General features: G+C 51.3%; 46 protein-coding genes (2 of these 46 cut by a window edge). 31 read left to right on the top strand and 15 right to left on the bottom strand.

Annotated elements, in window-relative coordinates; all coding sequences use genetic code 11:
• Positions 1-211, bottom strand: partial view of a tyrosine-protein phosphatase gene (locus DZK30_RS23540; RefSeq protein WP_118976651.1) — the 5' portion only. It extends 542 nt beyond the left edge of the window; only the first 211 of its 753 coding nucleotides appear in the window; the start codon lies at positions 209-211; its stop codon lies beyond the left edge, outside the window.
• 292 nt (positions 212-503) lie between these two features.
• Here DZK30_RS23540 and DZK30_RS23535 point away from each other — a divergent pair, with 292 nt between their 5' ends.
• The 7 genes from DZK30_RS23535 to DZK30_RS23505 all read left to right on the top strand — a co-directional run bounded on the left by DZK30_RS23535 (position 504) and on the right by DZK30_RS23505 (position 7745).
• The gene (locus DZK30_RS23535; protein WP_118976650.1) at positions 504-725 is read left to right on the top strand and encodes a hypothetical protein; all 222 of its coding nucleotides are present in this window, start codon (positions 504-506) and stop codon (positions 723-725) included.
• 173 nt (positions 726-898) lie between these two features.
• Positions 899-1159, top strand: coding sequence for a hypothetical protein (locus tag DZK30_RS23530; RefSeq protein ID WP_118976649.1), 261 nt, complete (start codon positions 899-901; stop codon positions 1157-1159).
• Positions 1160-1265: 106 nt separating this feature from the next.
• Complete coding sequence (locus DZK30_RS23525; protein WP_118976648.1) at positions 1266-2381, top strand: ATP-binding response regulator; 1116 nt, start codon at positions 1266-1268, stop codon at positions 2379-2381.
• 26 nt (positions 2382-2407) lie between these two features.
• Positions 2408-5980, top strand: coding sequence for a response regulator (locus DZK30_RS23520; RefSeq protein ID WP_118976647.1), 3573 nt, complete (start codon positions 2408-2410; stop codon positions 5978-5980).
• 3 nt (positions 5981-5983) lie between these two features.
• Positions 5984-6370: a response regulator gene (locus DZK30_RS23515; RefSeq protein ID WP_118976646.1), complete on the top strand. Its 387-nt coding sequence runs from the start codon at positions 5984-5986 to the stop codon at positions 6368-6370.
• The gene (locus DZK30_RS23510; protein WP_118976645.1) at positions 6367-7185 is read left to right on the top strand and encodes a CheR family methyltransferase; all 819 of its coding nucleotides are present in this window, start codon (positions 6367-6369) and stop codon (positions 7183-7185) included. Before DZK30_RS23515 ends, DZK30_RS23510 begins: the two co-directional genes overlap by 4 nt.
• A complete protein-coding gene (locus tag DZK30_RS23505; RefSeq protein WP_118976644.1) occupies positions 7167-7745 on the top strand; it encodes a chemotaxis protein CheB in 579 nt (192 codons plus the stop codon). The genes DZK30_RS23510 and DZK30_RS23505 overlap by 19 nt, the downstream gene beginning before the upstream one ends.
• A gap of 459 nt (positions 7746-8204) precedes the next feature.
• Here the strand turns inward: DZK30_RS23505 and DZK30_RS23500 are convergent, their stop codons facing one another.
• Both DZK30_RS23500 and DZK30_RS23490 read right to left on the bottom strand, forming a co-directional pair.
• Entirely contained in the window at positions 8205-9557 is a 1353-nt protein-coding gene (locus tag DZK30_RS23500) for an acyl-CoA dehydrogenase family protein (protein ID WP_118976706.1), read from the bottom strand.
• A gap of 228 nt (positions 9558-9785) precedes the next feature.
• On the bottom strand, positions 9786-9965 hold the full coding sequence (locus DZK30_RS23490; protein ID WP_118976643.1) for a hypothetical protein: 180 nt from the start codon (positions 9963-9965) through the stop codon (positions 9786-9788).
• 156 nt (positions 9966-10121) lie between these two features.
• On the opposite strand from DZK30_RS23490, the gene DZK30_RS23485 reads away from it, so the two are divergent.
• The gene (locus DZK30_RS23485; RefSeq protein ID WP_118976642.1) at positions 10122-10394 is read left to right on the top strand and encodes a hypothetical protein; all 273 of its coding nucleotides are present in this window, start codon (positions 10122-10124) and stop codon (positions 10392-10394) included.
• A gap of 60 nt (positions 10395-10454) precedes the next feature.
• Here DZK30_RS23485 and DZK30_RS23480 read toward each other — a convergent pair whose 3' ends face one another.
• On the bottom strand, positions 10455-12986 hold the full coding sequence (locus tag DZK30_RS23480; RefSeq protein ID WP_118976641.1) for a DUF5686 and carboxypeptidase regulatory-like domain-containing protein: 2532 nt from the start codon (positions 12984-12986) through the stop codon (positions 10455-10457).
• 540 nt (positions 12987-13526) lie between these two features.
• Between DZK30_RS23480 and purB the strand changes: the two genes are divergently transcribed.
• Both purB and DZK30_RS23470 read left to right on the top strand, forming a co-directional pair.
• The gene (gene purB / locus DZK30_RS23475; RefSeq protein WP_118976640.1) at positions 13527-14876 is read left to right on the top strand and encodes an adenylosuccinate lyase; all 1350 of its coding nucleotides are present in this window, start codon (positions 13527-13529) and stop codon (positions 14874-14876) included.
• A gap of 247 nt (positions 14877-15123) precedes the next feature.
• A complete protein-coding gene (locus DZK30_RS23470) occupies positions 15124-16002 on the top strand; it encodes a hypothetical protein (RefSeq protein WP_118976639.1) in 879 nt (292 codons plus the stop codon).
• 66 nt (positions 16003-16068) lie between these two features.
• On the opposite strand, the gene DZK30_RS23465 is transcribed toward DZK30_RS23470, so the two are convergent.
• The 3 genes from DZK30_RS23465 to DZK30_RS23455 form a co-directional block, all read right to left on the bottom strand.
• The gene (locus DZK30_RS23465; protein ID WP_118976638.1) at positions 16069-22002 is read right to left on the bottom strand and encodes an Ig-like domain-containing protein; all 5934 of its coding nucleotides are present in this window, start codon (positions 22000-22002) and stop codon (positions 16069-16071) included.
• A 909-nt stretch (positions 22003-22911) separates the two neighbouring features.
• A complete protein-coding gene (locus DZK30_RS23460) occupies positions 22912-23106 on the bottom strand; it encodes a hypothetical protein (RefSeq protein ID WP_118976637.1) in 195 nt (64 codons plus the stop codon).
• 57 nt (positions 23107-23163) lie between these two features.
• Positions 23164-23820, bottom strand: a complete 657-nt coding sequence (locus DZK30_RS23455; protein WP_118976636.1) for a LuxR C-terminal-related transcriptional regulator — start codon at positions 23818-23820, stop codon at positions 23164-23166.
• 618 nt (positions 23821-24438) lie between these two features.
• Between DZK30_RS23455 and DZK30_RS23450 the strand changes: the two genes are divergently transcribed.
• The 5 genes from DZK30_RS23450 to DZK30_RS23430 all read left to right on the top strand — a co-directional run bounded on the left by DZK30_RS23450 (position 24439) and on the right by DZK30_RS23430 (position 32939).
• Entirely contained in the window at positions 24439-25068 is a 630-nt protein-coding gene (locus tag DZK30_RS23450; protein ID WP_205529551.1) for a response regulator transcription factor, read from the top strand.
• 55 nt (positions 25069-25123) lie between these two features.
• Entirely contained in the window at positions 25124-28177 is a 3054-nt protein-coding gene (locus tag DZK30_RS23445) for a sensor histidine kinase (RefSeq protein ID WP_162903389.1), read from the top strand.
• Positions 28178-28666: 489 nt separating this feature from the next.
• Positions 28667-31495 (top strand): sensor histidine kinase, encoded by a 2829-nt coding sequence (locus DZK30_RS23440; RefSeq protein ID WP_162903388.1) that lies wholly within the window; start codon positions 28667-28669, stop codon positions 31493-31495.
• Positions 31492-32232: a LytR/AlgR family response regulator transcription factor gene (locus DZK30_RS23435; RefSeq protein ID WP_118976633.1), complete on the top strand. Its 741-nt coding sequence runs from the start codon at positions 31492-31494 to the stop codon at positions 32230-32232. Before DZK30_RS23440 ends, DZK30_RS23435 begins: the two co-directional genes overlap by 4 nt.
• A 347-nt stretch (positions 32233-32579) precedes the next feature.
• Positions 32580-32939, top strand: a complete 360-nt coding sequence (locus DZK30_RS23430; RefSeq protein ID WP_118976632.1) for a GNAT family N-acetyltransferase — start codon at positions 32580-32582, stop codon at positions 32937-32939.
• Positions 32940-32965: 26 nt separating this feature from the next.
• Here the strand turns inward: DZK30_RS23430 and DZK30_RS23425 are convergent, their stop codons facing one another.
• Positions 32966-33802, bottom strand: coding sequence for an AraC family transcriptional regulator (locus DZK30_RS23425; RefSeq protein ID WP_118976631.1), 837 nt, complete (start codon positions 33800-33802; stop codon positions 32966-32968).
• Positions 33803-33998: 196 nt separating this feature from the next.
• Between DZK30_RS23425 and DZK30_RS23420 the strand changes: the two genes are divergently transcribed.
• From DZK30_RS23420 to DZK30_RS23410, 3 genes are all read left to right on the top strand, one after another.
• Positions 33999-35075, top strand: a complete 1077-nt coding sequence (locus DZK30_RS23420) for an L-dopachrome tautomerase-related protein (protein ID WP_205529550.1) — start codon at positions 33999-34001, stop codon at positions 35073-35075.
• A gap of 75 nt (positions 35076-35150) precedes the next feature.
• On the top strand, positions 35151-36161 hold the full coding sequence (locus DZK30_RS23415) for a zinc-binding alcohol dehydrogenase family protein (RefSeq protein WP_118976629.1): 1011 nt from the start codon (positions 35151-35153) through the stop codon (positions 36159-36161).
• Between the two features lie 145 nt (positions 36162-36306).
• Positions 36307-37872, top strand: coding sequence for a hypothetical protein (locus DZK30_RS23410; protein ID WP_118976628.1), 1566 nt, complete (start codon positions 36307-36309; stop codon positions 37870-37872).
• A gap of 25 nt (positions 37873-37897) precedes the next feature.
• Here DZK30_RS23410 and DZK30_RS23405 read toward each other — a convergent pair whose 3' ends face one another.
• Complete coding sequence (locus DZK30_RS23405; protein ID WP_118976627.1) at positions 37898-39757, bottom strand: helix-turn-helix transcriptional regulator; 1860 nt, start codon at positions 39755-39757, stop codon at positions 37898-37900.
• Between the two features lie 202 nt (positions 39758-39959).
• Between DZK30_RS23405 and DZK30_RS23400 the strand changes: the two genes are divergently transcribed.
• The 10 genes from DZK30_RS23400 (at position 39960) to DZK30_RS26110 (ending at position 48532) form a co-directional block, all read left to right on the top strand.
• On the top strand, positions 39960-40292 hold the full coding sequence (locus DZK30_RS23400) for a DUF4870 domain-containing protein (protein WP_118976626.1): 333 nt from the start codon (positions 39960-39962) through the stop codon (positions 40290-40292).
• Between the two features lie 49 nt (positions 40293-40341).
• Complete coding sequence (locus DZK30_RS23395) at positions 40342-40827, top strand: hypothetical protein (RefSeq protein ID WP_162903387.1); 486 nt, start codon at positions 40342-40344, stop codon at positions 40825-40827.
• 122 nt (positions 40828-40949) lie between these two features.
• Entirely contained in the window at positions 40950-41369 is a 420-nt protein-coding gene (locus DZK30_RS23390; protein ID WP_118976624.1) for a hypothetical protein, read from the top strand.
• A 266-nt stretch (positions 41370-41635) separates the two neighbouring features.
• On the top strand, positions 41636-42625 hold the full coding sequence (locus DZK30_RS26320) for a DUF6985 domain-containing protein (RefSeq protein WP_205529549.1): 990 nt from the start codon (positions 41636-41638) through the stop codon (positions 42623-42625).
• A gap of 72 nt (positions 42626-42697) precedes the next feature.
• Entirely contained in the window at positions 42698-43147 is a 450-nt protein-coding gene (locus DZK30_RS23380) for a hypothetical protein (RefSeq protein WP_118976623.1), read from the top strand.
• 140 nt (positions 43148-43287) lie between these two features.
• A complete protein-coding gene (locus tag DZK30_RS23375) occupies positions 43288-44385 on the top strand; it encodes a DUF1266 domain-containing protein (protein ID WP_118976622.1) in 1098 nt (365 codons plus the stop codon).
• Between the two features lie 33 nt (positions 44386-44418).
• Positions 44419-45621 (top strand): WG repeat-containing protein, encoded by a 1203-nt coding sequence (locus DZK30_RS23370; protein ID WP_118976621.1) that lies wholly within the window; start codon positions 44419-44421, stop codon positions 45619-45621.
• A gap of 263 nt (positions 45622-45884) precedes the next feature.
• Positions 45885-46703, top strand: a complete 819-nt coding sequence (locus DZK30_RS23365) for a helix-turn-helix domain-containing protein (protein ID WP_118976620.1) — start codon at positions 45885-45887, stop codon at positions 46701-46703.
• Positions 46704-46744: 41 nt separating this feature from the next.
• Entirely contained in the window at positions 46745-48307 is a 1563-nt protein-coding gene (locus DZK30_RS23360) for an FAD-dependent monooxygenase (protein WP_118976619.1), read from the top strand.
• A gap of 54 nt (positions 48308-48361) precedes the next feature.
• Positions 48362-48532 (top strand): hypothetical protein, encoded by a 171-nt coding sequence (locus tag DZK30_RS26110; protein ID WP_162903386.1) that lies wholly within the window; start codon positions 48362-48364, stop codon positions 48530-48532.
• 49 nt (positions 48533-48581) lie between these two features.
• Here DZK30_RS26110 and DZK30_RS23355 read toward each other — a convergent pair whose 3' ends face one another.
• The 3 genes from DZK30_RS23355 to DZK30_RS23345 form a co-directional block, all read right to left on the bottom strand.
• Positions 48582-49805, bottom strand: a complete 1224-nt coding sequence (locus DZK30_RS23355) for an MFS transporter (RefSeq protein WP_205529548.1) — start codon at positions 49803-49805, stop codon at positions 48582-48584.
• A 112-nt stretch (positions 49806-49917) separates the two neighbouring features.
• Positions 49918-50430, bottom strand: coding sequence for an N-acetyltransferase (locus DZK30_RS23350; protein WP_118976617.1), 513 nt, complete (start codon positions 50428-50430; stop codon positions 49918-49920).
• Between the two features lie 90 nt (positions 50431-50520).
• On the bottom strand, positions 50521-51921 hold the full coding sequence (locus DZK30_RS23345; RefSeq protein ID WP_118976616.1) for an aminotransferase-like domain-containing protein: 1401 nt from the start codon (positions 51919-51921) through the stop codon (positions 50521-50523).
• 79 nt (positions 51922-52000) lie between these two features.
• On the opposite strand from DZK30_RS23345, the gene dxs reads away from it, so the two are divergent.
• On the top strand, positions 52001-53947 hold the full coding sequence (gene dxs, locus DZK30_RS23340) for a 1-deoxy-D-xylulose-5-phosphate synthase (RefSeq protein ID WP_118976615.1): 1947 nt from the start codon (positions 52001-52003) through the stop codon (positions 53945-53947).
• A gap of 130 nt (positions 53948-54077) precedes the next feature.
• Here the strand turns inward: dxs and DZK30_RS23335 are convergent, their stop codons facing one another.
• The 3 genes from DZK30_RS23335 to DZK30_RS23325 all read right to left on the bottom strand — a co-directional run bounded on the left by DZK30_RS23335 (position 54078) and on the right by DZK30_RS23325 (position 56609).
• A complete protein-coding gene (locus tag DZK30_RS23335) occupies positions 54078-54998 on the bottom strand; it encodes an SDR family oxidoreductase (RefSeq protein WP_240432979.1) in 921 nt (306 codons plus the stop codon).
• Positions 54999-55042: 44 nt separating this feature from the next.
• Positions 55043-55636: a Crp/Fnr family transcriptional regulator gene (locus DZK30_RS23330; protein WP_205529547.1), complete on the bottom strand. Its 594-nt coding sequence runs from the start codon at positions 55634-55636 to the stop codon at positions 55043-55045.
• 67 nt (positions 55637-55703) lie between these two features.
• Positions 55704-56609, bottom strand: coding sequence for a DMT family transporter (locus DZK30_RS23325; protein ID WP_205529546.1), 906 nt, complete (start codon positions 56607-56609; stop codon positions 55704-55706).
• A 382-nt stretch (positions 56610-56991) separates the two neighbouring features.
• On the opposite strand from DZK30_RS23325, the gene DZK30_RS23320 reads away from it, so the two are divergent.
• The gene (locus DZK30_RS23320; RefSeq protein ID WP_162903385.1) at positions 56992-57438 is read left to right on the top strand and encodes a DoxX family protein; all 447 of its coding nucleotides are present in this window, start codon (positions 56992-56994) and stop codon (positions 57436-57438) included.
• A 132-nt stretch (positions 57439-57570) separates the two neighbouring features.
• A protein-coding gene (locus DZK30_RS23315; RefSeq protein ID WP_162903384.1) for a hypothetical protein crosses the window boundary here: on the top strand, positions 57571-57671 show its beginning. 109 nt of this gene lie beyond the right edge of the window; the window shows 101 of its 210 coding nt (coding positions 1-101); the start codon lies at positions 57571-57573; its stop codon lies off the right edge, out of view.

Below are 57671 nucleotides of genomic sequence, written 5' to 3'. Positions count from 1 at the left end.
AGTAATCGGCGCTGATATGTGGGGTTGTCACCACTTTTGAAAAGCCATGTTCATACATGCTGCGCAAGAGTTCCAGGCTGTCTTCTACGGCTTCCGGCCCGTCATCAATGCCGGGAATCAGATGTGAGTGTACGTCTGTGCCAATAAAAGACCAATCCTGAACTGTCGCCGAAGCTTCTGCTTTGGACCTTTTTCTAAATATTCCGAACATGCTATAATATTTTCACTTATATAAATAAGATGCCCATTATCGTATTTTGCGCAGTAAGACTTATAAATATACTTGCCATTTATTAGTAGTTCTACGAGAGAACCGGCCGGCCTTGATTTACGTAATTTTACACATAAATAAAACATCAGCAAGGCAGATAAAATAGAAATAAAACTGCTAAAGTACACGTTTTACGTATGAGGTTTATAAAAAACCCTCTCTATTTTTGCCTTACCAAATACCCGCAACGATAGAAACGCCTGCGTTTTCATCGCATTAAAACTTTACAACGATGACTGGTACTTTCTCCTTATCCGAGCTAATATCCAACTATCTTGGCCATTACAAATCCAACAAGCTGGGCCCCGAGAAACGTGTTTCCTTTTCGTTACTGGATATTTTGACACGGCAGCGTGAAATTAATGCTTTGTGGCGGGCCTGCAATCGTCGTAACCTGCGCCCGGTTGCCAGTACATTCCTGGGAAAAATTACAGCCATTACCCTGCATCCCTGATTATTATCATTGTCGCATGCTACTCATGCGTTTGCATAAAGAAGGTTCTCCAATTTGGTTATGGAGATTGGTTCAAATGCAGCTCCTTTCCAGGAGCTGCTTTTTTTTGTTTAAGCCCGAACAATTTGTGCCCAAATGTGTAATAAACATTGCCGTAAACTAAAAAGCCAGTCATGACCTTAAAATCGGAAATAGAAATTCAGGCGGTTAACCTCGCCCAGCAATGGTATAGCCTCCCTCACGAACGACTCCCCGAATTGCCGGAGCTGCTTAACCGCTACCTGCATTGCTTCAGCGACAATACCGATCAGCAGCAATTCCTGAAGGAAACATTGCGTATTACCGAGGAATTGAGCCATGGACCCAAGGCCGAAACGGTTTCTCCCCATGCCATCCTTGTTTTTAAAGAGCTATTGCTGCATCATCTGAAATAATGACGCCTATCCCATGCTGGCCATATGCCGTGATGACCGCTAACGTTTTGATTGTACACAAATTAGCGGTATTTTTACGCAACCAATTTTCCACGCGCATCCCAACATGATATTGATCGTTGATGACAAGGCCGAAAACATTACTGCCCTGAAGAAAACCCTTGAAGCCCATAAACTTCAGGTGGATACGGCGCTATCGGGCGAGGAAGCTTTGAAAAAGATATTGAAGCACCAGTACGAGCTGGTGATCCTCGACGTACAAATGCCTGATATGGATGGTTTTGAAGTGGCCGAGGCCATATCGGGATTTGGCAGGACAAGCGATCTGCCTATTATTTTCCTTTCAGCGGTCAATATCAGCAAACAATTTATTACCAAAGGTTACGCGTCGGGAGGCCACGACTACCTCGTTAAGCCCTTTGATCCCGATATCCTGGTACTGAAGATCCGGACATTTATCAAGCTGCATCAGCAAGCTATTGCACTATCGCGCATGCAGCAGGAGCTGCTTGAAGAGATCGAGCAACGCAAGCTGGCAGAAGCTAAGAAAGACGAATTCATCAGCATTGCCAGCCACGAGCTTAAGACGCCGCTCACTTCGGTAAAAGGCTATATGCAGCTGGCCGAGCTATCGGTACAGGATGACCAGAAAGATAACGCTTTGCGTTTTCTCGACCGCTCCTCCAACCAGCTCAACAAGCTCAACCAACTGATCGGGGAGCTGCTTGATATTTCCAAAATGGCTTCAGGCAAGCTGGATGTCAATGGCAGCGACTTTAAGTTTGAACCTTTCCTCGATAATGTGATCGACATCTTTCAACGGTCCAATCCCGAATGGCAGGTCATTCGCAACGGGTATGCCGATGTGATGGTACATGCCGATGAAATGCGGATCGAACAGGTGTTGTTGAACTACCTGTCCAATGCGATCAAATATTCTCCCGACGGTAATAAGGTGTATATAACGGTAGCGCTCGAGGACGATCAGCTCAAAGTGAGCGTAAGAGATACCGGCATCGGCATCAGCAAACCCGACCAGGCCAATCTTTTTGAAAAATTCTACCGCGTAACGCAGTCATCCAATAAGTACCAGGGCCTGGGTATGGGACTCTATATCTGCGCCGAGATCATAAAGCGCCATTCAGGCACCTATGGCGTTCAGAGCGAACTGGGCCAGGGTGCTACTTTTTACTTCACCCTACCCTTACCGCTACAGCTGTGACGCAGTGTTACAATCTATAAGTAAACATGAAGACTTCAACCAACAATAACCTGCGCATAGGCTTTGGGCTATCAATCCTCTTGCTTGTCATCAGCTCGGTATTTTCCTACCTCTGTATCCAGCAATTGCTCGATAGTGCCCGCCAGGTAAAGCATACAAACGAGGTACGCACCACTCTTGAAAATGTAATGTCGTTTCTCAAAGACGCGGAAACCGGCCAGCGAGGCTTCCTGCTGACAGGCGATGAAACCTTCCTGGATCCCTACAAGGGCGCCTATCAAAAAGCCCTGGGTAACCTGGACAAAGCGATTTCACTTACCGGCGACAATGCCTTGCAGCAAACCAATGGCGGTGTGCTGCGGAAAACCCTGATCCAACGCGGCAGCCGGCTACAGGCCCTCATCGATCTGAAAAAAAATGCCCGGCCGATAGACTATACCGATATGAAACAGGGCAAGGTATATATGGACAGCGTGCGGGCACAGGTAAACCGCATGATGGCCGAGGAGAACCGCCTGTTGCAGCTACGCACCCAAACACAGCAGAAATTTGCCTTCTTCACACCAATAGTGATCATCATCGCTGCGCTGCTGGCCATCCTGGTTTCCTCGGTCTTTTACCTGAGGATACTGAAGGATGTGCGTGAACGTATACGCCTGCAAAAGGAGCTGGAAGACAAAGACGCAGAAATGACGCGCCGTATTGATGTGATCCAGGGTCTTGCAGGGAGAATAGCTGAAGGCGACTATGATACCCGCATCGACGACAAACAACGCGATACCCTCGGCAGCCTTTCTGTCGCGCTCAACCGCATGGCCGAATCCTTATCCTTTTCCTTCAGCAAGCTATCGGATAATGAATGGCTGCAAAGCGGCCTGGCACGGCTTAATGAAAAAATGGTGGGTGAAAAGGACCTTACGGTGCTCAGCTACCAGATCATCGAATATGTGACCGCCTATACAGGCAGCCATGTGGGTGCGCTATATTTGCTGGAAGACGACAACCTGATGCTGACCAGCGGCTACTCTCTGCTGGAAACCACGCGCCGGCAGATACCGGTAGGACAAGGCGTGGTGGGACAGGCATTGCTCAACGAGAGCGAGATCATTCTTGAAGATGTGGATCCCGAATACGTGACGGTAAGCCATGCTACCGGTAATATAAGACCGCGATCGGTGATCGCCTTCCCCATATTCAACGAGAGCCTGCCTATAGGGGTACTGGAGCTGGCGGCTATCAGGCTATATACCGACCGCGACCTGGCCTTTATCAAAAGCGTGGCGCAAAATGCAGGCACAGCTATTGCCGGTGCGGCCAACCATAAGAAGCTGCAGGAGCTGCTGGAAGAAACGCAGGCACAGTCGGAAGAGCTACAGGCACAGCATAGTGAGCTGGAGAATATGAATGCCGAGCTCGAAGCGCATACGCAAAAGCTACAAACCTCGGAAGAGGAGCTCAAGGTGCAGCAGGAAGAGTTGCAGCAAAGCAACTTTGAGCTGGAGCAACGCAACCATATCATCAGCGAACGGAACACAGAGATACAGAAGAAGGCTGAGGAGCTGGAGCTTAGTACCCGTTACAAATCAGAATTCATGGCCAATATGAGCCACGAGCTCCGTACCCCGCTCAACTCTATCCTGCTGCTGTCCCGCTACCTTTCGGAGAACAATGAGCAAAACCTGAATGAAGATCAGAAAGAGTCGGCGAGGGTCATCTTTAACTCAGGCAGCGGGCTGCTCGACCTTATCGACGAACTGCTGGACCTGTCCAAAATAGAGGCGGGCAAAATGGATGTAGACTATGCACCTCTGCCCCTGTCGGAGCTGGCCGATGGCCTTAACGGTCTTTTCCAACCCATCGCTAAAGAAAAACAGATCACTTTCCGCATCGACAACGATCTGAAAGACCAGACCATGATCGAGACCGACCGGATGAAGCTGGAGCAGATACTGAAAAACCTGCTGTCCAATGCGCTTAAGTTTACCACAACCGGTCATGTGTTGTTGCGCCTGCGGCATTCGCCGGTGGATCCGGGTATGCTGCAATTCATTGTTGAAGATACCGGCGTAGGTATCGCCTGCGATAAGCTCGATATCGTATTCGAGGCCTTTACCCAGGCCGATGGTTCTACTAAACGGAAATACGGCGGCACAGGCCTTGGTCTTTCCATCAGCCGCCAGCTGGCGCGGCTTATGGGTGGAGAGGTAACGGTGGCCAGCGAAGTGGGGAAAGGCAGTGCCTTTACGCTGACTTTGCCCATAACCCATCCTGCAAAAAATATACGCCACGAATCTATGTTGCCGCCGCTGCTGGCTGAAAGCAGTCCGATCGAGGTCTCTGTAAAAAAGGCAAGGCACCTTGCTGCCGTAATACCCGATGAGATCGACGACGATCGCCACAACCTGCAACCGGGCGATAAAACGATCCTGATCATCGAGGACGATACGGCGTTTGCCGGAGCATTATTGCAATTTACCCGTAAGCAGCGCTACAAGGGCGTTGTGGCCGTAAGGGGAGATCAGGGACTGCAAATGGCCCGGGAATATAAGCCCCAGGCGATATTGCTCGATATCCAGCTGCCCGTAATGGATGGATGGGAAGTAATGGACGGACTTAAATCCGATCCCGGTACACGTCATATTCCCGTACACATTATGTCTTCGCTGGAAGCCAAGCGGGAGAGCAGGATGCACGGTGCAGTGGATTTCATCAACAAGCCGGTGGCCCTGGAGCAAATGCAGCAGATATTCAGCAAGCTGGAAGAAGCCCTTACCCGTAGCCCGAAACAGGTATTGATCGTGGAGGAAAATGCCAAGCACGCCCAGGCGCTTTCTCTTTTTCTCGAAAGCTACCAGGTGAGCTCCAGCATACAGCACAGTGTGGCCGGCAGCATAAGCATATTACAGGATCAGAAAGTAGATTGTGTGATCCTGGACATGGGCCTTCCCGACCGTAATGCCTACGATACCCTGGAAACGGTAAAAACAACGGAAGGAATGGAAGATGTACCCATTATCATCTTTACCGGTAAGAACCTGTCGCCTGCAGAGGAAAGCCGCATTCGCCAATATGCCGATTCTATAGTAGTGAAGACCGCCCATTCTTACAAACGTATCCTTGACGAGGTGGCCCTGTTCCTGCACCTGGTCGAAGAAAAGAAGCAGGATGAGCACCGCCCGGGATACCTGGCCGACGCCAGGGCGCATTTGCTCGAAGGAAAAACCGTTCTGATCGCCGACGATGACGTGCGTAATATCTTTTCGCTCACAAAAGCGCTGGAAAAGCACCATATCCATGTGGTTACGGCAACTGACGGTGCAGAGGCCCTGCTCCAGCTGGAGCAGCATCCCGAAACCGACATTGTGCTGATGGATATGATGATGCCGCAAATGGACGGCTACGAGAGCACCACTAAGATACGGCAGCATCCTGTATTCAAACACATGCCGGTGATCGCTGTAACAGCAAAAGCCATGCTGGGCGACCGGGAAAAGTGTATTGCCGCCGGCGCTTCCGACTATATATCCAAGCCGGTAGATATCGATCAGCTCATTTCGCTGCTCCGGGTATGGCTTTACGACAAACAAGGTAATGTATAACGTATGGCAGAGAAAAAGAAAAGTATCCTGATCGTCGACGACGACTCCCGCAACATCTTTGCGCTGAGCCTGGTACTGCGCTCACGTGGCTACGAAGTACTCACTGCAGGCGACGCGCGCACAGGAATAGAGATGATAGTGGCCGATACCGGTATTGGTATGATGCTGCTGGACATGATGATGCCCGATATGGACGGCTACCAGGCCCTCCAGCAGATCCGTAGTGAGGAAAAGCTGAAGACGTTCCCGGTGGTAGCCGTAACAGCGCAGGCCATGCAGGGCGACCGGGAAAAATGCCTTAGCGCGGGCGCTACTGAGTACATCGCCAAGCCCATCGACATGGACCTGCTGACCGGGATCTTAAACCGTTATTTATCTCCCGGAACATGACCTTATTCGTTACCGATGAGGAGATGGCGCTGCTGCTGTACGATATCCAGGATCTCTATGGCTACGATTTCAATGCCTATGCCAAGGCCTCGCTGAAGCGGCGCATCAACCGGCTGTTTGCGCTGGATCGCTTTCCCAGTTTTGCGGAGTTCCGGTTCCGGCTCAGGACTGATACCGCTTACTTTGGCCGGTTCATTGAGCAAATCACTGTCAATGTAACGGAAATGTTCCGTGACCCGGCTTTTTACCTGGCCTTGCGGAAGGAGGTGTTGCCCTTGCTGGCCACCTACCCATTCATCAGGGTATGGCATGCCGGCTGCTCTACCGGCGAGGAGGTATACAGCATGGCCATCCTGCTGCGGGAAGCCAACCTGCTGCATAAGTCGATCCTGTATGCCACCGACATCAATCCGCAGGTGGTGCAGCAAGCGGCCAGCGGTGTATTTTCCATGCAGCATATGAAGCAATATTCGGAAAACTATATCCTGTCGGGTGGCCGGCACGATTTTTCTTCTTACTATACGGCGGGCAACAATAAAGTGCTCTTCGATGTTTCCTTTAAAAAGCACATGGTCTTTTCTACGCATAACCTTGCTGCCGAAAGTTCGTTTAACGAGTTTCAGCTGATCGTTTGCCGGAATGTGCTGATCTATTTTGAAAAAGAGCTCCAGGCGCGGGTCTTTGACCTGTTCGATACCAGCCTGGAGCGGCTGGGCTTCCTGGCATTGGGCAGTAAAGAATCGTTGCGCCTGTCGCCTGCTAATGCAAAATTCAGGCAGGTATCGGAACAAAAAATATGGCGAAAAGTGATCTGAGCAATATACCCGGATGTGTGGTGATCGGCGGTTCTGCCGGTAGCCTGAAGGTGATCCTGTCGCTGGTAACTGCGCTGGATGCCCGGTTGCCCTTTCCTGTAGTGATCGTATTGCATCGCAAAAATGACGCTTCCTCGCTGGAGCACTTACTTAACGACCGTTGCCCGCTTAGGGTTAAGGAAGCAGAAGACAAGGAAGACCTGGCCCCGGGTACGGTATACCTGGCCCCGCCCGATTATCACTTACTGATCGAAAGTGACCACTCCTTGTCGTTGGATGCCTCTGAGAAAGTGCTGTGGTCGCGTCCCAGCATCGACGTAACCTTTCAATCGGCGGCCGAAGCCTTCGGCCATCATGTACTGGCCATACTGCTTTCCGGCGCCAATAACGACGGTGCTTCGGGCCTGGAATATATACGCCATCACGGCGGACAGATTATTGTCCAGGACCCCGACAATGCCGAAATACCGGTCATGCCCCGGGCCGCTTTGGCCCGGCTTCGCCCCGACCTGCTGCTGCCCGATTATGCCATGGCGGCAGCGATCAATCATTTTCTCTAAAATAGTGGGAACGTCCTTGGTGCGAAACAGCCTGAATCGTTTCCCGGCTTATGATTTAGTCATACGTCCCGCTCGCTGGCAGGTTCCGGCCAGAAAGGGAAAACGGTCGGGATGCGATGCAGCCTGAATGTTTTCCTGGCATCGCCAAACCTGGCGACCAGTTTGCGGTTTAGTCACACGTCCCGCTCATACCGATCATACGTTCCGGTCAGAAAGGGAAAACGGTCGGGATGCGAAGCAGCCTGAATGTTTTCCTGGCATCGCCAAACCTGGCGACTAGTTTGCGGTTTAGTCACATGTCCCGCTCATACCGATCACGCGTTCCGGTCAGAACGGGAAAACGGTCGGGGATGCGAAGCAGCCTGAATGTTTTCCTGGCAACGCCAAACCTGGCGACCAGTTTGCGGCAGGGTTACACATCCCGTTCATACCGCTTCGCGTTCCGACCGATGGCGAAACTTATACAAAGGCGCTATACCCTGTGATCGCCCTGCCTACAATGAGCGAGTTGATCTCTTTGGTACCTTCGTAAGAATAGATCGCTTCCGCGTCGGCGACAAAACGGGCGACGTTGTACTCGAGCAGAATACCATTGCCCCCCATCACCTCCCGCGCCTTGCTCACGATGTCGCGGGTGCGCAAGGAACAAAAGACTTTGGCCAGCGAAGCATGCTCATCCTTCAGCACGCCATCGTCCTGCAGCTGCGACAAGCGGTAGCACAGGGTCTGCATTGCCGTAAGGTTAGACAACATTTCCACCAGGTGGTTCTGGATAAGCTGAAAAGCTGCAATAGGACGGCCAAACTGCTTTCGTTCCCGCGTATAGCGCAGGGCATGCTCATAAGCGCCGCGGGCGCAGCCCACAGCCTGCCAGGCCACACCGGCACGGGTCATGCGCAGCACTTTAGCGGTATCTTTGAAAGAGTTGGCCAGCTGCAGCCTGTCTGCCTCGGCTACCATGCAATCTTTTAAAGTGATCAGGCCATTCTGCACCACGCGGAGCGCCATTTTATCCGCCATCTTTTCTACACTGAAACCAGGCGTATTTTTACGGAGCAGGAAACCCTTAACCTCGTTATCATCGAGATCGCGCGCCCATATTACCAGCACGTCAGCAAAGGTGGCATTGCCGATCCATTTCTTTTGCCCGTTCAGCACCCAGGTGTCGCCCTTGCGTTTGGCAGTAGTGGTCAGCCCACCTGCTGCCCCCGATCCTACTTCCGGTTCGGTAAGACCAAAGGCCCCCATGATCTTCAACTGCTGCATGCCCGGCAGCCATTCCTGCTTTTGCTCTTCGGAACCCAGCAGGTAAATGGAACCCATAGCCAGGCCGCTTTGCACACCGAAAAAGGTGGATATGGATGTATCGATACGCGCCATCTCCATAGCAACGATCCCTTCCATGAGAAAAGAGCGGTTGGGACAGCCATACCCTTCGTAAGTAAGCCCGCAGATGTTGAGGCCGGCCAGCTTTTCCACTATCCCGAAGGGAAATTCTGCTTTGAGCCAATATTCGTTGATGATGGGCTGTATCTCGGTTTCCATAAAGGCTCTTACCTGCAATTGCAGGGCGCGGTCCGGCTCGCTGAGCATATGGCTGAGATCGTAAAAATCGCCGTCGACGGGCGGCAGCGCTTTCTTATGTCCCCCGCCCTGCTCCAGCATTTTCATCAGACCGGCAAGCTGCTTATCATCCATAGCGGCGACGGTCTCCATTACTTTAGACAGGTCTATTTTTTCGGAGATACGGCTGAGCGCCGCGAAGTCGACGCTTTTTAAAAGGTGGATCGCGTTTTTAATGGCGCTGAACATAAAGATGGTTTTAACAGGTAACAGCACAAAGGCATTATGGTTGACCATCTTGCTGCGCCGGGAAAAGCGGTCCCTGGCGAAACCATTTCCTCGTCACGTGCTCGTGGCTTAACGGGCAAGATAGCCGCCATCGACGGGATAATACGCGCCGGTAACGAAAGAGGCTTTGTCCGGGTTTAACCAGGTTACCAGGGCCACCTTACCTTAAGAGACTCATTGGTTATGATTTTAATTATTGTACCAACAAGAATCTTTTTGAAAAGTTGTTACCACCATATTGTGGCTTTCCGCCCCTGCAGCAGTATCCGGCCGGCCGGGTTTTTCACAACAATAATGCAGCAAGACCAGGATGGCCAGCGATTGCAGGATCATTACGATATAGCTCAGCACACGATAAAAGGGTCTCATATTCTGCGTTTAGAGTACAAAACTAGCGCCGCCCACTGACAGCCCTATGTCAGTGTGTAATGCCAATCCGCAAAAAAATATTTTGGCTGGTTGTCTCTGGCTGCAGTCCAACAATTTCCAGGCAGGGCTGTTATGTCATAAACGGTGTGACGATCTATGAATGAGCAACATATGCCCCAACGGAGCGAACAGGAACAACAACAGCATCTCGCCCATTTATTGGGTATTACCGGGGAGGAGCTTTCTCAGCTGCATCACGGCGGCTTACAGGAAGTCACCGACAGCGAGCAACAGATTTACAAGTATTTCATTCATTTTACCGGCGACGACAATCCTGTCAGTATCCTGGACAAGCTTGATATGGACAGCCATCATACCGTATACTTCTCTGCCGAAGAATGGGCGGCCGAACTGCAAAGATCGTTATGATATACACAAAAAGAGCGTGAACCCCTGGGCCACGCTCTTTAACCAAGTTCATATATAAGATTAATTGTTCCTGCCGTTGTTGATGCCGAGGATTTGCCACAACACTTCGCCGAGTCCTATCCTTATGCCTACGGAGGGTTTTCCCCTGCCGCTTTCGTAGCCTGCCACGAGATCTACCCGACCGAAGCGGAACATTTTAAAACCGATATTTTCCAGCCCGGCAAAAACTTCTGCGTAGTAGTTGTCCTGGTCGATATACAGCACATTGGAGCCACCTACCAGGTGCCAGTTCAACCTGCGGAACAGTGGTATCTTGTTGGTAAGCCAGCCGTTGAGGTGCCATTCCAGATGTCCCTGGCCATACAGGTCGGCCGTATTGCTGAAGCGGTAGTAGGGCGCCAGCTGGAAGCTATTCAGGTAAGGGTTGGCCAGGAAGGTCTGGTTGCCGAACAGGTGCTTCATGTCGGGTATGCCCACATATTTATCGTTGAAGAAGCCGCCGCCGACAAGCCTGTAATCGATCGTGCCGAGCAGGCGCAGGTTGAGGCTGTGCTCGACTTCGAGGCTCCACTTGTCGAAATCGCTTTTGCTATCGAAAAGGTTGGGAATACCTTTGGTATAACGGGCCGTGAAGATGGGCGCCCTACTGCTGACCGGCGATTTATACTTAGGATATTGTATATATTTCCAGCCCGGCTGGTAGCTCAGGGAAGCGGTTACAATCGCCGCATTATGCTCTTCGAACAAAGGCAAAGTGGCTGGCTGGTTAGGCGTAAGGTTCTTTTTCTTGCTGTCGCCAAAAGTATAGTCTGTTGTGTTTTCCAGCGGTGTCCTTTGCTCGTACGATGCGCCCAGCGAGGCCCTGAAACCGTTGCCCCAGTTGCGGTTCACGTTCAGCTTGCCCAGCCGGCTTTCATAGATTTTCATATAATTTTGTCCTCCGAACAACGTATAGGACATGTTGATCAAAGGCGTAATGGGGTTATCGTTGTTAAGCTGGTAGACGTATTGCCCTCCTTCAAACCGGATACGCCAGGAGCGTCCGCGCCATTTGGGATCACTCACCGTGTAATCCAGTTTCAGCAAGGCATTATAATGCGTATTGCTGAAGCCATAGCGGTTGAGCAGCTCTGTAGTGAGCGTCTTATCCTTATCGAAACGGTGCACCCAGATGAGGTCCAGTGTCGCATTCAGCCCTTCTACTGTGTTGTAGGAAACCGATCCGATGACCGGACGCATGGCCCAGGTATTATTTCCCCTGCGTATAGAGGGGCTACCATAAAGGAACTGGGATATCCCAAGATTGGTATGCGGTATTTTGTTTAGCGAGTCTGCCTTATCTTTCTTAAAAGTGGCCAGGCTGTCCTTCACTTTAAAATCCCTTACTTCGTCGGCTTCCAACGGTATAGGTCTTATGGTATCCCAGTAAGCGATCGTGCGGTCGTTGGCTGCCGTATCGTAGGAAGAGATCACGTTGCCGGCGAAGCGCTTTTCGTCGATGGGCTGATTCACTTTCTGGTTTTTATAACCGGTAACGAAATTCCCGGCTGCCTCAAAGCCCATCAGGCTGATCACAGGATAGATCACCTGGCTCTGAATGATCCACAGGTCTTTGGATACCGGTATGTAGGTCTGCTCCAGTTTCAAGGTATCCAGCAGGTCCATCTGGGCCTCTTTGGTCAGCTTCAGGTCCACGCTCTGGAATACCCATTCATCGTCCACCACATACACGTAGCCACTGAACACCGGCTCGAACTTACGCCGGGGGATCACCTGTATCTTGTTGATCATGCGGTCGCCATCGAGGTAACTGCCCAGGAATTTGTACTTATAATAAAGAAAGGCGTTGCCATTGGCCGGAGAGATAAAACCACGCTTATTGAGCCCTTCCAGTATAGGCACGTTATTGTCGTAAATATTGGTAATGGGCGGCATGGTGGCAAAGCCTACACCCTGCGGATCCCCACTCTGGCGTATCGACATGACCCTGTTGTATTGCTTTGAAGGCGCTTTATAGGTATACTGCGTATATTGCTCCAGCAGGTATAGCACGCCCTTCCCTGCGGAATCCAGGCCCGAGCCTTCATTCATCTCTTTGTAATCTTCGTCGCTTAGCTTGATGCCCAGTATTTTCTTGGGTGTGTTGCGCATACGCAGCACGCCTTTCAGGTAAACATCTGTTTCAAAGCTGCGGACCAGGTCGGCATGGTATTTCCGTTTCTCGATCACCTTACGCATGATCGGGTAAGCAGGATCTTCCCCGTTGGCCTTGATGGTAACCTCTTTTACCTCCAGCGTATGTGGGTTCAACTTAAAATTCACTTCCTTGTCTGTAGCAGTATTGATCTGGCGGGTAACCGGCAAGTAGCCGATGTACTGGGCGGTGATATTGTGCGTGCCATCGGTTACTTCAAGGGTGTAGTAACCGTCGCCATTGGCCGAGGTCCCGTTGGTCGTACCCTTTTCCAGCAACGTGGCAAAAGGCAGCCCCTCGCCATGTTCATCGGTGATCCTCCCTTTGATCACAGCAGCACTCAGAACATGGGCAGCCAGGAGCAGCAGCAAAGAGGCGGTGAGTATTTTCTTCATCATGGTATTGCAAATTGTACGGTTTATTGATTCAGCGGGTTAAGATAATACAGATTCTTTGTTTTGGAAAAATTGTTGCTTTATCGGCTTTGAAAGTAAAAAGTTACAGCGGGGACATATTTTCTTTTCCCAGGGCAAACATACTCATGGTCCCAATTTCTTTTTACTCTTATTCGACCAATGCCGCCTGGCTGACGACCAAAATCCCTTACTCTTTTGGTCGAAGCTTTTGCGGCTTTTGTCTAAAAAAATACATTCCGGCTCCCATGGCAACGCGGTTTAGTTAAGAAGCGTTCAAACTTCAGCGCTTCAATTTCGGGGCGTAGGTGATCCATCTGCTGTTGCGCGCGGGCTTATTCCTTTCGCAGGAAAATGCCACCGGATGAGGCATTCCGGGCCAATTCTTTGCGCATAGCTTTGCGGCCTTAGCGGTTAAATACAGGGCATTTTTGAAAAATGCTCCGCTAAACCACATTGGCTCCTCATCCCCGATTTTCTGCCCTGCGTTGAGCCTTCTACCTCAGATTGCTTACTTTTGCACGCATGAATGTAACACCCCTTTCTGCCATCAGCCCCGTAGATGGCCGTTACCGCAGGCAGCTGGAAGAGCTGGCGCCTTATTTTTCCGAATTCGGCCTTATTCGCTACCGTATCCGTGTAGAAGTGGAATATTTCCTGGCGCTGGCCGCCGCCGGCATTTTTAAGCTGCCGGCTACCCTAAAGCCCGCCCGGCTGCGTGTCCTTTATGAAAACCTGACGGAAGAACAGGCACAGCAGGTAAAGGATACGGAAAAGGTAACCAACCACGACGTAAAGGCTGTAGAATATTTCATCAAGGACCGGCTGCAGGAAGCAGGCGGCGAAGCCGTTGCCGAATGGGTACACTTTGGCCTTACCTCCCAGGATGTGAACAATACCGCCATTCCCCTGCTGTGGAAAGAAGCATTGGAAGAAGTATATATGCCGGCCCTGCTCAATATTATTTCCACCCTGCAAAAGATGGCGAGGACCTGGAGCAAGGTGCCGCTACTGGCCCGTACCCACGGACAGGCTGCATCGCCCACTACTTTAGGTAAAGAGATCATGGTATTTGTAGAACGGCTGCAAAACCAGGTCGAGCTATTCGCTTTCGTGCCCTATGCCGCCAAGTTCGGCGGTGCCACCGGCAATTTCAACGCGCATCATGTGGCCTTTGGCAAGAAGGACTGGATCGCCTTCGGTAACCAGTTTGTGAATGAAACGCTAGGCCTGCAACGCATGCAGTTCACCACGCAGATCGAGCACTACGATAGCCTGGCAGCCCATTTCGATGCGCTCAAGCGCATCAATACGATCCTTATCGACCTTTGCCGCGATATCTGGACCTATGTTTCAGTAGACTATTTCAAGCAGAAGACCAAGAAGGGAGAAGTAGGTTCCAGCGCCATGCCACATAAAGTGAACCCTATCGATTTCGAGAATGCGGAAGGTAACCTTGGTGTAGCCAATGCCCTTTACGAGCATCTTTCGGCCAAATTGCCGATAAGCCGCCTGCAGCGCGACCTCACCGATTCCACCGTGCTACGCAATATAGGCGTACCGGTAAGCCATTCCCTGCTGGCGCTGCGCTCTATTGAAAAAGGCCTTGGCAAGCTGGTGCTGAACGAGCCCAAGCTGAACGAAGATCTTGAAAACAATTGGGCTGTGGTAGCAGAAGCGATCCAGACTATACTGCGCCGCGAGCAATTTCCCAAACCTTACGAAGCGCTCAAGGACCTCACCCGCGGACAACAGGCCATCACAAAAAAAACCATGCATGCCTTTATCGATACATTGGATGTAAGCGCTAAAGTGAAAAAGGAGCTGCTGGCGGTCACTCCGCAGAACTATACCGGGATTTACCCCGAATATTAAGAAAGCTGACTATTCCGATATAGGAAACATGAGTCAAATTCATCTTGATAACGGTGGCTGAGCCCGTCGAATCACCATTTATAGCTGTCCTTTCGACGTGCTCAAGGACCGGAGCGTGTTTGTTCCTATATCGCAGGATAGTGATGCTGAGAAAAATAACCCCGAAATAAAATGCCGGCGCCAATTGCCGGCATTTTATTGTACAGCTCTTTTATATTTTTGCGCCATTTAATCAATACTTAATCCCATGAAACGTTACCTGAACCTGATCGCACTCCTGCTACTGGTATCCTGCGGCAACAAGTCCCGGAATATTGAAGGGCTGTGGTTGTTCCGGGAAGAAGGCGAATCTTCAGGATCTACCCAACCCGGCTCTTTTCTCAACCTGGCCAGGGACGGACGCTATACCCTGTTCATTCCCGATTATTTTGACTATGGATACTGGACGAAGGACCCTGCGGACAGCAATACGATCCAGTTCAATAGCAAGCGGCCCGAAAACCATTACGGCGCCCGCTTTTCTATGTCGATCAAGATATACAACGAAAAATACCTGAGCGTCTTCTACACCCTGCCCTCCCAGGTGGAGCAGGCTGGCGGAGGCAACAACCTGGCTTTCGACCAGGTCGGTTCCCAACTGGCAAGGGCCATCAAATTGTTCCGGAGCCCGGTACAATACCCCGACTCACTCGATCCGTACAGCTATAACCTTAATCGCTGGCGTCTCCGGTCGCCTGTGCCGGAAAGCTGCCGGCAGATCCAGTTTCGTACCATCAATTATCTGAAACACATGTATGCCTTATTCCGGGAGCAGGACCGGCAACAGTCGGAGCAATATGGCTATCCCTATTCTCCGTCTCCCCTGCTGTACGGACAAAACGGTATTGCTACCATCGATTTTGACCAGATCGCCCCTTACTGGAAAAACACCTTCTTCAACCAAAGTCAGGCCCGCCAATCCTGTGCCATGCTGTATGCTTTATTTGACGAGCAGTTGCATGTGCCCCAAAAATATAAGCGCCCCGACGAATTGTGGACGGTACTCCTGAAGCAGATGCTGGATCATGCTCTGGCAAGAGACTATTGCATACCCGGCCAGGAACCGGATACAACCCGGGTACGATAAATAAGACATCCATAGAAAAAGCCGGCCGGGAATGATCCGGCCGGCTTCAATTTGGGATACACAAGCTTACTTTAATATTTCAAACTTACGCAGTACCATACCTTTATCGGTATCGATGCGCAGCAGATACACACCCGATGCCAGCGCCGAAGTATGCAGCTGATGCCGGTTGTCACTGTCTGCAGCAGTGTGGAACAGTACTTGCCCCAGGGTATTGCATACCGTAATCTGCTTCATTTTCAGGTTATGCTTGTTCTCGATGGTCACCAGATCCCTGGCCGGATTGGGATACAGCACGAGGTCTTGATCATTGATCACGGTCGGAATACCTGTACCCTGGGCATCGAATACATCGACCGTGCGTAAGGGCGCTACAATGTTCTCACAGGCGCCGCCGAGCGTTACTGATACCGTAAAGATACCATTACGGGTGTACTGGTGCTCCACCACGGCTCCCGTCGCCGGTGCGGAGCCATCGCCGAAGTTCCAGGTATAGCCGGTAACATGCTGTGCGCCTGGTGCATTAAAGATATAAGTCGCGTTGTGGCTGTACACCGCATTAATGGTACCCGATGGTGTGCCGGTAACGTTTACCTGGATGGCGTCGGTACCGGTACAGGTATGGGCATCGGTAACCACTACGCTGTAGTTACCGGCAGTATGCACACTCAGCGTACGTACTGTACTGCCGCCATTCCACAAGTAGGTCGCACCAGGATTGCCGGCATCGAGCACCAGGGGCGCATTGCTGCAAATGGTGGTATCGTTACCCAATGCCACTACCGGTAGCGGATGCACAGTTATGCTGATCGTATCTTTATCCAGGCAGTCGCCTATCCTGGCTTCTACGAAATAAACGCCGGTAGCACTTACCTGTCTTGCCGACCCGGTACTACTGTTATCCCACAGGTAGCTTGCGCCGGGGTTGCCGGCCTGGAGCGTCAGGATATTGCCGGCGCAAAATGCCGTATCGTTGCCCAGGTTCACCACAGGTGCGGCCACGGCATTCACCGTAACGGCTACCGAGGTATCGGTACAATTATTGGCCGCAATGGCCACAACCTGGTAGTTGCCGGCAATGCCCGTAGTCAGCGTGGCATTCGTTTCCCCCGAAAGGTTGCCCAAGGCATTACGCCATTGATAGCCGCTGCCACCGCCTGCTGTAAGCGTTGTCGTGCTGCCATTACAGATCTGTACCGGCCCGGCAGGCGTAATGGTTGCCACCGGCCTTGTTTTGATCGTAGCGGTAACCGGTACACGAGGCCCTTCGCACAGATTGCCTGCGCCGATAGCAGCCGACACATAAAATGTGGTGTTGGTACTGATCGAAGGTGTGGCAAAAGGACTGCCCGTAGCGAGCGGACTACCGCCCGCAGCAGCCGTATACCACCGGAGCGTAGCACCTGCAGGCGCCTGCGCTTCGAGTGTTACCATCCCTGCCCCGCAAAGGCTGCTATCCTTCACCGACATTACTACAGGAGGATTGCTGCAAAGCGTAGTGAAAGTAGTCGCGGCAGACCAGGGACTGTTATTGGACAAACCGCAATTGGTGCGCACATAGACCGAGTAGGTAGTTGATCCGGCAAGGACCGTGCCGGTTGCTGCAGTGGTACCAGATGCCGTGCCAGACGCACCCAGACCCGACGGACCGCTTCCGGCCGCGCCGGAGGATCTTACTTCCCATTCATAGCCTGTAGGGATACCGAGTCCCGGTGGTGTCCAGGTCATGCTGGCAGCGTTAGCCGTAACAGAGGCTGCAGGTACCGTGATTGCTGTGGGTACCGGGCAAATGGTAGGCGCACTGATATTGGTAACACAGATATTGAAAGCGGCTGCATTACCCGAGCCGTAGGTATAGACCCTTACATAATAGACCTGGCCTGCGGTAAGACCCGTAACGGTACCGGTGTTGGGATCACTGCACAAGAGGCTTGAAGTAGTGCCGCAACTGCCGGAGAGCACCTGGAAATACATGTCGCTGCTACCGCCGATCAACGGTACGATGCCGGAAAGGGTAACACGGGCATCGGGCCCTGTTGCAATAAAAGAATACCAGACATCGTCGTCGGGGGTGCCGCTGCAAGCCCCGGCAGCCATAGAGAGCGTTGCGCTTGCCGTGGTCCCCGGCGTGTTGTTGCAGGTAGTTAATTGCGCGATGGATTGTGCATTGGCACAGTCATCGTTAGGCGGTGGCGGCGGTTTGGTGCCCACGCATATCTTAAAGGATGCCCAGTCGCTTGCATTGGAAGTATAGGTGTATACCCTTACCTTATAGTTCTGCCCGGGTGTAAGGCCTGTTACCGTCATTTCATTGGGATCGCTCGACTGCACATGAACCAGTGCGCCGCAGCTGCCGCTGTATACAGCCATTGCCATATCGGTAACCGAACCGTAAACCTCGCTTAGGGAGATCACATGCGTAGCGCTGGTGGCCGTAAAGGCGTACCAGACGTCGTCATTTACCCCGGAGGCACCTACGGTTGGGGCTGTTTCTGTCGATTGGGTGGCCGCAGCAGTACTGCCGCTGGTCTTCACGCCGCAATTATAATCCGGGTTCACGGTAAGTGCAATAGCGCTGCCACAGTTATCATTGGGCGGTGGCGGCGGTAGTGTGCCCACGCAAATATTAAAGGAAGCCCACCGGTTTGCCGTGCTGGTATAGGTGTATACACGTACCTTGTAGCTCTGGCCGGGTGTAAGACCGGTCAGCGTCATCAGATCCGGATCGCTGGACTGCACGTGCACCAGGGCGCCGCAGCTGCCGCTGTATACCGCCATGGCCATATCGGTTACATTGCCATTGACATTACTGAGCGAAATGGTATGGCTGGCATTGGTCGCGGTAAAGGTATACCATACATCATCGTTCACACCGCTCGCACCGATAGTGGGCGCCGTCTCCGTCGATTGTGTAGCACCGGCCGTAGTACCCGCTGTTGTTACCCCGCAATTGTAATCAGGATTTACAGTCAGGGTTACGGCATTGTTGCATTCGTCATTGGCCGGTGGTGGTGGCACTGTGGTAACACAGATATTGAACGAAGCCCAATTGGCGAACGTGCTGGTATAGGTATATACTCTTATCTTATAGTTTTGTCCGGGTGTAAGACCGGTGACCACCATTTCGTCAGGGTCGCTCGACTGGACGTGCACCAATGCACCACAGCTACCGCTATAGATCGCCATGGCCATATCGGTAACATCTCCGGCGACATTTGACAGCGTAATGATATGCGTACCCGCAGTAGCAGTAAAGGTGTACCACACATCATCATCGGTACCGGAAGCACCTACGGTGGGCGCCGTTTCGGTCGAGGCGGTAGCGCCTACGGTAGTGCCTGCCGTACTTGTAGCACAATTATAATCGGGATTGACCGTAAGCGTGATCGCACCGCTGCAATTGTCGTTGGGCGGCGGCGGTGGCGGCGTGCCTACACAAATGGTGAAGGATGCAGTAGTACCGGCTGTAGCAGAATAAGTGTACACCCGTACTTTATAGCTCTGACCCGGCGTGAGCCCGGATACGTCCATCGTATTGGGATCGCTCGACTGGATGTGTGCCAGGGCGCCACAGCTACCGCTATAAATGGCCATGGCCATGTCGGTAGAGATACCGGTAACGTTGCTCAGCGTGACCCTGTGGTTGCTGTTGGTTGCCGTAAAGGTATACCACACATCATCGTCGGTACCAGCCGGGTTAACCGTAGGCGCCGTTTCGGATGAAGGCGTAGCGGCAATCGTCGTTCCGTTTGTGGTGACGCCGCAAGCATAATTGGGATTCACGGTCAGTGTCACCGCACCGCCGCAGTTATCATTGGCCGGCGGAAGCACTACTGTCAGCTTACGGGTATTGGTAGCACAGGTCGTGGGCGCTCCGGCACTGTTTTTGGGAACGATATACCAATAGTAATCCCCGGGAGCCAATGGTGTGGTTGCGGTATAAGCGGTCGTACCGTTACCCGAAACCGTTGCGATCAATGTTGTAGGCGGATTGGCCGTACCCAGGTAGACGTCGTACGCTGTGGCGTTGGTCACACTGCTCCAGCTCAGCGTAGGCGTAGCGCCTGTCTGACTATTGTTTGCGGGGCTGGATAAGGTGGCGCAGGCCGTGGGCGCTGCGGTAAGATTGGAAACACAGATATTAAAGACGTCTTCATTTCCGGCGCCATAGGTATACACCCGTATGTAATAGATTTGGCCCACCGTAAGCCCACCCACGATGGCACTATTGGGATCGCTGCACAGCAGGCTGGTCTGGGGCGTGCCACAGGCGCCGCTCAGCACCTGGAAGAACATATCGACACTGCTACCGGTAACGGAAACAACATCAGACAGATCGATCTTGGCATCGGTAGCAGTGGCCACAAATGAGAACCATACATCGTCGTCGGGATTGCCGGAACAAGGCGCTGCGGCCATCGATTGTGTAGCGCCGACCGTACTGCCTGCAGTAGGCGTGCAGGTCGTGCTCTGTACCAAGGTAATCGCATTGGCGCATTCATTATTGGTCGCCGGGCCTATTGGTGTAAACTTACGCGTGTTGGCACTACAGCCGGTAGCGGCGCCAACGCTGTTTTTAGCCGCCACATACCAGTAATAATCCGTACCGGCGGTCAGGGGCGATGGCAATGTATAGCTGGTTCCGTTGATAACGGTGGCCACTACCGTTGTGGGCGGATTGACGGTACCGAAGTAAACATCATAGGCCGATGCATTGGCAGCGCTGCTCCAGCTCAGCGTGGGCGTCAATAGGGTCAGGCTGTTGTTGGCCGGTCCCGACAAGGTACCGCAAGCCGCAGGGGCTGCGGTGAGGCCCGATACGCAGATATCGAAGGACGCACTGTTGCCCAATTGGAATGTATATACCCTGATATAATAGGTCTGCCCTACCGTGAGTCCGCCTACGATGCCCGTTTCGGGATCGCTGCACAGCAGACTGGTCTGGGTGCTGCCGCAAGCGCCGCTCAATACCTGGAAATACATATCGATGCTGGTCCCGGTGACTGCCGTTATGTTTTTCAGTTCGATTTTGGCGTCGGTAGCAGTAGCGACAAAAGAAAACCACACATCATCGTCGGGATTGCCGCTGCAAGGCGCTGCGGCCAGCGACTGGCTGGCGCCCGCTGTAGTACCTGCCGTGGTTACACAAGTGGCGCCTTGTGTCAAAACAGTCGCGGTGGCACATTCATTATTGGCGGGCGGCGCTACAGTAGTCAGCTTCCGTGGGCTTGTGCCACAGCCGGTAGCTGTGCCAGCGCTGTTTTTGGCTACTACATACCAGTAATAGTCTGTCCCGGCAACTAATGGTGTCGATACAGTATAGGAAGTTGCCGTATTTACTGTCGCCGCGATGGTGGTAGGCGGATTGGTGGTGCCCAGGTACACGTCGTAGGCCGAAGCATTCGTAACGCTATTCCAGCTCAGGGTGGGCCATATTGAAGTTTGGGTATTGTTTGCGGGCAATGCGAGTGTGCCGCAGCTTGCCGGCGCCGCCGCAAGATTCGTGACACAAATATCAAAAGTTGCCGTTACCCCGGCCAGGTAAGTATAAGCTCTTATATAATAGGTCTGACCAATGGTAAGCCCGCCGACAATGCCACTATTAGGATCGCTGCACAGCAGGCTGGTCTGGCTGGTACCACAGGCGCCGGACAGCACCTGGAAATACATATCGGTGCTGCCGCCGGAGACAGCTGTTACACCCGAAATATCGATTTTAACATCTGTAGCTGTGGCAACAAACGAAAACCATACATCATCATCCGGGGTGCCGGAGCAGGGCGCTGCCGCCATCGATAGGGTTGCTCCTACCGTAGTGCCTGCCGTATTGGTACAGGTGGTTCCGGGCGCGGTAAGGGCTATAGCCCCGGGGCAGTTATCATTAGCGGGAGCCTGTGCATGCACTGTCGTGCCGGCTGCAAGGGTTAATAGTAATGCGGCCAGCACACGCGTCTTTTGCCGCCATCCTGGCAGCAACCATCGGGTAAGCGTTGTTTTCATGGTTTTTTAAATAGTTGTTTCCTGTCTTGAATAATAAATTGCCAATCTAAAAGCACAACGCTTTTACAGCCGGATGATTGCCGGCAGATAGGGTCTGGTTTTTGCAAACTACAAGACAGGTCACAACAGAAAAAATACCGGGAGCAGGGGCACATATTTTTTTACCCCATACCAAAACACTGATTTAAGGATACGCTACTGATTTACAGGTGTGTAAAAGCTACCTGAAAATAAGGACATCGGTTTGCGATGCCAGGAAAAGCAGATAGGAAAAACGGCAATGCCGTGGGAAAACAAATACCCGGCGCACCGGAAAAGCCCGGCGCGAAGACAAAAAGAGGAGCGTGAGGACAAAAACGGATCCATCCGTTTTTCAATAGACGGGTATCTGTCAGCCGGCGCCAGGAACGCCTGGCGAAATCCAGCCGGCAGGATACGAAAGCGGTATAAAACCCGGACGGTTTCGTTCCTTTTCCCAAAAGGATGCACACTGATTCCTCACCGCTACCGGCCTTCCACCCCTTTGCCCGGCACGCACAAAAGTCCTCCCGGATACTTTCGGGACATGGCATCGGGAAACATGACAAGCAATTGCAATACGTCATGGCAGATCCCGGAAATATCCCGGCTGTCCCAAAATGGTCATTTCTATTCCATGAAGGCCCGGAGATGGGCCGCGCATTTTTTTCCGGTGCATCGGGTTTCGCGGAACGTAGCGCTACATATGGATCAGGCAAAGAGCCAATGCTTCTAGGCCAGGAAAGCAAACGGTATTTTTCCTGCGCCCCAATATTACTCGTGCCTGCGTTCGGGTGCAAGACTTTTGCATGCCTTGGAATACGTCGCTGTAGCACCGAAGGCGCAGCTGAGATCAGGCGAAGACAATATGTGGAAGATAATGTCCCGGCATTATTCCGCCAGGACCTTTTGCAGCTCGCTATACTTTTCTTCGCAATATTCACGGATGCTCATGCTTCTTTCGGAGCGGGGAATACCTTTCAGGCAAATGCGTACATAGCTTTCGGTCACCTGGAATTGCTTTGCGGCTGCTTTTACTGCCAATGCCCGTACCGCGTCATAGTATTTGTGATTGGATTGTTCCATAAAAACGTACTGATAACTTTTAGTTGAATAATAAATTAATTTGTGATAATACAGCGGTCAACATTCGATGGGGTGATTGTCGACCAACGACTTGAGCTCGATCAGGTTGTTGAGGTGCAGCTTTCTGAAAATATTGGACTTATGGGTAGATACGGTATTCGCCGATTTGTGTGTGCGCCGGCTGATGCTCGTTACCGTTTCTCCTTGTACTAGGTATTTCAATACCTCCCGTTCGCGGGGGGTAAGTCGCTCATAGGGATCTGCCCACCGGCTATACGCCGTATACAATTCCTGCATTTCTGTCTTAATATACCGTTTGCCGGTAACCAATACCCTGATGGCTTTTACGATCTCTTCTTCGGAACAACGTTTGTTGAGAAACCCTTTGGCGCCCATCTTCAGGTACAAGGGACCAAACAACTCCTCCTTGCTCATGCTCAGCACCAGGATCATCAGATCAGGACAGCGCGTCAGCAATGTGTGTATCAACGTTTGCGGATCGGTATCGGACAGATTGGTATCTATGATCAAAATGCCTGGGGCGGCATTCGGATAATGCCGGAGCACCTGCCTCCCGTTTTCGGCTTCCCTTATCTTTATACCGGGAAAATGGTGATGCAGCAAACACCGGACGCCATAGCGAACGATAGGGCTATGATCGGCGATCAACACCTCCGGGTGTTCCTGCTCCGGAAAAATTACTATTTCTGACATGAACGCAATACGGGACAAAAAATAAAATACTTTGATGCGCTCCTCTGATCCGGCATTCCCTCCAGAGGCTTATTACCGCAAGCGGTAAGTTTGTTGTGGTGATCGCCCGGAAGCGCGCTTTTTCTTCTGCGAAAGCGATGAGGCTGTATCGGTGTAACAACAATATTGTTGTCAATAAGGCAAATTTCCGGCAAGTTTGATTATCCGCCTATAACCCCAAAGGGTGAAATTACGGACGGCACTCTATGCCGTATTAAGTTGCGGGTAATTATATCAGCCGCACTTATTGCCGCCCGCGATAACATATGAACCATTACCGGCAACTTTCTGCTCTACACCAAGATCCGGGATTAAAGCACCCCTTGCCCAGGGCAAACTGTTTTGATAGCGAAATTGGCAAAAACGCGAAATTGAAACAAGTAGGCATGCGGTCCTATAACCCCCAAGGGTGAAATTGGGCTGACTGAAAAAAAGCGTTGCACGAAGCCCGGGCTAATGAAGCCTGGAGCGCCTACAGCACTAACCCTAAAGGGTGAAATCCTATGTACCAACAACCTATTTAAAGAAAACCTACTACTTTTATAAAAAAACAAAGTGCAACCAATACCAGCAATAAGAGTGAGTATCGTTGAGGACACCAAAGTCATCAGGGATAACATCGCCAAATTCATCAGCCTCCAGCCGGATATGAAGCTGGATGATGTATTCGATTCCGCCGTCTCCCTTTTGAATCAACCGCAATTCAATACCCCCGCGGAGCAGGTACAGGTACTGCTCCTGGATATAGGATTACCTCACCTTTCGGGGCTTGATGCCATTCCGCTTATCCTGCAAAAGATGCCGCAGATGAATATCGTAATCCTGACGGTATATGAGGAAGAAGATGTGATCCTGAAGGCACTGTGTGCGGGCGCTTGCTCTTACCTATCCAAAAAAGCCAGCCTGGAAGAGATCGTCACGGCAATACGCGTGGTCGCCCAGGGGGGCTCCTACATGTCGCCGTCTATTGCCCGTGAGATTGTGAACCACCTTATGGGGGGCCGCATCAGCAAAGCGACTATATTGAGCGACCGCCAGAAGGAGATTCTCCAAAAGCTGGTAGACGGGAAAAGCTATCTGGCCATTGCCAATGAGCTGTTCCTTTCCGTTGAGACCATACGCTCGCACATCAAAAAGATGTACAAGACACTACAGGTCAACAACAAAGCCGAAGCGATCGCACAGTACATGCGGGGGCATATCCGGTAAACAAAAAAATAAGAAAAAGCTTAATATCTTTGTAAAGAACAACTTCGCTTTTGCTTTGCGCTTTATTCTACTGTCGATCTTTCTTGCCGGATGGTGCTGTAAACTGAACGCGCAATTGTCGCCCCGGCGTTTTATTGCGCCACAGTACACGTTTGAATATCTCCCAGTAAACACGCCAACAGATTATGGCATTTTTTCCGATGCCATCGAAGACAACGATGGCTTTCTATGGCTTAGCGGCACCAAGGGACTCCATGTATTTGACGGCGAAAGTCTGATCTCTTATACCAACGGAGATCCGGAGTATCCGCTCAGGCCGGGCAATGAGACTGAAAATTACGGTACTTTCGTCCAGGGCCGTGCTGGTCTTTTATGGTTGCAGGAATACGCATCCCACGGAATCATATGCTTCGATCCCCGTAAACGGACCGTGGTTTTCGGGCAGCGATCCTGGTTGGGGCTTGAGGGGATGCTGCACCTTATCAGCATCGCGCCATCAGGAGATTTTGTAAGTCTCTATCGCAATGCTCAATGGGACCAGTGTGCCATCTATAAAGGCTGGCAGCATCACGGCGACGCCCCTATATGGCAGGGAGCGCTTCAACCGATGAACTGGACCTGCTTCCTTTATACCCCGGGCTATCATTGGCTGATCAGCGGTGGTCATATTATCCGTATCTCCGAAACGACTTATAGTATAAAAGAATACCACTTGCCCCTTCCAAATGCCAATGTGCACCATGCTGTAACGGAATCCGGCCGCCTTTACCTGCTTGATTCTCAGACCAAGCATATTTACACCTGGGATTCGGTAAAGGACAGCATTGTCGTTTATATGAACCTGCCCCCTCAAATGCATGGCCGATCGCTCGTTCATGCCATGGATCGAAAATTTGTGTACCTCGGCAGCTTTAATGAATTTTACCTGATCAACAGGGAAGAGCAAACCATACAGGATCTTTCACCCTCCTTGTTGCAGCTGCGCAGAGAGGAAAATGGGGCTACACTGGGTACTGACCTCTGTAAGATATTGCCCACCAGGGATAATGGTGTTTTTTATCTGTCGTCACAATCCATAATGCGACTCAAGACAGGAGTCCCGCCAACTGACCAGCTCCTGCAAAGGGTACGGGGTGACGACCCCAGACATCCGCCATTAAGCTTCCGACAACTGGCCGAGGATGAGCAGCACAACATCTACGCCAGCTATTATGCAGGTATTGCTATTAAAAAAAGAGGTCAGTCCGATTTTATACCTTTTCTCGTACCCGGTTCCCCCATCCGCAAAAGCATGTCAGCTTACAGCCTCAATTACTGGAAAGGACATCTGCTATACAATAACATCATGATCGATCGGACCACCCGTTATTCACGCCTGCTTGGGCATCAGTACTACGGCGCCCATACCGCGCAGTACCTGGACCATGATACCTTATGGCACTATAACTGGTGGAGCAATTACTTAGTCCGTACAGATCTTTCGAACCTGCGACCAACGTACTACCACCTCAATGTGATCCTGGATCGTGCCCACGAAGTGATCCCTGAAGTCAACGCGATTACAGGCGATGCTACCGGCCTTAACCTATGGATGGGTATAAAGGGTTACGGCATTGCGCTGGTAAGCAAAGAAGGTAAGTTACAGCGCCACTATACTACCAAAGACCTGGGCCTGGGAGAGGAATATGAACTGTCTGTCAATGCGCTTCAGCCCGGGCCGGAGGGCTTATGGTTTGGCTGCAGTAAGGGCCTGGGATTGCTGCATGCACAAACAGGCAAAGCGGAGCTTTATTATATTCCCAGGATCAAAAATGCAGCAGCTCTGGACCGGGCGATCTTTTCCATAGCACCCGACACAATAGGCAATCTTTACCTGGGCAGCAGCAGCGGTCTGGTCTATTTCGATACCAGGAAGAAGACATTTTATACGCTGCCCACCGGGCACCCCATGGAAAAGATCGAATGCAATCGCAACTCGGCCTTCCGTTCTTCCGATAACAGATTTTATTTCGGCACGACCAACGGCCTTTATTCTTTTCTCCCCGGAGAGCTCAATTTCAATAGGCTGTCAGGCTCTGTCAGACCCATCAAAATTGACAATATTTCTGTGTTTAACTCGGCCTCAAGAACCTACCGCTACCTGGGGGCCAATGTAGATAGCTGCGTACATCTCGAATCGAACGATAACAGTATCGATGTTCATTTGTCCCTGCCGGAGTATGACGAGGAAGTATATTACGCTTACCGCTTGTCGGAGCCAGACAGCAAATGGACCACATACCGCCCAGACAACCAAATCTTCCTTTCCTACCTACCGGGCGGTAAACATACCTTGGAAATCAAAGCCTCAACCGATCTCAAAGATAATCACGCCAGCTATTACCGGCTTATCTTTCTTGTAGACCAGGTATGGTATAAAAAGGCATGGAATATCATTCTTTTATGCGCAGCGTTTTGCGTGCTTGTCTTGCTGACCATACGATACCGCTACAACCTGAAATACCAGCGGCAGAAAGGGCTGAGCGACCTGCGTACCCGTATCAGCACCGACCTGCACGACGATATCGGCAGCGTATTGTCGGGTCTGGCCATGCAGAGCGAAATGCTTACTTACTCTGCCAAAGAAGAGCAGAAAGAACCCCTTATCGAGATCAGCAATATGAGCCGCGATGTGATGGAAAGCATGCGGGATATCGTATGGGCCATGGACAGCCGCAAAGACCATTATGAGAACCTGGTAGACCGCATGCGGGCTTTCGCCGAAAAAAGCCTCGGTATCCGTAACATAGAGCACGAATTTGTGATCAGGGATATACAGCAGCGAAAATTCATCGATCCCGAAAAACGCCAGAATATCTACCTCATTTTCAAAGAAGCGATCACCAATATCCTCAAACATTCCAATGCCCGCTTCGTATATATCGTTATGGAGCAGCTGGGCGACCAGTTCCATCTTAGTATCCGGGACAATGGTACTAACCCGATGCCTGCTTCCGCTTCGGGGATGGGCATCAGTAATATGATGATGCGTGCAGAAAGAATAGGCGGCATACTTACCATAAAAGCAGATAACGGCATCGTCGTATCACTCATACTACACAATGAATAATTCGTACGTACAAGAGCGCGTCAATAATTGAGTTCCGGCTGTTGTATTCCTTATGGACAAGCCCCGGCACTTCCTTTTCCCGCAATGTGATCTGTAAACGGCTTTTCCCGCATTTCTGTTGCCCGGGTTTTATATCTTGCAGGTCCATACTACTGGATGCGATACCACGCTGCAGGCTTTGGTAATGGCATCGGGTTCCTCGTCGAAAGGGAACCTGATATGTTTTTTCTATAAAAACAATCCATCTGTAGCTGCTGAAACCGGTGCCGCCCGACCGCGGGCGGCTTCCTGCGCTACTTATTCCCCCGGCGCCGGTGGCTACATTTCTATTCCCCTAGCAACAGCAACGCATTTTAATTACATTTGTGCTCAAGGTGCTGCCCTTCATTACGTAAGGGGGATACCTGAAAGATCAGAACCGGCTGAAAGAATGTAGCCCAGACCAATAGCACCATGCGTATCCGAGATTGTTGGCAATATTTTCTTTTGATGATCCTGTGCTGCTGTGCCCTGCGGGTACAGGCCGGGAAGCACAGCTACTACCGGTTTACGGTAAGAGAAGGACTCGCCGGCGACAACATATATTCCATAGTGCAGGACAATGACGGATTTATGTGGGTGGCAACAGAAACCGGTGTCAGCCGGTTTGACGGTACCACTTTTAAAAATTTCACGGTGAAAGATGGCCTGCCCAGTAATGATGTTAACTCCCTGTATCCCGACCAGAAAGGCCGCATATGGATGTCTCCTTTCCAAAAAGGGTTTTGTTATTACTACAGGGGCAAGATCCACAGCAGCGAGAATGATTCTTTGCTCAGAAGCTTGCCCGCGTTATCGGAAAACAAAGGATTTTCAGAAGACGCCCTTGGCAATATACTGATCAACACGCCTACAGAAGTCATCTATATCGACATCCACAACCGGGGTATACGCTATCCCAATCCTTATTCCGGCCCTGGATTTTTTGAACCCATTCTCAGGCCTACTGCTACAACTTTACCTCTGAGTATTGTAAAACCATACCTGAGGAAATATAAAGTGCATGCGTTTAACCTTGACTGGTGCCCCCCCATTCATCCCTGGGGCCCCGGAACGGTGCTTGGCTGGGTGGTCGACTGGAGCGACAGAAGCTTTATCATCTTCAGGGAGGGCATGCCTCCCAGGCAGATCAAAGTGTCGGATAATGTGATCTCTGTATTGCCGTTGCAGCGTCCCAATGTGCTGCTGACTTCTGCTGCCGGCGGCTATATTTACGACCTCGACGCCGACAGAACGAAGGACACCCTGCTCTCCGGTATAGTGGTGAATTGTTGTATTGTCGACGCCGATTCAGGCATTTGGCTGGGTACCAGCGGCGCCGGCGTCTATTATTTCCCCTTATCGGCCGGCCGGCTCATCAGCGACAAAGGACTCCAGGTCTACGATTTTTACCGGCGTAACGACGAACTATGGATCGGTTCCAACAACTGGCAATTCTGGAAGCTAAACAAGGACCATACAGCGATTGAACGCAAAATGACCCCAAAGGAAGTCGACCCGGTTCTGCTTTCTTCGCCTGAAGGTAATATGCGCCGGCTTCCCTATTATGGCCTGGTGAAGCTATTGCGCGAAAAGGGCATTTTCAAAAATTTCATGGGTCACAAATCGCTGATGAATATCAAAGACACCTTTGTCATGGCCACGGGGGCGGGCGCTTTATATAAGCTGCGCCCCCCCAACCTGCTGCTGGATTCTGTCAATGTCGGCCAACGGCTTACCTGTGGTTATTATAGAAATGGCGTCTATTATGCGGGTACGCTGGATGGCCTCTTCATGATACCTCCCGGACAGTCATCTTATCCGGTAAAAGGGCGGACACCGCTGGTAAAGGGAAGCATTAACGCCATTGCTTACAGCTATAAGAACGATCTCCTATGGGTTACAACCTCAGATAACGGCGTCTACTACATCAGGGACGATGAAGTAGTGCGCCGGTTCGACGAAACCAATGGCCTTACCAGTCCTATATGCAAATGTCTCTTCACCGATGGCACAAAAGCCTATGTGGGCACCATCGACGGTCTCAATGTTATTGACCCGGAACAGGCCTTCCGCATCGACTGGTATAAAGTACCGGACGGTCTGCCCTCCAACAATATTAATTGTATCTATGCCGAAGGGAAGCAAGTGTGGGTGGGCACCAGCGAAGGCCTGGCGCTGCTCGATATCAGCCGGGTAAGACGAAAGCCCTTCTTTAACCTCGTGCTTACCAATATAACCGTATCGGGACAAGGCTTACCTTCTGATACCGGCGATATCAACCTGGCGCCCGGCGACAACAATATCCGCTTTTCCTTTGCAGGCATATCCTTGCCTTCACTGGGCGATGTTCGCTATAGTTACCGGCTAAACGGGCTCAGCAGCATCTGGCAACAAACACGCGAGCAATCCCTGCACTATCCTTCGCTGCCGCCCGGCGCCTATATTTTGGAGCTGTACGCAACCGACCGCTTCGACGGCCGCAGCAATACGATCCGCTTTGCTTTTACGGTCCAGAAGAAATGGTGGCATTATGGTTGGGTTCAGTTTGCCTTCCTGCTGTTGGTACTGGGGCTTTTCTTTTCCGTGTTCTGGTGGCGCACACAGCGCGTACAAAAGCGCCGGCGGGAGAAGGTAGAACTGAAGTCCAGGATCATCGAGCTGGAACAAATGGCCCTTCGCGCACAAATGAACCCGCACTTCATCTTTAACAGCCTCAATTCCTTTTACCAGTATGTGATCGATAAGGACCTCGCCGGCGCCAGTAAATTCATCCAGGATTTCTCCCGGCTCCTGCGGCTCCTGTTTGAAACCTCGGCGCTCCCGGCTATCAGCCTGGATAAAGAACTGGACTTCCTTACCACGTACCTGGAACTGGAACGTACCAAACACTCAGAAGCCTTTTCCTACAGCCTGCAGGTACAGCCCGACCTGCTTACCGAAGAGATCGTGATCCCTTCCTTTGTGATCCAACCCTTTATTGAGAACAGCATCAGGCATGGTATCCAGAACCGGAGGGATAAAGCCGGACACATAGATCTGGCTGTCAACATTGCCGGCGACTGCCTTGTAGTAGCCATAGCTGACAACGGCGTGGGCCGGCGATACACCGAAGCGCTGAAGCAACGCACCATTACGATCCACAATTCAAAAGGTATTGCGCTCACGGAGGAACGCATTGCGCTTTACAACAGGTCGCACCGGTCGAACATCCGCTTTGAGATCATTGATCAGTACGAAACCGGGACGGCAACCGGCACCCTCGTCTTATTTTACTTTCCTTTAAACCAACCGATATGATCAAAACAATCCTGGTAGATGACGAACCTAGCAATTCGGAGGTGTTAGCCCGCATATTAGAACAATACTGTCCTTCGGTTGCTGTTGCCGGCAGCTGCCTCGATATTACCGACGCAGCGCGGCTGATAAAGGAACTGGAACCACAGCTGATTTTCCTGGACATACAAATGCCTAACGGAAGCGGCTTCGACCTGCTGGACAAGATGCGGAACAAGCATATAGAAGTCATTTTCGTTTCGGCGTATGACAACTTTCTGCTCCAGGCGATCCGGTACAGCGCGCTGGACTATATCCTGAAGCCGGTATCGGTGCCGGAGCTGGTAGCAGCTGTACAGCGGGCAGAGGAACGGCTGGCAAGCAAATCCGTAACACGGCAGCTGGAGCTGCTCCTGTCCAACATACAACAGCCGGCGCAGGCACAGAAGATCGCCATTCCCAGCAACGAAGGCTATGTATTTATCTCCGTAGCCGACATTATACGCCTGGAAGCGAAAGGCGCGTATACGGAAGTCTTTATAGTCAATGGAAAATCCTACCTGGTATCGCGAAACATCAAGGAATATGAACAATTGCTTCCTGTATCAATGTTCTCCCGGGTACACCATGCCCACCTGGTCAACCTGCAATTCATTAAAATGTACCATAGGGGAAGAGGCGGCTATATCGAAATGGAGAACGGGGTGGCCATAGAGGTATCGGTAAGAAGGAAAGAAGCTTTCCTGGCAAGGTTTAAATAAAAAACTGACGATCCCGATATAAGAAACATTAGCCAAATTCGTCTTGATAGCGGTTGCTGAGCCCGTCGAAGCACCATTTATAGCTGTCCTTTACCTCCGGTGAGAAAAGTTCGACAGGCTCAGGGACCGGAGATTGTTTTGCTTCCTAATTATAGAGATAGTCACTTAAAAAATGCTGGTGTATGCCGCTCCTATTGATCGAACCTGATGAAAATTACCGTGAGGCGTTTGTGGCTATGGCCGAAGATTTCAGGCTGCATGCCGAATATGAAAAATAAGAGGCCTTTAAACCCGCGCTCACCGGCTTTACCCGCTATGTCGCGACAAAACGGGATGAGGCTTCCGGTATCAGCCTTCCCAAAGACTATGTTCCTGCAACAACTTATTGGCTAACCGATGAAAGCGGAACGGTTTACGGAACCATAAGATACCGGCCGGTGCTGAACGAATACCTGAGCCGCGCCGGCGGACATATCGGCTTCGATGTGGCGCCACGCCACAGGAACAAAGGCTATGGCAGTATTATGCTGGGTCTGCTGCTGCAAAAGATCGACCGGCGACAAAATAGTAGCTTACTGCTGACTTGCGATACCGGAAATATTGCCTCCCGGAGCATTATAGAGAAAAACGGCGGGATATCGGAACCCGGACGGCACAGCGGGCACAACGGCGAGCCTATACTACGCTACCGAATAGATATTGCCTGAGCATGGCCGCAGGTCGGTGGCACTGCCTATAGCAATGTCGCCCGGTATTGCCTGGGGCTGAGCCCCCGGTGCGCTTTAAAGAACTTGTTCAGGTGGCTTTCATCTGTAAAGCCCAGCTCGGCCACGATCTCATTGATCCGTTTATCGCTGTGCTTCAGCCGGTGCTCAATAAGCGTAGCCTTATAATTGTTGGTATACGACTGCATTGTCTCGTTGCAATGTTTTTTGAAATAGCGGCCCAGGTAGTGCTCCGATATGCCGAAATGCCGCGCTACTACTGCTGCACGCAGAAGTTCCGGCTCATAAATATGCGCTTGTATATAGTTCAATATCTCAATGACCTTTTCTTCCGAGGCGCTATCAACCTTCTCCGGCAGATACTTGGCAATGTTACGCGCTACCACTACGATCATCGTATTGACCAGTTGCTGCGTGATCTCCCGGTCGTAAAGATCGCGGTTCACAGCTTCACGGATCAAAGCCTCTACCATAGGCCGCACGAGCGTTTTGTCGCTCTGGTTCTTCAGAATGCAGCCGGGCTTATGATTGGCATGTTGCAGTATGAATTCCAGCCGTTGAATATTTTCCGATGAAAGACCGTTCTGTTCCAGGTAGATGTTACTGAAGCGCAGAAAGAAAAAGCGTGTGGTTTGCTCAATTGTGAATCTGCTGCAGTCCTGCGGTGTGATAAGGAACATATGGTTTTCCCCATACGAAAAAGAATGCTGGTTGATACAATGCTGCCCCGCACCTGACAGTATATAGACCAATTCAAAGAAATGCTTCCGGGTCTTTACCGGAGGAAATTCGTCCAGCGTCTCAAATTGAATACTGTAAGGAGAGTACAGATCACCTTTTTCCATAAGGCAAAAATATACCTTTTTACAGAATAAAGATACCGGAAATAACAATAATACAAGTATAATTTTGCTTCATCAGTTACATAGCCTGTTCACCTGGATTAAGGGTAGCAGGTAGATGCCCCCCGCTTTTGCAGCCATGCATGGCATAATCTTTATTTTTTTTCAAAGAACATTTTTACGCACACAACACTCCAATATGAACTATCGACAATTATTGAGCCTACCGGCAGCTGTCCTTATATTCCAGCTACCTTTAATTGCCCAACAGGCAGGCAGACCCGCAAATACAACATCGTCTCACTCCCTGGAGATAGTGGCCGCGCTCAACGACAGACCCGGCGATGTGGCTGTATCGCGCGAGGGGCGCGTATTTGCGACTATTCATCCGCTGGGCAGCAAAAAAATGCAGCTGGTAGAGATCATTGACGGTAAACCGGCAGCCTATCCTTCGGCCGCTTTCCAAAAGGATGGCCGCAAGGCCTCCGACAGCACCTTCGATGCCATGCTCGGTCTTATATTCGATCACCACAACCGCCTTTGGGTAACCGATATGGGACTGGAGCTGGGATATACCCGGCTTTGGTGTTTCGACATTACTGCCAATAAGGTATTGCACCGGATAACGCTTCCCGCTACCATTGCACCTGCCGGCGCCTTTGCCCAGGATGTTGCTATTGACGAAAAAAATGGATGGGCATACCTCGCCGACATCAGCCAGCCGGGTATTATCGCATTGAACCTGGAAACCGGGCAGGCCCGGCGTTTCGGCGCACATCCCTCTCTGCAGGCCGAGGACAGGGATATGGTGATCGATGACAAAGTGATCCATTTCGGAGGTAAGCCGGCCCGTGTCGCCATCGACCCCATTACGCTTTCGGCCGATCGCGAAACCTTATACTTCGGCGCTATGAACGGTGCCACCTGGTATCGTGTACCTGCAAAGCTGTTCCGGGAAGGGCAGGACGACCAGGTCATTGCCGCCGCGATAACGGCCGCCGGCCCGAAACCGTTCAGCGATGGCGCTGCTACCGATGCCGAAGGCAATCATTATTTCACCGATCTGCAGGCACATGCGATCACGAAACTCGGTACCGATGGCGTGCTGCGCACCGTGCTGCAAGACCGGCAACGGCTTCTGTGGCCCGACAATGTATACCTGGCGCCCGGCGGCTGGATATACGTATCGGCCAACCAGCTGAACACCACGCCTGCCTTTACCGGCGCCGCCGATACGGGCAAACCGCCTTACTATTTATACCGTTTTAATAAATAAAAGACCGGCGCCGGGAAAAGAGCGGCGGAAATGCCGGTACCTTTATGCATAACATTCAACATAACAATAACCAATATGAAAGCTATAGGATTTAAGACATCGTTGCCTTTGAACGAAGCAGACAGCTTCCTTGAATTTGAAACGGAAAAGCCCGCACCACGGGGCAGGGACCTGCTCGTGAAAATATCGGCTATATCGGTAAACCCGGTAGATTTTAAAATACGGCAAAACAGCGCCAGGGATAAAATACTGGACCAGCCAAAGGTCATCGGCTGGGACGCTACGGGTATTGTAGAAGCCGTAGGTGAACAGGTCAGCCTGTTCCGGCCCGGCGACCTGGTGTACTATGCCGGTGATATCAACCGGCCCGGCAGCAATGCCGAGTACCAATTGGTAGACGAACGCATAGCGGGCCTAAAGCCCCAAAGCCTGAGCCCCGAAGCGGCAGCAGCACTACCTTTAACAGCACTTACTGCCTGGGAGATCCTGTTTGACCGTATCCGTATCGGGGAAAGGGATAAGGGAAAGACTGTGTTGATCATCGGCGGCGCCGGCGGCGTAGGTTCCATTGCCATACAGATGGCCAAAAAGATCGCCGGCCTTACCGTGCTCGCTACCGCAAGCCGGCCGGAGAGCGTAGCATGGTGCCTGAAGATGGGCGCCGATCATGTGGTCAATCACAAAGACCTGGTGAATGAGGTGCGCAAAGCCGGCTTTAATAATATCGACTTTATCCTTGATCTTGTAGATCTCAATGCTTACTGGGATGCTATAGCGGAGCTCATTAAGCCGCAGGGACATATTGCCTCCATTACAGGATCGGCCGAACCGGTTGCACTGAATAAGATCAAAGGTAAAAGCGTCAGCTTTTCATGGGAACTGATGTTTACCCGGTCTACTTTTCAAACCGAAGACATGATAGCACAGCATCATATCCTCGATCGTATCGCCGGCCTGCTTGACGAGGGCTTGCTGCAGACGACGCTTACGGAAACCTACGATGGCCTGAGCGCAGAAAACCTGAAGCGGGCGCACCGGCAGCTCGAAAGCGGCAGTACGATCGGCAAGCTGGTGATCCGGTTTTAGCGACCATCCGACTTACCCGGAGGTCTCGAGGCGATGGCGATCCGGCGGATATATCAGTTGCAGGTTTGATTGAAAGGCATTATCTTGGATTCAGCAAATACCTGGCGGCTATATCGCCGCAATCCATGCTCATCCCATCTGCATTATGTGCCGTTACCTGCCGATATGGGCGTCCCGATGTGGCGTCCTGTTACTGCTCCAACTGCTGTTCTGGTCCGGCAACTTGCCGGCGCAGCAGCTTCTGGACCTGGGTAAGGTAGACATTGTTGCTATAAAAAAGGGAAAAGGAACGCTTTTGTTCTACCAGAAAACGGGGAAGCAGTACAAAGAAGTAGTCGTTGGCTTCGGTACCGCTCCCGGCTATACGCCCTCGGTACGTATAGATAGCATGGTCAAAACAATGGCCAGCATATCCGATAGCGGTACGGTATTGCTGCCCGTAAAGCATATCCGTTCCTACAGCAGCGTATCTTTCTATGCTTACCTCTCCGGAAACCAGTTTGGAGCAAGAAAAGAGCCGGATAATGCCGATACTATTTTCACCAGTCTGCAGCCCGGCACGCCCTCGGTGATGCTGGTCAGGGAGACCACCAAGTGGGTGGCCAGGCAGGATGAGAACGGGACCATAAAGGAATGGGACACCGACGACCGGTATTTTCCCCAGGGATTTTGCCTGCTTCGTTTAGACAAGGATAAGTATGCCGCCATTTTTGATCGTGACCAGGGATATCTTATTCCCTGCAGGGATGGCGACCGGTTATTTATCTACGACTTCTTCCCGGGCAATAGTGCCGGGCATGCTCCTGCCGATAAGTCCTGGCAACGGGATGCTTCCCGTACACGCAAGGTATTTGAGTCGGCCGATCGCTCCATTCAGCAGTCCTATTACGATCTTGATACCCAAGACGACCACTACCGCCTTACAGGCGACTTTAACCTTCCCCTGTTGCCCGGTACTTATGATGAAATCGAGCGGGGCGCCACCTTTATATTTGCCCGGAAGGGAAAGTCTATCGAAGTGTATAACTATTTCCTGCAGTTGCTGGTCGCCGATGCCCGTTCCTACACGGTCAGCGGACCGCTGGCCTTTGTGCTTACCGGCAATACGGTAGTGACGCTGGACAACCAGGGTATCGTGGGGCCGGATCAAAAATATATAGGGAATTTCGGGGCTTATCAGCGATACGATCCCTCGAACTATTGGCTCGACCGGAAGGATAGCACCAAGCCTTATTTTCTGTTCACCATACATCGTGACCCTTTCCTGAAACAAAAAAACCCTATTGTACCAGATACCGGTCTGAGGACCGATGAATTGATTCCGTTATGCATCCGCGACCTCGAATCCAGCGAACGCTATCAGTGGTTGGCCATAAGGAAAGGAATGCGGTACGGGTTGTATCGTCTTCCCGAACCCGAATGGCCCGACATCGACCCTAAGTTACGCCGGTATGAACGCGATACCTTCCATGAAGGCAGGGCCTTGATACCCAAACAGTTGCTACCGGTGATGTTTGACAGTATTGTTCCGCTGAAGCACGGTGATTTTTTTAAGATCTATCGCAATGGCCTGGGTGGCATTTATCCCATACAGCAGGACGCCGTATATACATCGATGACAGTATGGGCAGATTTTATCCGCTTCACTTTACCCGGTGGCAAAAAAGGATGGCTGAACCTGAAGACGAAAACGGAATTTATGGATGAATAAGCCAGAGCACATAGCCGCACAACACTCAGGCCATTTTCCGGATCACCTCGTCGAGGTTATCTTCTTTATCCAATTGCAGCTTCTGCTTGATGCGGTACCGCGCCATACGGATGCTTTTGGGATCGATACCCAACCGTAACGCGACTTCCTTGTTGGACAATCCCATCAGGATATAAGAGCAGTATTTCAGGTCCAGTCGGGTAAGCGAATGAGCCGCTTGTTGCTGCAGGCGGGTAAAGAATTCGGGATGGATATCGACAAGCCTGGCCTTGGTCAGCTCAAAATCTTCGTCCATACGCTGTGTTTCCCTGATCATACGCTCTACCTGCCCTTTTAGTGGCAGGTCTTCGGTCTGCTCACCCAGCTTGTCGCGCAAGGCATGCAACAGGTCCTTTTTCTCCTCTACCTGCAGGCTGCCTGCCAGCAGCTCCTTCTGCAGGCGTTCCTGCCGCTCCTGGAGCAGCTCCTGCTCCGCTTTCAGGCGGGCCGCTTCTTCTGCGCGCAGCTGCTGCTGCTGTATCGAGGCACGCAGCCGGAAATGGTAGGACCGGAACAGGAAGACCAGGGCCAGCAGACTGGCTGCCGCCAGGCCTATATAGATATAGTTGAGCCTGCGGTTAAACGCCGCGCGCTCCTGCAATACTTCCAGCTCCCTGTCTTTCCTTTCCGATTCATACTGTACTTCCAGCTTTTGTACGATTGCCAGTTTTCCGGCATCATAGGCCTCCTGTGCAAAGCGCAGGTATTCCTTGTAATACCGCAGCGCTTTGTCTTTGTTACCACTTTTTTCTGCCACGGTGGCCAGCCCCCGCAGCATTTTTGCTTTCACCTGGCTGCTGCTGCTGGCGCTCTGTTGTACATCGGCCAGCCCTTGCAGGAACAGCCTTTCTGCGGCTGCATAATGGCCGTCGGCGATCTCGTATTCGCTTAGGATGCCGTAGCAATTGGCGATCACCTCTTCGTGCCGAATGGGGCGGGCGATCTCGAGCGCCTGGTTGATATAGTGTACAGCGCTGTCTTTGCCTGCTCCCGGAAAAAATTCCCAGTAGCTATTAGCGATATTCAATGCAGCGGCGGCGACGGTACTATGATTCAGGATGCGGTCGGGGCGCACACGGGCCAGGGCCAGTATCCTACGATTACAACCCAAGGCCTCGCTGAGCAACTGCCTTTGGGGGGGATGCAGCCGGAACTGCTGCATAAAATAGGAGCCCCGGGCCAGGTAGGCAACGCACAGCACATCCGGGTTCTGCGCTTTTTCAGCTGCCTCCAGGCTCAGGCGGGTATATTTTTCCATCTTTTGCCCGTCTTTCAGATCAGCATAAATACTGGCCAGATAATGGTAGCAAAGGCTTTCATATTCGTAAGCGCCCCGCCCCTCCAGCCGGGCAAGTGCCTTGAGCAGACTACCGGTGGCCTGGTCGGCGCTCTCAACAATGTATTCCAACCACCCCTTGCGTAGCCATACATAGCCCATTATCACCTTATTGCCACTCTGCTGGATGAGTGCCAGTGCACTGTCGATATGACGCCGGGCCAGCAGCAGGCTGTCCTGTTGTACGTCCAGGTAGGCCATATTGGCCAGACCGAAGGCCTGGTATTGTCCGTCACGAAAAGTGCTCCCGAGCCTTATTGCCTCCCGCACATCTCTTAACGCCGCCGGCATATCGGTTTCAAACAAGCTACGGCCCTTCTGTGCCAGGAGGAGTGAGCGGGTTTCCGGTTTCAAGCCAGGCTGAGCAAGCAGCGCCCGTAGCGAATCGACGATGAAGGACTGCGCCGCAATAACATTACAAAAAAGAAACATACCGATAAAGCAACCAGCCCACCGGTACCCTCGTCCCCATCTTCCTTTCCACTTTATATAGCCCTGCTGCTGCGGCATCTTTTCTTATTTTATTACCCGGCAAAAATACATAAAGACTTCGAAACACCTGCTGTCAACTCAAAGCGTTACAAATCCGTAGACGCTTTATAATCAGTAATTAACCAAACTGTAGACGCTTTGTAGACGCTCCTTTTTTGGTAAACACCTGCTCCATCCCACATCTTTGCTTTAGTTCTTTCTTCATCAAATAACATTTTTTATGAGCAACAAAACGCTTGCAATTGTCTCGTATCTCACCATCATCGGATGGATCATTGCCTATGTCTCCCATAAGGGCCAGGCGCAAAGAAGCCAGCTGGTCCAATATCACCTGGAGCAATCGCTTGGTCTTTTTATCGTATTTGTTATCCTGTCGATAGTTACATCCGCAATTGTCTTCATTGTTCCGGCTATTGCCATCGTCGCAACGATCGTTGGTATACTGGAGCTTATTCTGCTGGTGATGGGTATTATCAATGCCGCCAACGAAGTATGCAAACCCGTACCGCTGGTGGGCAAATTTTTTGAACGGAAAATGGGATTCCTCGCTTAATGCCGGGACTCACCATCCGGCTGCATGCACCACAGACCAATAACAACACATGAAAATTTTCTGCATTACATCTTTGCTATTGAGCCAGCTTGCCTGTGGCCTTTCATCCTGCACACAAGGAGACAGCATACGGGAAGATGGGAAGAAAACGGAAATGGTTTCGACCAGCACAGAAGAATTGGGCAAGCTCATCGATCTTAGCCGGTACCGGCCTCAAAAAGTCAAATTCCGTTACCTGTTCCGTAATAATGCGGCACAAGGACGGATCGATATTCCGGGTCCTTCCGATTATTTTGTAGAAGCCCTGCTCTACTTTGATACGGCAACCTTTAAACGGCTCAGCGGCCTCAGTCATTTATTACCGGATACAAACAGGGTTGCATTCCGGTTCGACTGGCTCGATCAGGAAGTATCAGATGAACTGGCACATACCACCAGGGGCTATCGCGGCAATCCCGACTTCTTTTTCAAAGGGGCGCACGGCAAAGCTTATTACCTGGACAATAAAATATTGATCAGCCTGTGGACGGATTAAACCAGGAGTATAGCGATGAATCAATAGGTAATGTTTAGGAAACCGGCGGCGCCTATCAAAACGATTGCTGATCGGGCATGGAGCGGAACGCTGTTTCAAATGACCAATAAAAACATACCGGTATGAAAAGGAAAGAGGTAGGATTTTACCTGATGGGATTGCTGCCCGTAGTATTGCTGTCCTGCAGAGGAGAAAAATATGAGCCCGGGCCGCAGCCCGACATTTCGGGCTATTACAAAGGATACGTCAGCGGTATGGCCGGCGTCGATATCTATATCGCCGTCCTGAATGAACCTGGCGGACAGATGCATTATTATGAGCTCGGCGCCACCGACAGAGATACCGCGGCTCCAGGCGTAATCCGTCACTGGGGCAGCTGGACCTTTACCGGCAATGAATACGCCGCTGGATTTAAAGAAGACCAACGGCACACAACACTCACTTCGGAGATGAAGACACCTTACCGGAATATGGAAGGAAAAATGCAGATCGAGGAATCATCTGAAGTAACGGAATTCTATTTCACTCTAAAAAAACAATAAGGCCCCTACCCTGTCGCCATTGTGATCAAAACCAAAATCTATGCGCACCCTTCTGTATATCCTGTTGTCTTTCCGCCCGGCTTAGCCGCTGTTTCCCGATCAGTCAGATAAAAAGGATATGAATAACCCGCGCTACGACCTGCAGCTGGGAATGCCTTACAAGGAATGGAAACAGCAGCCGGAGGAATGCAGATTTGCAGACAATTGGTAACCGGTCAAGATTAAATACTATCCGGATAGTCGCTAAATACTAAAAGATCATGCTTATGAACGGATGGGAACTCGAAGACCCCGGAGAAGATATTTTATTCAAGAGGACAAAAAAAATAAGGGACTTTATCAAAAATTACCCTCTGGCGGCTTTCAGCCGGGACGACAGCCTGCTCATGATCCTGCGACGGTACCATCCGCAGCTTAATTGCAGTACAGATGATCCTGACTATCCGGCGGAAGGCTACCGTATGGGCCTGGCCTGTTATACGGCGACGAGCTACACTTATTTCATCCTGCCAGCCGGCCTTAGCTATACAGGGATATCGATCCGTTACGATAAAGACATTTCGGATTTCGCGGTGACCATCAGCTCACAGGAGTTAACGCGGGTGACTAACAGATGGGAGCTCGGGGAGAAGATGAACAATATAGCGTCCCGCACGGAAGCTGAAAGAATAGCTGCCTTTGCAGCACTCAGTAATGAACGCCGTCCTGTCAAAAAAACAGTCCCGATTACCCAAACCAGTATAGACTCGACGGTGATCGGGACCTTGCATCAGGGCGATTTTGAAGACTGGTGGATTTCTGAGGAGATCGCCATTCCTTTCTGGGATGGGAAGGCACTACCCTTCACTTTCATGGATCTGAACCCAAATGAAGACAGCACCTTTATCGCAGAAGCAGATGTACTGCTGGCCGCTTTCCTGGCCAAAACACCGATCGACCGGCTGACCATATCTCATCATGTGTACCGCAATTGCATGGACTTCCTGGATGCTATCGGCTACGATGAGGACGATGATGCGCTTTGGCATATGAAGGCCCCGGAAGCCGTATGGCAGTTCGTGACCTGTACCCATATGTATGTCAGCCGGGAACCTTACCAGGACAAAGGCATTTACCTGCAGCTGGTATGCCGTTGCGACTGGGAACAGGAGCACGGGCTGCAGTTGGTCTATAACAAAGAGGGCCGTCTCATTCGTGTGAGCGCCAGCGACGGGCATATCCTGGGCTGGCAGGGCGATGGCATGATAGAGGCATAGCCTCGAAATTAAAGTAACCTGACTATTCGAATAGTCAGATAAAATAATCCTGATCAATTAAACGAAACAACAATGAAGAAGATCATCATTATCTTACTATGTGGCGCTATTGGGCTTGCCGCCTGCAGCAAAAAAGACAACCCCGTAACGCCCGGCAACGATACGCCGCCTGTAACAGATACCCTGCTGCAAGGCAGCTGGTACCTGGAAATGAGCATAGAACGGTATTATGTAAATGACACTTTAAAGTATCATGATACCAACACCTACGATGCGGGAGATATCGTCTATACCTTTAGCGGCGATACCCTCACCCTTAATACCCAGGGCGAGCCGGAGCAATACGGCTATTCTATCGTCGGCGATGAGCTCCTGATCCGGCAAGGCAGCCAGGCATACTTCTTCGGACTGAAATGGTATAGCAACGATCGCATGAGCCTGACCCATGACGAAACTTCTGTAAGCGCTTCCGGTGAGAAGCGGCGCAGTCTTGACGAGCAGATCTTTGTCCGGAATCCCTGAAACAGGATACTTTAATGCAGGCAATCTGAAAGCGCGATTGCCGCGCCGGCACTATCCGTATCCTTCCGGCAAGTAAGCAGTAGTATTTTCATTTCCATTCCGGGATAGGCATCTATGTCTTTACCACAACAGCAATATCTATGTCCGTTTTTCTTCAGAATCACCCGGGCGAACGGGCTATCCGGCCCAGGCCGGCGGCCGGAAATGGCCGGCAAGGTACTATTGCGTACGCCGTCATTTTGCTCGTGGCTGTGCCGGTAGCTATCATCATTACCGTAACCAGAAGACTGGCGGCCATCGGCAGGATAGAAACACTTACCATGTATACGGTATCGGGCGCGGTGGTGCTCTTGTGCGCGGCTTTGTTGATCGGCATCATGAGAAAGCTGCTGTACAAAAACCGGGCAGAGCAGAAAAAATACTACCGCCTGGCCGGAGGACTCAGCTGGCTACCCGCCGAAAAGCGGGAATCGCTGCAGCTGGAAGCGCATTACGGCTACCACACCGGCAGCTGGACAGAAACACTGGAATACTGGCCCAGCGAAGTGAGGTTACCTTCAGGCGTCCGGTTCACCACCTTTATCCCTACTACAAAAGAAGACCGGCTGGCCGGAACCGACCAGGCCTGGGCCGTGCTCTCCGAAAAGTCTTATTCCGAAAGGATAGAAGCCCTTTTCGAAGGCCTGCACAGCAAGCGCTTCGCTGCCGATATGCAGCTCATGGCTGTTCCGGACAGGGATGCCCTGGTTGCGCGGCAGGCAGAGCTCACGCAATTGCCCGGATCGTATGTCCTGGGCTGTGGTGCAGCACAGGGCAGCAGACCTGCCGCCCTGGTATGGGCATTCGACCTCCAGCGGGTAGTTGAGCTATCCCGGTCTTCCTTCATGGCCGGGATCATCCCGGAGCAAAAAGCCTGGGAACATATCCTCAAAGCCTCTGCTTATGTCCATGCCTTATTTGCCAATGCCGACGATTTTTTTAATAATTACCGGCTGGGCCATGCTTACTGGTGCAACGATTTCAGACAAACCAATGAAACGGCACAAATGCACAAAGCCTATAACAAAGATTGTGACTGGCCTATAAAAAACGTCCCCTGGACCATAAAGGAGGCCGGTATTTTGCCGGAGGTGATCTGCAACGGATGCAGGGATTATGTGGCAGAGGAAAGAAGGAAACGAAACACAGGCCCTATCGGGTTCCGGACCGGCAATAACGATACAGAACCCGGCCTATAAGCCCTATCATGTGGTCCTCTAAAACCAGAATTAATGAGACCTGCATTTAACTTACTATTCCTGACGGCAATGCTATTTTTTTCCGGCTGCCATGAAACCAGGCGTGCGCCGGAAGCCCTTTATTATTTCCCTAACAGGGACACCACAATGGTAGGTGTAGTTAATGGCAAAGGCGATACGATAATACCTGCGGTACACCCCTATTTCCGTTACGATCCCTCCCGAACAATAGCCATGCAGAAGGCCGGCCGCGTATTTTACCGTACCGATACGGCTTTGATCCCTTATGGCGAGCCTTACAGCTTTGAGATGCCCATACTAAGCGATCTGTTGCTCTTCCCGGGACTATCGGCGCCAGTAGCGACAAGCCAGGAACCCGCGGGAGAGGTTTACAACAGAGAGGGCCGGTTTTGCTACTACACGCCCGGCTATATCCGATATGAAGAGGAGGGCTACCGTTTTTTTGCCCCCGATGCCGATTTTCAGGAAGGCTTTGCCCGCTATATCGAAAATGGTAAAACAGGTTTCGTTGATATTTCCGGGAATAAAAGACTGCCCGCCCGGTGGGACTTCGCGGAAATGTTCCACTATGGTTATGCCAAGGTATACGGCGGCGGATGGCGGCGGGAGCTAGCAGTGGGCAACATCAGCTATATCCCGCTCAGCGATACCGCCTATTCCTGGTATATTACGCTAAACGGAACCCGGGTGATCCCGCACACAAAAGCAAACAGCCCTAACGATTATTATATTGGCAACGGCTTATACCTGCCACATGCCTTTGCCTACACTCCCCATGAGCAGCACCTGGTCGATTCGCTCAACCGGCTGCGCGGTCTTCGCTATACTAGTCTAAGCGACGTATACAGAACGGCGAATGCCGGAGACACGCTGCAGTTTGAGATCACCGACCGGCCCAGGCCCGGCTTCCCCTACTATTTTATGCAGGGTTATAATGTGTTTCAGGTCTCCTTTAACCCCGGCCATTATGCATCGGGCAACGTACAGGTATTTCTTGTCCATAAGGACACAGGGGAGGTCTACTATTTTCAGGATGCGTCTTTTATGATGCAACGCAAGAAGATACCACTGGCACAATGGATGGTTGCCAGCCTGGGCCAAACGCTGGAATGGCTCAAGGGCAATCATCCCGACAGTGGCCTGCTGAAGCAAGTCGCTACAGCAAAAAGCTTTTGGGAAACGCAGGCACGGCAACAAGAAACAACCCTACCCTAACATAGGCCGCTACATGCCTACGCTCAGATGTTCGAATTACCCGGCTGTCCCGAGGGCCCGGCCGGCCATCGGCGTACAGGAGGCAACAGGCGGTTTCATCCGCAGTCCTTTCAGGACCACAATACAAAATAAACAGCGGCAAAGTTGAAAATAAGCGGCAACTTTGTGTAAGGAAAAAGAACAAGGGTTGCCCGTACGGCAAACGGGTATTGCCGGCCCGGTGGAACACTTATCCGGCACATCCAAACATACGGTTTCTCGATATGGAACACCAGGAATTCGCAGCTCCGGAAGCACTACAAGATACCATAAAGTGTTTTTGGTACAACAGAGGAGACTTCGGAGCAGAGCAGTCGTCTTTTGAAGTGGTACCCGACAGCTCTGCCGAAATCATCTTTTATTTCGGGAGCACCTGTAGTGTCGCTTCCGATGAAGGTTTACAGCCTTTGTCTTCTCCTTTTATGGTAGGCCTGCTCAATCAACCTGCCCTTTTCTACACACAAGGCATGTTCGAGATCATCGGTATCCGTTGTTTTCCCTGGACTGTTTTTGATTTGCTCGGCCTGCCGCCCGGAAAAGATGGCGTGCGTCAATTTACGCATCCCGTTGCCCGGCTTCAATCCGACCTGGCGCCATTGATCGCGGCCGGGGCAATAGAAGCCGCGGTTGCTATCGTAAAGGCGTATTTCCTGGATGCTCACGCACAGATTGCCAGGGATAGCATGCTCTTTAAAGCGGGAACTGCTATGCAGGAGGCCAACGGCGCCTTGCCGGTAAACCGGATAGCGGCAGCAGCACATGCAACAGTGCGCACACTGGAAAGAAAGTTCAAGCGATCTTCGGGCTATACTGTTAAGGATGTCTCTGCGCTCCTGCGCTTTGAGCAGGTACGCAACCGGTTGTGGCAACATCCCGAAGTCGGTATTGCCGGCCTGGCCCAGGAGCTTGGCTATGCCGATCAATCTCACCTGAGCCGGGAGTTCAAGCGCTACAGCGGCACGACGCCGGCCGCATTTGCACGAAAAGCAAAGCATGCAAGACAAGCGATAGCCAAAGATTTTGTCGCGTTTGTACAAGACTGAGGCGGAAACATCCCGGAATTTTGCGCTACAATTATACTCTGATGAAAGCGACTATTGAAACCGGGCAATCTGAAAAAGCCCCCGCACTTTACGATGTCATTATAGCCGGCGCCGGTCCGGTCGGCTTGTTTCTCGCCTGTGAACTGGCCCTGGCCCGATGCTCTGTGCTGATACTTGAAAAGGCGGCTGACCCCGATTCACCCTTAAAGCATATGCCCTTTGGTATGCGGGGACTTAATACACCAACTATCGAGGCGCTCCATCGCCGGGACCTGTTTGACCAACTGGAAATACACAAGCACCTTAAAAATCCCCACATGCATGTGGTACAAGGCCCCGGCAGGCAGGCCGGACATTTTGCCGGTATCCCCTTTTTCGAAGGTAATGTAGCTACTACACAATGGCCTTATCACCTGCCGGACGCAACCGGTAACAGCCTGATCTCTGAGATGGCGGAGCTGGAAACAGTGCTTACCCGGCACGCAGAGGACTCTGGCGTTATCATTAAGCGCGGGCTTGCGCTTACAGGTTTTCAGCAAGCAGGAGAAGAAGTGACCGTTCAATCCGGCGACCTGACCTTTAAAAGCCGTTGGCTCGTAGGCTGCGATGGCAGCCGCAGTGTTGTCCGGAAAGCCGGTGGCTTTGACTTCGCGGGCACAGAACCGGCCTTTACCGGCTACTCTATAAGGGTCGACCTTACCGACCCGGAAAAGCTCCTGCCGGGACGGAACATGACTGCCCATGGCATGTACCTTCAATCCCAACCAGGCTACGTGGTCATACAGGACTTTGATGAGGGCGCATTCCACCGCTCCGGAGCCCCTGTTACACCTGAACACGTGCAGGAAGTGCTGCGTCGCGTCTCCGGCACCGATGTTACCGTCGGCGAACTACATATCGCAACTACCTGGACCGACCGGGCACGGCAGGCCACGGCCTACCACAACGGGCGGCTGCTTTTAGCGGGTGATGCCGCACATATTCACGCGCCGCTGGGCGGCCAGGGGCTTAACCTCGGCTTGAGCGATGCCATGAACCTGGGCTGGAAGCTCGCAGCCACCCTGCAAGGTCGCGCGCCGGAAGGACTGCTGGACAGCTATTATACGGAACGGTACCCGGTTGGCGCCCAGGTGCTGGACTGGTCGCGGGCACAGGTCGCGATCATGAAACCGGAGCAGGAAGCCCGTGCGCTATACGCCATTATCCGCGATCTGCTGCAAACAAGAGATGGCGCCACTTACGCTGCCGGCAGGGTTTGGGGTACCGGTATACACTATGACCTCGGTGGCGATCATCCCTTGACCGGTCGCAGTGTTCCCGGCTTCGTTCTGGAAAGTGGTACAAGCATCAGTACGTGCATGCACCAGGGCCAGGGGCTATTGATCGACTTTGACGGTCATGCTTCGTTAAAGGAGCTGGCAGACAGGTACGGCGACCAGATCAGGTACCTTACTGGCAGTGCCAAAGAGCGCCTGGGCCTAAGCGCCTTGCTGGTGCGTCCCGACGGGATCGTTGCCTGGGCTACCGGCGAAGAACCGGATGTTCCCGCTGCATACAAGGCTGCCGATCGCTGGTTTGTTCGCAAAGATTCCGCATATCAATAAAACCAAATAACATAACCAAACAATGCGCAAAGAGGTGTATTATCCAACAAACGGATGGCAAAAAGGTGTTTTTTAAAGACCAGGCGCTATGCCGCCCGGGGCCTGCTGCAGGAGTCAGCCGGCGCTTATGCCCGTTACGACCTGCCTCATATGGCATTACAGGAAGAAGGCATTCATACGTCTAACCATCTGGAAGGTTCCGATCTGCCTGTACAATACCAGTAAACGCGCAGATCTATAAACGCATCGGGATCAGGTGACAGGCTTTCCGGTCTTATTTTTCCGCCTTAAATACGGCTACCGCTATACCGGCGGCGGCAAGGGCAAATACCCCGAATAACCGGAATGCCTGATCCAGACCCATGTTGACGATAAGGCTGAGGACAAGACTGCCCAAGCCATAGCCCATGAACAGGAAAAAAGCAAACAAACCAGTCGCTGCTCCCTTTTGGGTAGAGAGCGTTGTAATAATGGCCGCAAACAAAGGATGGGTTAATTCAAACCCAAAAGACAAGGTTACCATAAACATGCAGGAGGCCGCCAGCGAATAATGCATGCTCAATAGTATTGCCGACAGCGCACCGGTCAGCATGCCCATAGGAATGATCCTGTTGCGGCCATACTTGTCGGCCAGCCGGCCCAGCAGCGGACCGAGCAGAAGTCCGGGCAGAAGTCCGGGCAGGCCGTAGCCCAGGAGTGCAAGGCCTACATGCCGCTCATTAAGATGATGATACCTGTAAAAGAAGTAGCCGGCCCAGGCGAAAACGCCACTATGAAACATACCATTGAACAGTACGAATAAGTAAGTTCTCCAGCCACGTGGAAGCAAAAGTATCTCTTTAACCGATCGGCATAAGGTAGCAAAGCCGCCGGCCGGGGCGCTGCTACCCTGCCGGAAATGCCTGCGGTAAGCCATCAACAGCATTAAAACAAGGACACCTGCCGCCGCAACAGTCCAAAACAGCATCTGCCAACCCATTCCCGCGGTCAATAAGGCGCCGACGCTGGAGCCCAATGCTGTACCGCCCGCCATACACCCGAAAAAAATACCGAGGGCATGGCCTCGCCGCTCATAGGCAAACCGGTCGCCGATCCATCCGATGGTAATGGGCGCCACGCCACCGGAGCCGATACCGGTCAGTAAGCGCAGCAGGATCATCTGCGTGATCGAATGGCAAAAGCCGGTGCAGGCTGTCAATACGATAAAGCAGGTAAGGGAAAATAAGATAACGGGAAATCTTCCATATTTATCCGATAACGGGCCATACACCAGTGTAGCCGAACCATAGCCCAGCAAATAAGCTGGCTCAATAAAGCTCGCATGACGGATAGATACTTTGAAGATCGCAGACAGGCCCGGCAAAATGGGCGCGACCATAAATCCCTGAAAGAAGATAATAAAAGTTCCCAGCGATAAAACAGCAACCAGGAACATGGGAGGCTCTAAAGTGCCTGTAAGCGGCGGCAAACAAGTGTTTTGCCGGTGATCCATTTTCATTTTCGAAGATGTCTTTTACTTGACCGGTCGTCATCATCCGGTAAATGCCCCGGATATTGTATGGGGCCACAAAGCTGGTTAGTGCGGGATCGCGGAAGGTAATGTGGACGGCTCAGACGATCCAGCAGGCTGCTGCCAGCGGCAGCTCATCAAGACGATAAGTTCCTGGCTGCCGGATGAATCCTTTGGCTTCAAAAAGCCCTGCCAAAGGATACTCTATATATTCGTTTATCCATACCGCGATATCTTGGCCGGATTTACATACAGCAAGACACTTTTCCAGCAAGACAAAGCCCACAGCGGGATCGGGATATTGTTTGAGTATACCAAAGTCTGCAATGCGGATCGCCCGCCTATGCGCAAGCGCTTCCGGCTTTTGTCCCCTGGTCGTGATACACGCATAACCGGCCGGTACACTGTCCACATAAACGACCAACCATTGATTGGACCTGTTGTTAAGCGCCCCGATCAGTGCTTTTTCATTGTAATGGTCAACGATATACCGATCCAACGTATGCCGGTCGATAAGGGATGAGAATTTTTCTGTTGCCAGCGCTTGGGTCAGCTTCAAAAGCGTTTCCACACCCTGCTCTGTCGCTACCGTAAATTTTGTGATGATGCTCATGTTCTGCCTCAATGTACAGGGCAAAATTAATACCATATACGGAGTGGCACATGATACACAATTTGTAAAAATAACCAGTACAGATGAACGTTATTGTTGGGCGGCAAGCTTAATGGCTTCAATTCTTTGGGGAGAGAATTTATCGGCGAAGACCAAACGGAAATATTGATCAAAAGCGGCCGAAAAAGAAAAAGTATAACCTGGCGTGAACCGTATCCCAATCCGTTCGCAACGATCGTAAAAACCGTCCATATCAGTATCATCGGGCATCTTCACCCATATGTTATAGCCCCCGGAAGGCGTTATATAAGAAGTGCCCAAGGGAAAATGATCTGACAATAAATTGATGGCCAGATAAGCATTCCTGGCCAGCTGCATCCTGAAAGAGCGGACATGACGATCGTAACTGCTCCCGCTCATTAGCCTGCTTACGGTTTCCTGGTATATAGGAGAAACAGTACTGCCCAGGGCAAATTTAACCTGCTCTGCACGTTGCATAAATTTACCTGCTGCCAGCCAGCCCAGCCTTATGCCGGGCGCTAATGTCTTGGCATAAGAGGTATAGGACAGGACCAGGCCGCTGTCGTCGAACCGTTTTATAGTAGATGGCCTTGGTCCATGAAAGTGCAGATCGCCATAGATATCGTTTTCGATGAGGGCGACATGATGCCGGTGCGCGAGCGATAATAAGGCCAGCTTTTGTTCGTTGGTCAGAGACAATCCCGTAGGATTATGGAAATTGGGCGTCACTATCGCTGCCTTGACCGTGTTGTTCCGGCAAGCCTTTTCGAGAAAGTCAACATCAAACCCGGCATGGGGATCGACCGGAATTTCAATCACTTTAAGCTGGAGCACCCTTATTACTTCCAGCACCGAAAACACACAGGGGCTTTCTACGGCCACTACATCGCCTGTATTGCAAACAGAAGCCAAAGCAATATACAAAGCCTGTAGCGCGCCATCGGTCACCAACAGCGCTCCGGGATCGATCAGAGTTTGATGAAGCGCCGCCCGTCTGATGATGTTGTCTTTAAGGGTGCTTGAACCACTTGAAGGATAGTACCGCAACAAGTTGGCGCCCTGCTCCCTGATTACCTCCTGCATGGTCCGTAGCAGCAATTTCTGGGGCATGAGCAGATCGCCGGGAGCGGCCACATTAAATTCGGAAAGCTTGCGTCCGGCTCCCAGCGAAGTGGTGAGTCCCAAACGATGCTTGAAAATCGCATCCCTTACAACCGGCCGGTGCTTGATCTTTGCTAGCTGCTGCGCTGCTTCCGGCCGGGTACGGACATAGTAGCCCGATTTGGACACGCTCTCCACTAATCCGCGGGCAATAAGGTATTCATAGCCATTCTGAATCGTGCTCGTACTTATTTGGTATTGCTCTTTCAGCTCCCGCACAGAAGGCAACTTATGCCCTGGTTTGAACACACCATCCCTGATGTTTTGTTCTATGGCGGCTGTAAATACCTCGAATTTATAAGCTTTCATATCTGTACCGGCAATTTTTACAGAATGTGTATCTGTACTGCAAATCTAGACCATTTAATTTTGGGAAAAAGATTACCGGATGTCGGAACTTGACAAAATAGATACACCAGCTGCCCTTCGAAGCCTTCCCTTTGCTTCCTTACAAGAACTTTGCGGGGAACTGAGGTCGTTTTTAATAGATCACGTAGCCACGAACGGCGGCCATTTCAGCTCCAGCCTGGGCGTTGTCGAGCTTACAGTTGCCCTGCATTATGTCTTTAATACGCCTGTCGACAAGTTGGTTTGGGATGTGGGGCACCAGGCCTATCCGCACAAACTATTAACCGGGAGAAAAGATCGTTTTCATTCAAACAGGCTCCTGGGTGGGATCAGCGGCTTTCCTGCCATGGAGGGAAGTGAATATGACGTTTTCGGAACCGGCCATTCCTCCACTTCTATATCGGCGATACTGGGTATGGCTATTGCGGCCCGACACAGGGGTGAAGATAGCCGCCGGCATATTGCCGTTATCGGCGACGGTGCTATGACGGCGGGACAGGCTTTTGAGGCACTAAATAATGCCGGACATGAGCAGCCCGACATGCTGGTAGTGCTGAACGATAATAATATGTCGATCGATGCCAATACCGGCGCCTTACAAAGTTACCTCACGCGGCTGACGACCGATAAACACTATAACGCGTTGAAGCGGCATATAAAAAAGCTGCTGGCACCAGGCGATCATAGAGACAAAGGGCCCGCAGCGATAATAAGGAAGCTGGAAAAGATTGCAAAAGGAGGCCTGCTGCAATATAGCAACCTCTTCGAAGCGCTGAACATCCGGTACTTCGGGCCGGTTGACGGGCATGATCTTAAAAACCTGATCAGCGTACTGGAAAAGCTGAAACAAATACCTGGTCCCAAGCTATTGCATTGCGTTACAGTCAAGGGAAAAGGATTTACGCCGGCTATGACCGATAAGGAACAATGGCATGCAACAGGCGCATTTGACAAAGCGACCGGTATAAAGTTGGCCGGCAAGGCAACGGCCAGGCAAACGACCACTTTCCAGGAAGTATTTGGCAAAACCATGATAACGCTGGCTGAGAAGAACCCCCGTATTATGGCCATAAGCCCTGCGATGTTATCGGGAAGTGCGTTAACCGCTATGAAAAAGAGGATGCCCGGACGTGTTTTCGATGTGGGCATCACCGAGCAGCATGCCGTCACTTTTTCTGCAGGGCTTGCTACGGATGGCATGATCCCTTTTTGTACTATCTATTCCACCTTTCTGCAACGTGCCTACGATCAATTGATCCACGATGTCGCTTTACAAAAGCTGCCCGTTGTCTTCTGCATTGACCGGGCGGGCGTCACCGGACAGGATGGTCCCACACACCACGGCGCCTTTGACATCGCTTTTCTGAGGTGTATACCTCATATCACCGGCGCTTCTCCTATAGACCTGGAAGATTTTAAAGATCTCCTTTTTACAGCGCAGACTGCAGACAACGGGCCATTTGCTATCCGCTACCCCAAAGGGCCAGGCAAGGGTGATCCGGCTTCTGCGGGTTTCCGTAAACTGGAAATAGGAAAAGGTCAAAAGATCAGGCCAGGTAAACATATCGCCATCCTTTCCCTGGGTCCTGTAGGGCAATATGTAAGGGAAGCCTGCGATGTGCTGGAACAGGATGGCCTTGATATAGCGCACTACGACCTGCGTTTCTTTAAGCCATTGGATGAACCGCTGTTACACGAGGTATTCCGGCAGTTTTCCACTGTGATCACGATCGAAGATGGTTGTATTTCCGGCGGGGTGGGTAGCGGCGTCATGGAATTTATGGTGACGCAAGGCTATACCGCCACACTAAAGCGCCTGGGCCTGCCCGATACCTTCGCGGTTCAGGGTACACAACAAGAGCTCCATGCATTATACTGTTATGATACAAAAGCGATCGTCGCGCTCGTGAGGGAGCTTTCTATACATACCCAAACGGCTGGCGAGGCGCTTGCCGATGGCCGTCAGCATTATGAGTCGTATGAGTGAAAGAGTCAACTGTAAACGATCAGATGGCCATGCAGAGACCTATAAGGCTTTCACAACCTCATAGGTCTCTACATGGTACATTCCGGTCTTCATCCCCTGCAACGGAACAGTTGCGTCTCCAGAGAGATGTTTAGCTGGTATAGGCCGCGACCCATTTTTTTTTCATCTCAGCTCTGGCTTTGATGAATTCAATATCGGCACCCCGGGCAATGGCATCTAGAGGATAACGTAACGGACGGGTTCCTTTTTCCATATCGATCAGCTTCAGCACACCATCTGCAATTACTTGCGGGTCCATTTCAAATTCGGCCATCTTACCAAATAAGCCTGCTCCTATAGCGTTAAACATTTCAGTGGCAACAGGGTCGTACGCTTTGGCAATTTCTGTTTTATCGGCTGGTACGCCCGCCTTGCCGCCTGTGTTCATTTCCGTCGGATATACGCCGGGCTGAATGGTGACATTCTCAATATTGAACTGGGCCAGTTCATCCTGAATGGCCTCTGTTATAGCCTCCACGCCAAATTTTGAAGCCAGGTAGGGTCCCATAAAGGGCATAGCATGGCCACTGGCGCCTGAAGTAAGATTGATAATCAATCCCGATTTTGCACGACGCATAGCAGGAAGAACTGCCTGGTAGGTACGGATAATACCGTAAAAGTTGACTTCAAACAGCTTTTTGATCTGGTCCACAGAATAGGCTTCTACCAAGCCGAAGCCCGCCAGACCGGCATTATTCACCAGCACATCAATGGTGCCGTGCCGCTGCAGCGCAGAGGCAAATGCCTCTTGAACAGACTGATCATTGGTTACATCAATATCTACCACTGCTACACCAGGCAATGCAGCAAGCTCTTTTGCTATGGGTTCATTTTTGCCACGGGTTTCGCGCATCCCAGCAATAACCGTATGTCCAGCCTTTGACAGGGTAATAGCCATTAACTTGCCGAATCCGGTACTGGTACCTGTGATGAAAATTGTTTTGCTCATCGTTGTCTTTTTTAATAATGATTTGATGATGCAAAGATGGGTGGCGCAGCGGCCTGCCTCCATTGATTAATACTCGAAAAAAAAGCAAACAAATGTCAATGGGTTTGCTACTTTTTTACATTATTCCTCCTGATACGCGTAAGCGTCTCTGGTGCTACTCCTATGTAGGATGCGATCATGTGCTGCGGGATGCGGTTAGCAATGCCGGGGTATTTCTCCAGGAAATAGGTGTATTTTTCTTCAGCAGACAAAGCAATATGAGTATGAATACGGTCCTGGGATACAATAAAGCTTTTGTGCAAAATCGCATTTACCAATTCATTTAATTGTGGTATGCGGTTACATAATTCCTGAAAATGCTGATCCAGGATCAGCACTACCAGTGAATCTTCGATAGCTTCAATGAAAAACCGGGAAGGGTTACCGCTGCTTAAGCTGGCCCTGTCGCCGGCCCAATAATTTTCGGGAGAGAAATTCATGATATGCTCGTTGCCCTTATCGTCTACGGAAAAGGTGCGCAGAAAGCCGCAGGAAACAAAAGCATGGTATTTCCACACATCGCCTTCCTGGAGCAGGTATTGCTTTTTACGGAGCTTTTTAACGATACAGACTGATCTGATCATATCGACTTCCGGTGAAGATAAAATGATCTTGTCACTCAGGTAACGGAGCAGTATATCGACTATCGCTGTGTTTGTCATGTTTATGTAACCGCTATGCAAAGCTACATATCTGTTCCCGTTAATAACAAAGTGCAAGCAGGACCATCTAGGTTCCAGCAGGGATACCCTGCCGCAGGTTATTCAAGATGACCGCTATTAAGATCAAAATAACCCCCAGCCACTGCAGCAAAGTTATTGATTCTCTCAAAAAACAATGAGCAAACAAGATGGAAACCGGCACTTCAATGGAGGTCAGCATGGCGCCCAGGCCCATCCCGGTAAGGGGCATTCCCTTTGCAAATAATATGGGGGGAAGAATCGTACCGAATAAGGAAACAAGCAGTCCCCAGTTCAGGAATATCTTTAGCGAAAACCCCGATATCAGGGCTGGAGAGAAGGCCAGCAGGACGATAATAAGCCCTCCTGATACCATCAGGAGACTCTTTTTGAGGGGAGGAAGCCGGCGTTGCAGGTTGTTTGCAGCATACATTGTCGCCGTATAGCAGACTGCAGCCAACAGTCCCCAACCTATTCCCGGCCAATGGATCCCGCTATACCGCTGCAGCGCACCTGTCGCCAGAATGGTCCCCAACAGAATAATGAAAACGGAAATGATCTTAAACCTACCCGGACGCTTTTTATACAATATGCTTTCAACAACGATGCTCATCCATACCGCTTGCAGGAGCAGGACGATGCCCAAGCTTACCGTTATATACTTTACCGACATATAGTAGCAGATACTTGTGAGCCCCAGCGAGGTTCCGGCAGCCACTACCTTAATATAGCTTTTCCACGTTGTATGCCGCTTACCTTGGCCGGCCATTCTTTTAGAACTGATGAAGCTTAAAGCCAGCAGACCTAAAAATCCCAGGGAGAACTGGGAAATCGTTATTTCTGCGGTGGTAAAGCCATCAAGATAAGCCATCCTGACAAAGGTGCCAAGCATGCCATAGCAACAGGCGGCAGCGGTGACCAATGCGCTCCCTTTCCATCTGTCAATATTCATCATTACGCATAATTTTTACCAACACCAGCATGCCAGCAAAAGTAGTGCCCTATACAACGGAGACAGCATACCACTTTCAGCAAAGTGTATGGCCCAGATGGTTGCGGCCTGAAATAAAGCAGCGGAGCCACCTGGCATCCGTACATTGGTATGCAAACGAACACTGGGCCATGTATTTTGATGAATCTGGGCCAATAAACCAGTCCAGGGCTCCGGTACCTTTGTAAAAAAATCATCTGAGTATCCGGATATAGGAAACAGAGCCGGTCCTTGAGCTTGTCGAAAGGACAAGATGGTGCTTCGACGAGCTCAGCAACCGTTATGTAGAAGCAAATTGTATCCTGTTTCCTATATCCGGATAGTCACTAAAATTCAATACAAAAACATGGAAGACAAATTCAAAATCCCCCAGCTGCTGTTAAGATGGGCGCTTGGCATCACATTTCTGACGCCCGTCTGCGACAGGCTAGGCATACTGGGCCAGCCCGGCACAGGAAATATCGAATGGGGCAATTGGGAAAACTTCATCAATTATACCGCCACACTAATGCCCATATTCGACAGACCCCTGGTCAATATTATGGGTGGGATAGCTACAGTAGCGGAACTGCTGATCGGTGTTTTCCTGATCATTGGCCTTAAGACAAGATATGCCGCGCTCGGGGCTTCCCTGGTCACCCTCACCTTCATCGTATTCATGACACTTTCGGTAGGGATACAGAAACCGGTTAACTACGGGGTCTTTACCGCATCGGCAGCAGGCTTGCTCTTATCCTTTATACCTCATTACAGCTGGAGCCTGGATAAGCTTCTCAAGGGAAGCAATAGGTAAAAAGAAACTGCTCATATGAAAAATATCCTGATCATAAGCGCCGGCGCCAGGCCCTGAAACTCCTTCAGCAAGCGGCTGAGCAACGAACATATGGGTTTCCAGAGCTAGTACCTGCAAATGGTCTTCGGGATCATGGGGATCGAAAAAATCCATACACCGGCGATAAACGGCACCGGGCGGAACGACGAAGCGCTCAAAGAGGAGCATGTCTCGATAGAAGCACAAATAGTCAC

This window comes from Taibaiella koreensis, assembly GCF_003545715.1.
GTDB lineage: Bacteria > Bacteroidota > Bacteroidia > Chitinophagales > Chitinophagaceae > Taibaiella > Taibaiella koreensis.
This window is presented reverse-complemented; position numbering and strand designations above follow the sequence as displayed.

Excerpts from the sequence above, each read along its gene's own strand:
- DZK30_RS23480 (WP_118976641.1), bottom strand. The coding sequence starts at position 12,986 with ATGATGAAGAAAATACTCACCGCCTCTTTGCTGCTGCTCCTGGCTGCC.
- DZK30_RS23500 (WP_118976706.1), bottom strand. The coding sequence starts at position 9,557 with ATGTTCAGCGCCATTAAAAACGCGATCCACCTTTTAAAAAGCGTCGAC.
- DZK30_RS23515 (WP_118976646.1), top strand. The coding sequence starts at position 5,984 with ATGGCAGAGAAAAAGAAAAGTATCCTGATCGTCGACGACGACTCCCGC.
- dxs (WP_118976615.1), top strand. The coding sequence starts at position 52,001 with ATGTCGGAACTTGACAAAATAGATACACCAGCTGCCCTTCGAAGCCTT.
- DZK30_RS23410 (WP_118976628.1), top strand. The coding sequence starts at position 36,307 with ATGTGCCGTTACCTGCCGATATGGGCGTCCCGATGTGGCGTCCTGTTA.
- DZK30_RS23525 (WP_118976648.1), top strand. The coding sequence starts at position 1,266 with ATGATATTGATCGTTGATGACAAGGCCGAAAACATTACTGCCCTGAAG.
- DZK30_RS23330 (WP_205529547.1), bottom strand. The coding sequence starts at position 55,636 with ATGACAAACACAGCGATAGTCGATATACTGCTCCGTTACCTGAGTGAC.
- DZK30_RS23390 (WP_118976624.1), top strand. The coding sequence starts at position 40,950 with ATGAAAAGGAAAGAGGTAGGATTTTACCTGATGGGATTGCTGCCCGTA.
- purB (WP_118976640.1), top strand. The coding sequence starts at position 13,527 with ATGAATGTAACACCCCTTTCTGCCATCAGCCCCGTAGATGGCCGTTAC.
- DZK30_RS23375 (WP_118976622.1), top strand. The coding sequence starts at position 43,288 with ATGTCCGTTTTTCTTCAGAATCACCCGGGCGAACGGGCTATCCGGCCC.
- DZK30_RS23465 (WP_118976638.1), bottom strand. The coding sequence starts at position 22,002 with ATGAAAACAACGCTTACCCGATGGTTGCTGCCAGGATGGCGGCAAAAG.
- DZK30_RS23490 (WP_118976643.1), bottom strand. The coding sequence starts at position 9,965 with ATGAGACCCTTTTATCGTGTGCTGAGCTATATCGTAATGATCCTGCAA.
- DZK30_RS23335 (WP_240432979.1), bottom strand. The coding sequence starts at position 54,998 with ATGGAGGCAGGCCGCTGCGCCACCCATCTTTGCATCATCAAATCATTA.
- DZK30_RS23325 (WP_205529546.1), bottom strand. The coding sequence starts at position 56,609 with ATGATGAATATTGACAGATGGAAAGGGAGCGCATTGGTCACCGCTGCC.
- DZK30_RS23520 (WP_118976647.1), top strand. The coding sequence starts at position 2,408 with ATGAAGACTTCAACCAACAATAACCTGCGCATAGGCTTTGGGCTATCA.
- DZK30_RS23455 (WP_118976636.1), bottom strand. The coding sequence starts at position 23,820 with ATGTCAGAAATAGTAATTTTTCCGGAGCAGGAACACCCGGAGGTGTTG.
- DZK30_RS23350 (WP_118976617.1), bottom strand. The coding sequence starts at position 50,430 with ATGAGCATCATCACAAAATTTACGGTAGCGACAGAGCAGGGTGTGGAA.
- DZK30_RS23435 (WP_118976633.1), top strand. The coding sequence starts at position 31,492 with ATGATCAAAACAATCCTGGTAGATGACGAACCTAGCAATTCGGAGGTG.
- DZK30_RS23345 (WP_118976616.1), bottom strand. The coding sequence starts at position 51,921 with ATGAAAGCTTATAAATTCGAGGTATTTACAGCCGCCATAGAACAAAAC.
- DZK30_RS23530 (WP_118976649.1), top strand. The coding sequence starts at position 899 with ATGACCTTAAAATCGGAAATAGAAATTCAGGCGGTTAACCTCGCCCAG.
- DZK30_RS23485 (WP_118976642.1), top strand. The coding sequence starts at position 10,122 with ATGAATGAGCAACATATGCCCCAACGGAGCGAACAGGAACAACAACAG.
- DZK30_RS23460 (WP_118976637.1), bottom strand. The coding sequence starts at position 23,106 with ATGGAACAATCCAATCACAAATACTATGACGCGGTACGGGCATTGGCA.
- DZK30_RS23535 (WP_118976650.1), top strand. The coding sequence starts at position 504 with ATGACTGGTACTTTCTCCTTATCCGAGCTAATATCCAACTATCTTGGC.
- DZK30_RS23370 (WP_118976621.1), top strand. The coding sequence starts at position 44,419 with ATGAGACCTGCATTTAACTTACTATTCCTGACGGCAATGCTATTTTTT.
- DZK30_RS26320 (WP_205529549.1), top strand. The coding sequence starts at position 41,636 with ATGAACGGATGGGAACTCGAAGACCCCGGAGAAGATATTTTATTCAAG.
- DZK30_RS23365 (WP_118976620.1), top strand. The coding sequence starts at position 45,885 with ATGGAACACCAGGAATTCGCAGCTCCGGAAGCACTACAAGATACCATA.
- DZK30_RS23415 (WP_118976629.1), top strand. The coding sequence starts at position 35,151 with ATGAAAGCTATAGGATTTAAGACATCGTTGCCTTTGAACGAAGCAGAC.
- DZK30_RS23395 (WP_162903387.1), top strand. The coding sequence starts at position 40,342 with ATGAAAATTTTCTGCATTACATCTTTGCTATTGAGCCAGCTTGCCTGT.
- DZK30_RS23320 (WP_162903385.1), top strand. The coding sequence starts at position 56,992 with ATGGAAGACAAATTCAAAATCCCCCAGCTGCTGTTAAGATGGGCGCTT.
- DZK30_RS23355 (WP_205529548.1), bottom strand. The coding sequence starts at position 49,805 with ATGAAAATGGATCACCGGCAAAACACTTGTTTGCCGCCGCTTACAGGC.
- DZK30_RS23425 (WP_118976631.1), bottom strand. The coding sequence starts at position 33,802 with ATGGAAAAAGGTGATCTGTACTCTCCTTACAGTATTCAATTTGAGACG.
- DZK30_RS23505 (WP_118976644.1), top strand. The coding sequence starts at position 7,167 with ATGGCGAAAAGTGATCTGAGCAATATACCCGGATGTGTGGTGATCGGC.
- DZK30_RS26110 (WP_162903386.1), top strand. The coding sequence starts at position 48,362 with ATGGCAAAAAGGTGTTTTTTAAAGACCAGGCGCTATGCCGCCCGGGGC.
- DZK30_RS23440 (WP_162903388.1), top strand. The coding sequence starts at position 28,667 with ATGATCCTGTGCTGCTGTGCCCTGCGGGTACAGGCCGGGAAGCACAGC.
- DZK30_RS23470 (WP_118976639.1), top strand. The coding sequence starts at position 15,124 with ATGAAACGTTACCTGAACCTGATCGCACTCCTGCTACTGGTATCCTGC.
- DZK30_RS23405 (WP_118976627.1), bottom strand. The coding sequence starts at position 39,757 with ATGCCGCAGCAGCAGGGCTATATAAAGTGGAAAGGAAGATGGGGACGA.
- DZK30_RS23510 (WP_118976645.1), top strand. The coding sequence starts at position 6,367 with ATGACCTTATTCGTTACCGATGAGGAGATGGCGCTGCTGCTGTACGAT.
- DZK30_RS23360 (WP_118976619.1), top strand. The coding sequence starts at position 46,745 with ATGAAAGCGACTATTGAAACCGGGCAATCTGAAAAAGCCCCCGCACTT.
- DZK30_RS23420 (WP_205529550.1), top strand. The coding sequence starts at position 33,999 with ATGAACTATCGACAATTATTGAGCCTACCGGCAGCTGTCCTTATATTC.
- DZK30_RS23400 (WP_118976626.1), top strand. The coding sequence starts at position 39,960 with ATGAGCAACAAAACGCTTGCAATTGTCTCGTATCTCACCATCATCGGA.
- DZK30_RS23380 (WP_118976623.1), top strand. The coding sequence starts at position 42,698 with ATGAAGAAGATCATCATTATCTTACTATGTGGCGCTATTGGGCTTGCC.